General features: G+C 67.1%; 46 protein-coding genes and 1 pseudogene (1 of these 47 running past the window's edge). 18 read left to right on the forward strand and 29 right to left on the reverse strand.

Going from position 1 to position 57671, the window contains the following annotated elements; genetic code table 11:
* Positions 1 to 156 precede the first annotated feature (156 nt).
* Entirely contained in the window at positions 157 to 450 is a 294-nt protein-coding gene (locus tag AC1D0A_RS03655; RefSeq protein WP_028276727.1) for an HPr family phosphocarrier protein, read from the forward strand.
* A gap of 173 nt (positions 451 to 623) precedes the next feature.
* Here the strand turns inward: AC1D0A_RS03655 and AC1D0A_RS03660 are convergent.
* The 5 genes and pseudogenes from AC1D0A_RS03660 to AC1D0A_RS03680 form a co-directional block, all read right to left on the reverse strand.
* A pseudogene (locus AC1D0A_RS03660) lies at positions 624 to 977 on the reverse strand (cytochrome c oxidase subunit 4); the annotation flags it as partial.
* Positions 974 to 2695, reverse strand: a complete 1722-nt coding sequence (ctaD, locus tag AC1D0A_RS03665; RefSeq protein ID WP_223917347.1) for an aa3-type cytochrome oxidase subunit I — start codon at positions 2693 to 2695, stop codon at positions 974 to 976. The gene ctaD and the pseudogene AC1D0A_RS03660, both read right to left, overlap by 4 nt.
* A 10-nt stretch (positions 2696 to 2705) precedes the next feature.
* The gene (ctaC, locus tag AC1D0A_RS03670; RefSeq protein ID WP_028276725.1) at positions 2706 to 3578 is read right to left on the reverse strand and encodes an aa3-type cytochrome oxidase subunit II; all 873 of its coding nucleotides are present in this window, start codon (positions 3576 to 3578) and stop codon (positions 2706 to 2708) included.
* Between the two features lie 207 nt (positions 3579 to 3785).
* Positions 3786 to 4175: a HesB/IscA family protein gene (locus AC1D0A_RS03675; RefSeq protein ID WP_028276724.1), complete on the reverse strand. Its 390-nt coding sequence runs from the start codon at positions 4173 to 4175 to the stop codon at positions 3786 to 3788.
* A 169-nt stretch (positions 4176 to 4344) separates the two neighbouring features.
* Complete coding sequence (locus AC1D0A_RS03680) at positions 4345 to 5775, reverse strand: M20/M25/M40 family metallo-hydrolase (protein WP_476944259.1); 1431 nt, start codon at positions 5773 to 5775, stop codon at positions 4345 to 4347.
* Positions 5776 to 5881: 106 nt separating this feature from the next.
* Between AC1D0A_RS03680 and AC1D0A_RS03685 the strand changes: the two genes are divergently transcribed.
* Positions 5882 to 6481: a DUF3043 domain-containing protein gene (locus AC1D0A_RS03685; RefSeq protein ID WP_243177414.1), complete on the forward strand. Its 600-nt coding sequence runs from the start codon at positions 5882 to 5884 to the stop codon at positions 6479 to 6481.
* Positions 6482 to 6582: 101 nt separating this feature from the next.
* Here AC1D0A_RS03685 and AC1D0A_RS03690 read toward each other — a convergent pair whose 3' ends face one another.
* The gene (locus AC1D0A_RS03690; RefSeq protein WP_476945213.1) at positions 6583 to 7656 is read right to left on the reverse strand and encodes a quinone-dependent dihydroorotate dehydrogenase; all 1074 of its coding nucleotides are present in this window, start codon (positions 7654 to 7656) and stop codon (positions 6583 to 6585) included.
* 150 nt (positions 7657 to 7806) lie between these two features.
* On the opposite strand from AC1D0A_RS03690, the gene AC1D0A_RS03695 reads away from it, so the two are divergent.
* Together AC1D0A_RS03695 and AC1D0A_RS03700 are read left to right on the forward strand one after the other, a co-directional pair.
* Positions 7807 to 9501, forward strand: a complete 1695-nt coding sequence (locus tag AC1D0A_RS03695) for an FAD-binding dehydrogenase (protein ID WP_476945214.1) — start codon at positions 7807 to 7809, stop codon at positions 9499 to 9501.
* Between the two features lie 36 nt (positions 9502 to 9537).
* Positions 9538 to 10509, forward strand: a complete 972-nt coding sequence (locus tag AC1D0A_RS03700; protein ID WP_476945215.1) for an alpha/beta hydrolase — start codon at positions 9538 to 9540, stop codon at positions 10507 to 10509.
* A 6-nt stretch (positions 10510 to 10515) separates the two neighbouring features.
* On the opposite strand, the gene AC1D0A_RS03705 is transcribed toward AC1D0A_RS03700, so the two are convergent.
* The 3 genes from AC1D0A_RS03705 to leuA all read right to left on the reverse strand — a co-directional run bounded on the left by AC1D0A_RS03705 (position 10516) and on the right by leuA (position 14061).
* Complete coding sequence (locus tag AC1D0A_RS03705; protein WP_243177984.1) at positions 10516 to 11367, reverse strand: isoprenyl transferase; 852 nt, start codon at positions 11365 to 11367, stop codon at positions 10516 to 10518.
* Between the two features lie 20 nt (positions 11368 to 11387).
* Positions 11388 to 12140 (reverse strand): DNA repair protein RecO, encoded by a 753-nt coding sequence (gene recO, locus AC1D0A_RS03710; protein ID WP_028276717.1) that lies wholly within the window; start codon positions 12138 to 12140, stop codon positions 11388 to 11390.
* 181 nt (positions 12141 to 12321) lie between these two features.
* A complete protein-coding gene (gene leuA, locus AC1D0A_RS03715; RefSeq protein ID WP_028276716.1) occupies positions 12322 to 14061 on the reverse strand; it encodes a 2-isopropylmalate synthase in 1740 nt (579 codons plus the stop codon).
* Positions 14062 to 14313: 252 nt separating this feature from the next.
* On the opposite strand from leuA, the gene AC1D0A_RS03720 reads away from it, so the two are divergent.
* The 4 genes from AC1D0A_RS03720 to AC1D0A_RS03735 all read left to right on the forward strand — a co-directional run bounded on the left by AC1D0A_RS03720 (position 14314) and on the right by AC1D0A_RS03735 (position 18188).
* On the forward strand, positions 14314 to 16266 hold the full coding sequence (locus AC1D0A_RS03720; protein ID WP_308197206.1) for a M13 family metallopeptidase: 1953 nt from the start codon (positions 14314 to 14316) through the stop codon (positions 16264 to 16266).
* A gap of 89 nt (positions 16267 to 16355) precedes the next feature.
* On the forward strand, positions 16356 to 16682 hold the full coding sequence (locus tag AC1D0A_RS03725; RefSeq protein ID WP_028276714.1) for an ArsR/SmtB family transcription factor: 327 nt from the start codon (positions 16356 to 16358) through the stop codon (positions 16680 to 16682).
* A complete protein-coding gene (locus AC1D0A_RS03730; protein WP_243177409.1) occupies positions 16682 to 17449 on the forward strand; it encodes a cation diffusion facilitator family transporter in 768 nt (255 codons plus the stop codon). The genes AC1D0A_RS03725 and AC1D0A_RS03730 overlap by 1 nt, the downstream gene beginning before the upstream one ends.
* Before the next feature lie 157 nt (positions 17450 to 17606).
* Positions 17607 to 18188 carry a dihydrofolate reductase family protein gene (locus AC1D0A_RS03735; RefSeq protein ID WP_476945251.1) on the forward strand — a complete coding sequence of 194 codons (582 nt, stop codon included), beginning with the start codon at positions 17607 to 17609 and terminating at the stop codon, positions 18186 to 18188.
* A 127-nt stretch (positions 18189 to 18315) separates the two neighbouring features.
* Here AC1D0A_RS03735 and AC1D0A_RS03740 read toward each other — a convergent pair whose 3' ends face one another.
* From AC1D0A_RS03740 to AC1D0A_RS03765, 6 genes are all read right to left on the reverse strand, one after another.
* Complete coding sequence (locus AC1D0A_RS03740) at positions 18316 to 19878, reverse strand: LCP family protein (protein WP_476945216.1); 1563 nt, start codon at positions 19876 to 19878, stop codon at positions 18316 to 18318.
* 132 nt (positions 19879 to 20010) lie between these two features.
* Positions 20011 to 20970, reverse strand: coding sequence for a GTPase Era (gene era, locus AC1D0A_RS03745; protein ID WP_028276711.1), 960 nt, complete (start codon positions 20968 to 20970; stop codon positions 20011 to 20013).
* A complete protein-coding gene (locus AC1D0A_RS03750; protein ID WP_028276710.1) occupies positions 20954 to 22285 on the reverse strand; it encodes a hemolysin family protein in 1332 nt (443 codons plus the stop codon). Before AC1D0A_RS03750 ends, era begins: the two co-directional genes overlap by 17 nt.
* On the reverse strand, positions 22282 to 22755 hold the full coding sequence (ybeY, locus tag AC1D0A_RS03755) for an rRNA maturation RNase YbeY (protein ID WP_028276709.1): 474 nt from the start codon (positions 22753 to 22755) through the stop codon (positions 22282 to 22284). Before ybeY ends, AC1D0A_RS03750 begins: the two co-directional genes overlap by 4 nt.
* Positions 22752 to 23840 carry a PhoH family protein gene (locus tag AC1D0A_RS03760; RefSeq protein ID WP_028276708.1) on the reverse strand — a complete coding sequence of 363 codons (1089 nt, stop codon included), beginning with the start codon at positions 23838 to 23840 and terminating at the stop codon, positions 22752 to 22754. Before AC1D0A_RS03760 ends, ybeY begins: the two co-directional genes overlap by 4 nt.
* Before the next feature lie 305 nt (positions 23841 to 24145).
* Positions 24146 to 24661 (reverse strand): flavin reductase family protein, encoded by a 516-nt coding sequence (locus AC1D0A_RS03765; RefSeq protein ID WP_243177405.1) that lies wholly within the window; start codon positions 24659 to 24661, stop codon positions 24146 to 24148.
* A 168-nt stretch (positions 24662 to 24829) separates the two neighbouring features.
* Between AC1D0A_RS03765 and AC1D0A_RS03770 the strand changes: the two genes are divergently transcribed.
* Complete coding sequence (locus AC1D0A_RS03770; RefSeq protein WP_476945217.1) at positions 24830 to 25501, forward strand: class I SAM-dependent DNA methyltransferase; 672 nt, start codon at positions 24830 to 24832, stop codon at positions 25499 to 25501.
* Here AC1D0A_RS03770 and AC1D0A_RS03775 read toward each other — a convergent pair.
* Positions 25496 to 26542, reverse strand: a complete 1047-nt coding sequence (locus AC1D0A_RS03775) for an NAD-dependent epimerase/dehydratase family protein (protein WP_476945218.1) — start codon at positions 26540 to 26542, stop codon at positions 25496 to 25498. The two genes, AC1D0A_RS03770 and AC1D0A_RS03775, sit on opposite strands and share 6 nt — an antisense overlap.
* 182 nt (positions 26543 to 26724) lie before the next feature.
* The gene (locus AC1D0A_RS03780) at positions 26725 to 27798 is read right to left on the reverse strand and encodes a DNA polymerase IV (protein WP_439954073.1); all 1074 of its coding nucleotides are present in this window, start codon (positions 27796 to 27798) and stop codon (positions 26725 to 26727) included.
* Between the two features lie 626 nt (positions 27799 to 28424).
* On the opposite strand from AC1D0A_RS03780, the gene AC1D0A_RS03785 reads away from it, so the two are divergent.
* Positions 28425 to 29306 carry a GerMN domain-containing protein gene (locus AC1D0A_RS03785; protein WP_243177402.1) on the forward strand — a complete coding sequence of 294 codons (882 nt, stop codon included), beginning with the start codon at positions 28425 to 28427 and terminating at the stop codon, positions 29304 to 29306.
* 50 nt (positions 29307 to 29356) lie between these two features.
* Here AC1D0A_RS03785 and AC1D0A_RS03790 read toward each other — a convergent pair whose 3' ends face one another.
* From AC1D0A_RS03790 to hrcA, 3 genes are all read right to left on the reverse strand, one after another.
* Entirely contained in the window at positions 29357 to 30145 is a 789-nt protein-coding gene (locus AC1D0A_RS03790) for a 16S rRNA (uracil(1498)-N(3))-methyltransferase (protein ID WP_476943602.1), read from the reverse strand.
* Positions 30146 to 30147: 2 nt separating this feature from the next.
* Positions 30148 to 31278 (reverse strand): molecular chaperone DnaJ, encoded by a 1131-nt coding sequence (gene dnaJ, locus AC1D0A_RS03795; protein ID WP_243177400.1) that lies wholly within the window; start codon positions 31276 to 31278, stop codon positions 30148 to 30150.
* Between the two features lie 78 nt (positions 31279 to 31356).
* A complete protein-coding gene (gene hrcA, locus AC1D0A_RS03800; protein WP_476943603.1) occupies positions 31357 to 32370 on the reverse strand; it encodes a heat-inducible transcriptional repressor HrcA in 1014 nt (337 codons plus the stop codon).
* A gap of 317 nt (positions 32371 to 32687) precedes the next feature.
* Between hrcA and AC1D0A_RS03805 the strand changes: the two genes are divergently transcribed.
* Both AC1D0A_RS03805 and AC1D0A_RS03810 read left to right on the forward strand, forming a co-directional pair.
* Positions 32688 to 33539 carry a DUF3097 domain-containing protein gene (locus AC1D0A_RS03805; RefSeq protein WP_028276698.1) on the forward strand — a complete coding sequence of 284 codons (852 nt, stop codon included), beginning with the start codon at positions 32688 to 32690 and terminating at the stop codon, positions 33537 to 33539.
* 143 nt (positions 33540 to 33682) lie between these two features.
* Positions 33683 to 34102 (forward strand): DUF4870 domain-containing protein, encoded by a 420-nt coding sequence (locus AC1D0A_RS03810; protein WP_026537291.1) that lies wholly within the window; start codon positions 33683 to 33685, stop codon positions 34100 to 34102.
* Between the two features lie 131 nt (positions 34103 to 34233).
* Here the strand turns inward: AC1D0A_RS03810 and hemW are convergent, their stop codons facing one another.
* Positions 34234 to 35472 (reverse strand): radical SAM family heme chaperone HemW, encoded by a 1239-nt coding sequence (gene hemW, locus AC1D0A_RS03815; RefSeq protein ID WP_476943604.1) that lies wholly within the window; start codon positions 35470 to 35472, stop codon positions 34234 to 34236.
* A gap of 45 nt (positions 35473 to 35517) precedes the next feature.
* On the reverse strand, positions 35518 to 37371 hold the full coding sequence (gene lepA, locus AC1D0A_RS03820; protein ID WP_026266375.1) for a translation elongation factor 4: 1854 nt from the start codon (positions 37369 to 37371) through the stop codon (positions 35518 to 35520).
* 359 nt (positions 37372 to 37730) lie between these two features.
* On the opposite strand from lepA, the gene AC1D0A_RS03825 reads away from it, so the two are divergent.
* Positions 37731 to 38336 carry a type II toxin-antitoxin system PemK/MazF family toxin gene (locus AC1D0A_RS03825; RefSeq protein ID WP_476943605.1) on the forward strand — a complete coding sequence of 202 codons (606 nt, stop codon included), beginning with the start codon at positions 37731 to 37733 and terminating at the stop codon, positions 38334 to 38336.
* 203 nt (positions 38337 to 38539) lie between these two features.
* On the forward strand, positions 38540 to 38800 hold the full coding sequence (gene rpsT, locus AC1D0A_RS03830; protein ID WP_018773112.1) for a 30S ribosomal protein S20: 261 nt from the start codon (positions 38540 to 38542) through the stop codon (positions 38798 to 38800).
* A 229-nt stretch (positions 38801 to 39029) separates the two neighbouring features.
* Here the strand turns inward: rpsT and holA are convergent, their stop codons facing one another.
* From holA to leuS, 6 genes are all read right to left on the reverse strand, one after another.
* Positions 39030 to 40046 (reverse strand): DNA polymerase III subunit delta, encoded by a 1017-nt coding sequence (holA, locus tag AC1D0A_RS03835; protein ID WP_476943606.1) that lies wholly within the window; start codon positions 40044 to 40046, stop codon positions 39030 to 39032.
* Positions 39980 to 42043 (reverse strand): ComEC/Rec2 family competence protein, encoded by a 2064-nt coding sequence (locus tag AC1D0A_RS03840; protein WP_476945219.1) that lies wholly within the window; start codon positions 42041 to 42043, stop codon positions 39980 to 39982. Before AC1D0A_RS03840 ends, holA begins: the two co-directional genes overlap by 67 nt.
* Position 42044: 1 nt before the next feature.
* Positions 42045 to 42716: a ComEA family DNA-binding protein gene (locus tag AC1D0A_RS03845; RefSeq protein ID WP_476943608.1), complete on the reverse strand. Its 672-nt coding sequence runs from the start codon at positions 42714 to 42716 to the stop codon at positions 42045 to 42047.
* Between the two features lie 1410 nt (positions 42717 to 44126).
* Complete coding sequence (locus AC1D0A_RS03850; RefSeq protein WP_243177393.1) at positions 44127 to 44312, reverse strand: hypothetical protein; 186 nt, start codon at positions 44310 to 44312, stop codon at positions 44127 to 44129.
* Between the two features lie 113 nt (positions 44313 to 44425).
* Positions 44426 to 45502, reverse strand: a complete 1077-nt coding sequence (locus AC1D0A_RS03855) for a DegV family protein (protein WP_243177392.1) — start codon at positions 45500 to 45502, stop codon at positions 44426 to 44428.
* A gap of 148 nt (positions 45503 to 45650) precedes the next feature.
* Complete coding sequence (leuS, locus tag AC1D0A_RS03860; protein WP_476943611.1) at positions 45651 to 48182, reverse strand: leucine--tRNA ligase; 2532 nt, start codon at positions 48180 to 48182, stop codon at positions 45651 to 45653.
* A gap of 876 nt (positions 48183 to 49058) precedes the next feature.
* Here leuS and AC1D0A_RS03865 point away from each other — a divergent pair.
* From AC1D0A_RS03865 to AC1D0A_RS03880, 4 genes are read left to right on the forward strand one after another with little or no spacing between them, the layout of a single operon-like run.
* Entirely contained in the window at positions 49059 to 52208 is a 3150-nt protein-coding gene (locus AC1D0A_RS03865; protein ID WP_476945220.1) for an efflux RND transporter permease subunit, read from the forward strand.
* Complete coding sequence (locus AC1D0A_RS03870) at positions 52205 to 52663, forward strand: hypothetical protein (RefSeq protein ID WP_028276449.1); 459 nt, start codon at positions 52205 to 52207, stop codon at positions 52661 to 52663. The genes AC1D0A_RS03865 and AC1D0A_RS03870 overlap by 4 nt, the downstream gene beginning before the upstream one ends.
* 1 nt (position 52664) lies before the next feature.
* Entirely contained in the window at positions 52665 to 55811 is a 3147-nt protein-coding gene (locus AC1D0A_RS03875; RefSeq protein WP_476943613.1) for an efflux RND transporter permease subunit, read from the forward strand.
* 31 nt (positions 55812 to 55842) lie between these two features.
* Positions 55843 to 56781: a hypothetical protein gene (locus AC1D0A_RS03880; RefSeq protein WP_476945221.1), complete on the forward strand. Its 939-nt coding sequence runs from the start codon at positions 55843 to 55845 to the stop codon at positions 56779 to 56781.
* Between the two features lie 76 nt (positions 56782 to 56857).
* Here AC1D0A_RS03880 and glpK read toward each other — a convergent pair whose 3' ends face one another.
* Positions 56858 to 57671: the 3' portion of a glycerol kinase GlpK gene (gene glpK / locus AC1D0A_RS03885; RefSeq protein ID WP_243177386.1), read on the reverse strand. It continues 701 nt past the right edge of the window; 814 of the gene's 1515 nt are visible here — the last part of the coding sequence; the start codon falls outside the window, past its right edge; it ends in the stop codon at positions 56858 to 56860.

Consider the following 57671-nt stretch of genomic DNA (forward strand, 5'->3'; position numbering starts at 1 on the left):
CCGCTACCCTTGTAGGTACAGGCCGTGGCCGGGGCAATGCCGCCCGCCCGGTCTGACGGACTGCCTGCCGGACGCCCTCCATCTTGGTCACCGGTCGCGTGGCCAGCCCGTGCAGCAGCAACACGTACAGAACAACACCAGCATGAGGGAGTCCCGTTGCCAGTTCGCAAGGCAATCGTCACGGCCGCCATCGGCCTCCACGCCCGGCCGGCGGCAGTATTTGTCCGGGCGGTCACGGCGACCGGCCTCCCGGTGACCATCAGCAAGGACGGCAGGCCAGGCGTCGACGCCCGCTCGCTGCTGGAGGTCATGACCGAGGACTTCGAGTGCGGCTGTGAGGTGGAGCTGGCCGTCGCTGCGGACGCCCTCCCGGCATCCTGCAGCCCCGCAGAGGCCGAGGGTGCGCTGGAGGAACTCCGGATCCTCTTGGAATCGGCAGCGGCCGCCTGAGGGCCTCCCCGCTCCCATTCCGCGGCCCGCAGTGCGGTGCCGCCCTCCAGGCGGGACGCTGCGCAGGCGGGACGCTGCGCAGGCGGGCTGGGCGTGCGGGGACGCGCCGCACCCGGCCGGCGGGAACGCAGGAACCAAGACAAACGACGGCGGGCCCCACCAWTGGTGGGGCCTGCGACCACTGCCATCCCGCCGGCGATGAAGACGATCCACCAACCCACGGCCAGGCCGAGGAACCCTGCGGCGCAGGACAGGCCCAGCATCAGCGGCCACCAGCTCCAGGGGCTGAAGTGTCCCTGTTCGCCGGCGCCTTCGTGGATCTCTGCGTCGTTGCGGTCCTCGGGGCGCATGCCCACGCGGCGGCCGGTGAAGCCGAGGTAAGCGCCGATCATGCCGGCGAGTCCGCCAACCAGCAGGATGGCCAGTGCGCCCACCCATTCAGTCCAGTTGGTCAGGTACCCGTAGATGAATGCAACGGGCACGAAGAAAAAGACGCCGAAGCCAAAGATCCTTGATTCGATTTTCACTTGGCGGTGTCCTTCTGGTCGGCGTTACCGAGAGCCGCTGCTGCCGGAGCAGGCGAATCCGCGGTGTAGGACTGGGAGAGCTCCGGGTGGTGCAGGTCCAGGGCAGGACGCTCGGAGCGGATGCGGGGCAGGGAGGTGAAGTTGTGACGCGGCGGCGGGCAAGACGTGGCCCATTCCAGCGAGGCACCGAAGCCCCACGGGTCGTCAACTTCCACACGCTCGTTGCTTCGCCAGGTGATGTAGACGTTCCAGAAGAACGGAATCAGCGAGGCGCCGAGGACGAACGAGGCGATGGTGGAGAACTGGTTCATCCACGTGAAGTTATCCTGCGGCATGTAGTCGGCGTAGCGGCGGGGCATGCCCTCGACGCCGAGCCAGTGCTGGATCAGGAAGGTGCCGTGGAAGCCCAGGAACAGCATCCAGAAGTGGATCTTGCCGAGGCGCTCGTTGAGCATCTTGCCGGTCCACTTGGGCCACCAGAAGTAGAACCCGGCGAACATGGCGAACACGACGGTGCCGAAGACCACGTAGTGGAAGTGCGCCACCACGAAGTAGGAGTCCGAGACGTGGAAGTCCAGCGGCGGCGAGGCCAGGATGATGCCGGTGAGGCCGCCGAAGAGGAACGTCGCCAGGAAGCCGATGCTCCACAGCATGGGGGTCTCGAACGTGATGGAACCGCGCCACATGGTGCCGATCCAGTTGAAGAACTTCACACCGGTCGGAACGGCGATGAGCATCGTCATGAAGGAGAAGAACGGCAGCAGGACCGAGCCGGTGACGTACATGTGGTGGGCCCACACAGTCACGGACAGGGCGGCGATGGAGATGGTCGCGTAGACCAGGCCCTTGTAGCCGAAGATCGGCTTGCGGCTGAAGACCGGGAAGATCTCGGAGACGATGCCGAAGAACGGCAGCGCGATGATGTACACCTCAGGGTGGCCGAAGAACCAGAACAGGTGCTGCCAGAGGACGGCACCGCCGTTCTCGGGATCGAAGATGTGCGCACCGAAGCGGCGGTCGGCGCCGAGGGCAAACAGCGCGGCGGCCAGCGGCGGGAAGGCCATCAGGACCAGGATGGAGGTCACGAGGGCGTTCCAGGTGAAGATCGGCATCCGCCACATGGTCATGCCCGGGGCGCGCATGCAGATGATGGTGGTGATGAAGTTGACGGCGCCGAGGATGGTGCCGAAGCCGGAGAGCGCCAGGCCGAAGACCCAGAGGTCGCCGCCCACGCCGGGGCTGAACGTCGTGTTGGACAGGGGCGCGTACGCGAACCAGCCGAACGACGCGGCACCCTGCGGGGTGATGAACCCGGAGACGGCGATCGTGGAGCCGAAGAGGAAGAACCAGAAGGCCAGTGCGTTCAGTCGCGGGAAGGCGACGTCGGGGGCACCGATCTGCAGCGGCATGATGACGTTGGTGAAGCCGGCGAACAGCGGCGTCGCGAACATCAGCAGCATGACGGTGCCGTGCATGGTGAAGAGCTGGTTGTACTGCTCTTTGGTCTGCAGGATCTGCATGCCGGGCTCGAAGAGCTCGGCACGGATCAGCAGCGCCATGATGCCGCCGAAGCAGAAGAAGATGAACGACGCGATCAGGTACATGTACCCGATCGTTTTGTGGTCGGTCGAGGTGATCCAGTTGACGACGATGCGTCCCTTGGACTTCGGTACTACGGGAGCCTCGAGGATCCCGGCGGATTGAGTGTAAGTTGCCACGTCGCTCCCCTTACTTGGTTTCGGCCGGGGCCGGGTTGCGGTCGTACTCTTCACCGAGCAGGCCGGTGTTCCCGTCCTGGCGCAGCTGGTTCATGTGCGCCTGGAACTCCGACTCGGAGACAACCTTCACGCGGAACAGCATTTCGGAGTGGTACTCGCCACAGAGTTCGGCGCACTTACCGTCGTAGGTGCCCTCCCTGGTGGGCGTCAACCGGATGTAGTTGGTCTTGCCGGGAATCATGTCGCGCTTCTGCAGGAAGGCAGGAACCCAGAAAGAGTGGATGACGTCGCGCGCGTTGAGCTCGAGGTCAACCGACTTGTTAACCGGGAGGTACAGGGTGGGCAGCTTGTTCTTGTCCACGTCGTTACCGGTCAGGTGCGCCTGGACGCCGGCTTCGTGCACGTCCTCGGTGACGACGTTGCCCTTCAAGTAGTTGAAGTCCCACGCCCACTGCTTGCCGCGGACGTCGACGACGACGTCGGCCGGCGTTGAGCGGTCATCGATCGACTGCTGGTCGCGGTCGGTGAAGTAGAAGAACACCAGGACCATGAACAGCGGGATCGTCAGGTAGAACACTTCAAGCGGAAGGTTGAAGCTGTTCTGGCGCGGGAAGCCCACGGTGCCCTTGCGGCGCCGGTAAGCGACGATGCACCAGATCATCAGGCCCCAGGTGATGATGCCGACGACCAGCGCGGCAATCCATGAGTTGACCCAGAGGTCCATGATGAGGTCAGTGTGATTGGTGGTGCCACGCTCGGTGGGCAACCAGCCCTTCTGTACCTCTGGTGAACATCCAGTCAAAGCCAACGCGCCGGCTAGTGCCAAGCCAGTGATCGTAGTGATCTGTTTGCGTCGGCTGCCGGTTCGGTTCTGCGAACTCACAGACGGCCCTTCCTACTTGTTGCTGTTGCCCCGCAAATTACGGGCAGGGCAAACGAAAAGTTTTACTACTCGGTGTAGAGCTTACCGCTCCCCGGGAGTTTTCGCCCACATGTCCGCACCGTGCGTCGGGAGCTTTTTGTAGGCGCCGCTCGTTGAGGACCCTGCGGCACTAAGGCCGGGCAAAATGCCCGGCCTTAGTGGAAGGAATTAGTGGAAAGAATCTCCGCAGGCGCAGGACCCGCCGGCATTCGGGTTGTCGATCGTGAAGCCCTGCTTGGCGATGGTGTCCTCGAAATCGATGCTGGCACCGCTGAGGTAAGGAACGCTCATCTTGTCGACGACGACTTCGACCCCGTCGTAGTCGCGCACTGCATCCCCGTCGAGCAGCCGCTCGTCGAAGTACAGCTGGTAAATCAGGCCGGAGCAACCGCCGGGCTGCACGGCAACGCGGAGGCGCAGATCGGTGCGCCCTTCCTGCTCCAGCAGGCTGCGGACCTTTCCAGCCGCGACGTCGGTCAGCATGACCTCGTGCGTGGCCAGCTCGCCGGCCTCGGCGGCAGAGTTGCCGGCGCTGTTTTCATTGGTTGTAGTGCTCATGGCCTACCTTCTTGCAACGGTGGTGGCGGCCCCGCTCACACGGTGCCCGCCCCTACTTAAACGGTATGGGCTATAGCTACATGCTACTTCGCGCAGCCCTGTAGCTCTAACTTCTGACGTAACCGTGGGAGACGGCTGGATGTTCCCCGGGACGCGCCAGGCGCGGGGGCTAGAGCGCGCCTTCGTTGTTCAGGCGCGCGAGCAGCAGGGCCTCGGCGACAATTGCGTTCCGGAAGTCACCCAGGTGCAGCGATTCGTTGGCGCTGTGGGCTCGGGAATCGGGATCCTCGACGCCGGTGACCAGGATCTGCACGTCCGGGTAGAGCTCGGTGAGGTCCGCGATGAAGGGGATCGATCCGCCGATCCCCATTTCGACGGCGGGCACGCCCCAGGCCTCGCCCAGGGCCCACATGGCCACGGACGCGGCCTTCGAGCTCGTGTCTGTCAGGAAGGAGTTGCCGCTCTCCCCCGGGGTGAACACCACCTCAGCGCCGAACGGGGCGTGGGTTTCGACGTGCTGGCGGACAGCCTCCATGGCGGCTGCCGGGTCCTGCCCCGGGGCCAGGCGCAGGCTGAACTTGGCCCGGGCCCGCGGCAGCAGGGTGTTGGAGGCCACGTCCACGGCCGGGGCGTCAAAGCCGATGATGGACAGGGCGGGCTTGGTCCACATGCGTGAGGCAATGCTGCCGGTCCCGGCGAGCTTCACGCCGTCGAGCACGGAGGCGTCGGCGCGGTACTCCTCCTCGGTGAGGTCGACAACCACGTCATCGCGGCTCACCAGGCCCTTGATCGCGACACTGCCCTCGTCGTCGTGGAGGGTCGCGATCAGGCGGGCCAGCAGGGTCGGGGCGTCGAGCACGGGGCCGCCGAACATGCCCGAGTGCACGGCGTGGTCCAGGACCTTGACCTCGATGGTGCCGTCCACCAGGCCGCGCAGGCTGGTGGTCAGGGCTGGAATGCCGACCTTCCAGTTGCTGGAGTCGGCCACGACGATCACGTCGGCGCGGAGCAGCTCGCGGTGGGTTTCCAGGAACTGCCGGAACGTTGGCGAGCCGGCCTCCTCTTCGCCCTCGAAGAAGAACGTCACGCCCAGGCCCAGTTCGTCACCGAGCACGCGCGTGACCGCAGAGTAGGCGGCGATGTGCGCCAGGATGCCGGCCTTGTCATCGGCGGCACCGCGGCCGAAGAGCCTGCCGTCGCGCTCGACGGCGGTAAAGGGGTCGGTTTCCCACAGTGCCAGGTCGCCGGTGGGCTGGACGTCGTGGTGGGCGTACAGCAGGACTGTCGGCTTGCCCTCCGCGGCCGGGCGGCGGGCGACGACGGCGGGCCCGCCGGGCGTCCCGTCTTCCTTGTCGCAGCGGAGGATCCGGACGTCGTCGAAGCCGCTGGCCCGCACGAGGCTGGCGACGGCGTCGGCGCTGCGGTTCAACGGGGCGGGATCAAAGCTGGGCCAGGCGATGCCCGGAATGGCAACAAGGTCCGTCAGCTGGCCGATCGTCTCGTCGAACGATTCGGCAACGGCCTGGCGGAGGGCCTCGGCATCGATGGTGCCCTCGTGGTCCATGGTGGTCTGCGGGTTCCCCGCGGTAGATGAAGTCATGGCCAAAACACTACCCGTGCTCTGAATCACTACAAACAGCGTCACGCCCGGGCCTGCGCCGTGTGGGCTGGGTCTCGGGCCTGTGTCTGCGGGGTATTCTTTAGGGGTGTTTGGACGTAAAAAGGAAGCGCCATCGGCGCAGGACGTAGTTGACCAGCAGGCATCCGAGGCAGCAGCCCGTAGCGCCGTGACCGGCAAGGGCACACCCACGCCCAAGCGCAGCGCCCAGGAGGCGGCCCGCAAGCGGCCCCTCGTGCCGGAGGACCGCAAGGCTTCCAAGGCTGCCGAGCGCGCCGCCGTCACGGAGCAGCGGCTCAAGATGCGGCAGGCCATGGACACCGGTGACGATAAGTTCCTGCCGCTGCGGGACAAGGGTCCGCAGAAGCGGTTCGCCCGTGATTTTGTCGATGCCCGCTTCAGCCTTGGCGAGTTCCTCATGTTCGGCGCCCTGCTGTTTGTCATCATCTCCTTGCTCGTGCCGGCCTCCAGCGCACAGATGGTCTACGTCCTGGGCGCCTTCTGGGTCATGTTCCTCGCGGTCTTCGTGGACGTCTTTATCCTCTCCCGCAAGCTTAAGAAACGGCTCGGCGAAAAGTTCGGCGACGTCGAGCGCGGCACCGTCTGGTACGGCTCCATGCGCTCCCTGCAGTTCCGCCGCCTGCGCCTGCCCAAGCCCCAGGTCCGGCGCGGCGAGTTCCCCGCCTGACATTTCCCTTCCATGATTCTTCAACCAAGAAGCCCCCGGCAGTCACCTGTCGGGGGCTTCTTGGTTGCTGCGACCGGTCCGGCCCGATCGCAGCGCAAGGGCTAGCGCCGGCTCGGGTGGGTGGCCAGCAGCCGGTTGATGCGGGCGGCCCAGAAAGGTCCCTCGTAAAGGAACGCCGTGTAGCCCTGGACGAGGGTGGCGCCGGCGTCCAGCCGTTCCTGCACGTCCTGTGCCGTTTCGACGCCCCCCACCGAGACCAGGGTCAGCGCTCCGCCGGTGACGGACTTGAGCCGGGCCAGGACCTCCAGGGACCGTTTCTTCAGGGGCGCCCCGGAAAGACCTCCTGCTCCGCACGCCTCAACCTTGTCGGGGCTGGAGGCGAGCCCGGTGCGGGTGATCGTGGTGTTGGTGGCGATGATGCCGTCCAGCTTCAGGTCAAGCGCCAGGCGCGCGACGTCGTCGATGTCCTCATCACTGAGGTCGGGCGCGATCTTGACCAGGAGGGGAATGTGGCGGCCGGCGGCCTTGTCCGCCTCCTCCCCCACTGCGGCCAGCAGCGGGCGCAGGGTCTCCACGTCCTGCAGCAGCCGAAGACCGGGGGTGTTGGGCGAGCTGACGTTCACCACGAGATAGTCTGCAGCGGGGGCCAGGCTGCGCGCGCTGATCAGGTAATCGGACACCGCATCCTCGAGCCCGACCACCTTGCTCTTGCCGATGTTCACCCCGATCACGGGCCGGACGCCGGGGTGCTGGCGCTGCAGGGCGGCGCGGGCGGACTTCAGGCGCGGGGCCACCGCCGCGGCGCCGTCGTTGTTGAACCCCATGCGGTTGACGACGGCCCTGTCCTCCACGAGGCGGAACAGCCGCGGCGCCGGGTTCCCGGGCTGGGCCTGGCCGGTGATGGTGCCGACCTCCACATGGCCGAAGCCGAGCTCCGCCAGCGCCTCGATGCCGTGGCCTTCCTTGTCGAAGCCGGCCGCCAGGCCGAATGGGGACGGGAAGGTCAGGCCAAACGCCTGGGTCTGCAGCGACGCCGCGGGGGCGGTGAACTTCTGCAGCAACCGCCCGGCACCGCAGCTGTGGGCGAGGCGGATGGCCTTGAACCCGATCTTATGGGCGCGTTCGGCGTCCATCCATGAGAAGGCCAGCCGGAAAAATGTGGGATATACGCGCATGCCTCTAGTTTTCCGGTTCGGGCCGCGCAGACCAAACCAGCGCACCCGCCGGCAGGGTTGTGACTGCCCGTTGTGACTGTCATTGTGACTGCGGCGCCCCGCGCCCGGGCCCGGCGGCGGAAGTGCGCCGGCGCGAGTTAGCATGAAGCCATGACCAGCAATGAGGGTGTCGGAACGGGCGGCCGTGGGGCTTCGGGTCGCGGGATCGAGGCCGACGTTGTGGTGGTCGGCGCCGGCCTGGCAGGGCTCGTGGCCGCGGCCCAGGCCTATGCCGCCGGCCGCCGGGTGGCGGTGCTCGATCAGGAACCCGAGGCCTCCGTCGGCGGCCAGGCGCACTGGTCCTTCGGCGGCCTCTTCATGGTCAACACTCCGGAGCAGCGGCGGCTCGGGGTGCGGGACAGTGAAGAGCTGGCCCTCGCCGACTGGCATGCGTCGGCGGGATTCGACCGGCCGGAGGACGCCCTGGCGAAGGAGTGGGCGGCGGCGTACGTGAACTTCGCCGCCGGTGAGAAGCGTGGCTGGCTCGCCGCGCTGGGCGTCGGGCTGTTTCCCCTGGTGCAGTGGGCCGAACGCGGCGGCTACGGCCCGGACGGCCACGGCAACACTGTCCCGCGCTTCCATGTCGCGTGGGGCACGGGACCGGCGCTGGTGGCCCCCTTCCTTGCCAAGCTGGGCGAAGGCGAAGCCGCCGGCCGCGTGTCCTTCCATTTCCGCCACCGCGCCACCGGGCTCGTGAAAACCGCGGGCCGGGTGAGCGGCGTGCGTGGCGAATTGCTCGAAGCCAGCGGCGCAGGCCGGGGCGAAAGCTCTTCACGACGCCCGGCCGGTACTTTCGAGGCTGCGGCCGCGGCCGTGGTGGTGACAAGCGGCGGCATCGGCGGCAACCACAATGTGGTCCGCAAGCAGTGGCCAGGCGGCGCGGCGCCGGAGCGCATGCTGAGTGGCGTGCCGGCATCCGTGGACGGGGACTTCCTCCCGGCCGTGGGCCGCGCCGGCGGACTCCTCATCAACGGGGACCGGATGTGGCATTACCCGGAGGGTATCCACAACCATGCCCCGGTCTGGCCGCGGCACGGCATCCGGATCCTGCCCGGACCGTCGGCCCTGTGGCTGGACGCGACGGGGCGGATGCTCCCGCCTCCGCTGTTTCCGGGCTTCGATTCGCTCGGCGCCCTGCGCCACATCCTGGCCACGGGACATGCCCATTCATGGTTCGTCCTGAACCGCAGCATCGCGCTGAAGGAGTTCGCACTGTCAGGATCCGAGCAGAACCCGGATCTCACGGGCAAGGACGTCCGGCGGCTGGTCTCACGGCTGAAGCCCGGCAGCGATACACCGCTGCAGCGGTTCCTGGACCGCGGGGTGGACTTCCTGCAGGCAGCGGACCCCGCCGGGCTCGCCGGGCAGATGAACGATCTGACGGGCGGGCAGCTCATCGACCCCGCGGCCCTGGAGCAGCTGATCCGCGACCGGGACCGGCAGTTTGCCAGCGGGATGGGCAAGGATCCGCAGCTGGCGGCGATCCGGGCAGCGCGGCGTTTCGCCACCGACAAGATCATGCGGGTCGCCCCGCCGCACCGGCTGTTGGATCCGCGGCACGGTCCCCTGCTCGCCGTCCGGCTCTCGGTCCTGACGCGCAAGAGCCTTGGCGGTGTGCAGACGGATCTGCAGTCGCGGGTCTTGGATGCCACCGGACAGCCCGTGCCCGGGCTGTTCGCGGCCGGTGAAGCCGCAGGGTTTGGCGGCGGCGGAATCCACGGCTACCGGGCACTCGAGGGAACGTTCCTGGGCGGATGCCTCTTCTCCGGACGTTCCGCGGGCCGGGCCGCTGCGTCCGCGGCCTAGTCCGGGCAGGCACTCAGCAACACAGGAGGAAAGTCGATGCAGTGGCGGACCGACATTCTCGGGGATGATTTCCAGGCGTGCACCTTTGAGGCCGTCAGCCCTGACGGTGTGCTGCGCACTGCCACCCTGGTCCGCCATACCCCGCTCCCGCCGGCACCATCGGTGCTGCCGGCCCGGGCTGTGCTGTTCCTGCACGGCTGGAGTGACTACTTCTTCAATGAGGAGCTCGCGGAATTCTGGGCGGGGCAGGGGTTTGAGTTTTTCGCCCTCGACATGCACAACCATGGCCGTAGCCTGCGCCCGGGCACCCACGGCGGCTACGTCGCGGACCTGGACAACTACGACGCCGAAATCACTGCAGCGCTCGGGATCATCGGTTCGCTCAGGCCGGGCGCCACGCCGCCGCGGGTGACGCTGATGGGACACTCCACCGGCGGCCTGATCGCGGCGCTGTGGGCCGACCGGCATCCGGGGATGGTGTCACAGCTGGTCCTGGACAGCCCATGGCTGGAAGTCCATGGCAGCCCCGCCCTGCGCAGGGCCGCGCGGACCATGGTGGAGCCGTTCGCCCGGTTCTGGCCGGAATCTGTGATCCGGCTGCCCGAGCGGGCCTTCTACTGGCGCAGCATCAGCAGCGCCGCGGAAGGCGAATGGGCCCTGGACGATGCCTACCGTCCGCCGCACGCCTTTCCGGTCCGCGCCGGCTGGCTCAGCGCCGTGCTCGCCGGGCAGTCCAGGGTGGCGCGTGGGCTGAACATCGATGTGCCCATCCTGGTGCTCATCTCGGGCGCCAGCGCCAACGGGATGTTCTGGAAGGAGTCCATGCGCCGCACGGACGCGGTCCTGGACGTGAACACAATCGCCCTCCGCGCGCTCAGCCTGGGCCGCACCGTGACGTTGGAGCGGATTGACGGCGCCCTGCATGACGTCTTCCTCTCCGCCCCGCGGGTCCGCGCGGACGCCTATGCCCGGCTGTCCCGGTGGATCAGGGCGTACGTCTACGACTGACGCGGATCAGCTGACCTGGCCGCCCGCGGCGGGAGCGGCGTCGATGGCTCCACCGTAGCGGCGGTCCCGCTGTGCATAGATCTCGACGGCGTCCCACAGCGTCCGCCGGTCCACGTCCGGCCACAGGGTGTCCATGAACACGAACTCGGCATAGGCCGACTGCCAGAGCATGAAGTTGGACAGCCGCTGTTCCCCGGAACTGCGCAGGAACAGGTCCACGTCCGGCAGGTCCGGCTCGTCGAGGAACTTCTGGATGGTCCGCTCGGTGATGGCCCCCGGCTTCAGCCGGCCCTGGGCCACTTCCTCCGCGATCGCGGAGACGGCGTCGGCGAGCTCGGCCCGTCCGCCGTAGTTGACGCACATGTTCAGGGTGCAGGTGCTGTTTCCCCGGGTGTAGTCCTCGGCCTCTTCGAGTTCGCGGATCACGGAGCCCCACAGCTTCGGGCGCCGCCCGGACCAGCGGATCCGGACCCCCCATTCATCGAGCTGGTTCCGTTGCCGGCGCAGGACGTCCTTGTTGAAGCCCATCAGGAAGCGCACCTCCTCAGGGGACCGCCGCCAGTTCTCGGTGGAGAAGGCGTACACGCTGACGTATTCGATCCCCAGCTCGATCGCGCCGGCCATGACGTCCAGCAGGGCAGGCTCCCCCGCCTTGTGGCCCTCGATCCGTGGCAGGCCGCGCTGGTTCGCCCAGCGCCCGTTGCCGTCCATGACGATCGCCACATGCCGCGGGATGAACTCCGCGGGAATCGCGGGCGGAACAGCGCCGGACGGGTGCGGATAGGGAGCCACCACCGGGGTGGTCCGCCGCCGGCCGTTGGACTGTTTCGCCTGGCTTTTCTCCAGGTTCTTTCCCAGGCTTCTTCCCAATGCCACTTTTACGTTCGCTCCACATGTTTGAGGGATTTCAGGACTCGTTCCAGGTGCCACTGGAGGTAGCTGGCTACCAGTCCGGCCGCTTCCCGGCGGTGGACGGAGGCTGAGGCATCCGCCGTCGTCCAGTTTCCGGTGAGCAGGGCACCCATGAGGAGCACCGTCTCCGGGGCCGGCGCGGGCGATCCCGGCGGCCGGCACCCGTGGCAGACCATGCCGCCGAGCGGCGCGGAAAAGGCGGTGTGCGGCCCGGACGCACCGCACCGGGCGCAGTCGGTGAAGCTGGGCGCCCAGCCGCCGGTCGCGAGGGCGCGGAGCAGGTAGGAATCCAAGATGAGTTCGGGGGCGTGGTCGCCCCGGCTCAGGGACGCGAGGGCCCCCACCAGCAGGTTGTACTGGGCGGTCCCGGCTTCACCGTCGACGTCGGTGAGCTTCTCCGCCGTCTCGGTCATGGCGGCCGCCACCGTGTACCGGCCATAGTCCGCGGCGATGTTCCCGCCGTAGGCGCCCTTGGCCACGGCCTGCGTGACGACGTCCAGGGTGCGCCCGGAAATCAGCTGGAGATCGGCCACCATAAACGGTTCCAGCCTGGCGCCGAACCGGCTGCTGGTGCGACGTACCCCCTTGGCCACCGCCCGCACCTGGCCGTGGTGCTTGGTCAGCAGGGTGATGATCCGGTCGGCCTCGCCCAGCTTATGGGTGCGCAGCACGACGGCGTCATCACGGTAGGCACGCGCAGCAAAGGATTGTTGGACCACAGTTAATCTTCGCATTGTCTTTACGGAATCACGGCATGGGCAGGGCCGCCGAGGTAGAACGGTAAAAGAAGGAGGTAAAAGACGGAGGCAAAATACTGCGCCGCCGGAGTGTTTCCGGCGGCGCAGTTATGCGTTGTTTGACAGTGCCTGCCCGTCCTCGGAGGCATCAGACAGGGACAGATCAGGCGCGGGCGTCCCGGATGGCGCGGTTCACGGCCGAGATGACGGCCTTGAGGGCTGACGTGCTCGTGTTGGCGTCGATCCCTACGCCCCAGAGCACACGCTCCCCCACGGCGCATTCGACATACGCGGCGGCCAGGGCGCTGCCGCCCTCGGAGAGTGCGTGTTCGCTGTAATCCAGGACCCGGACGTCCACACCGTCCTCGCGCAGGATGCTCAGCAGGGCCGCGATGGGGCCGTTCCCGGTCCCGGTCCGGCGGACCTGGGTCCCGTCGATCTTCAGGGCGGCGGTCAGGGTCATGTCGCCGTCTTCGTCCGTCTCCGTGCTGATCGAACCGAGGGCGTAGCGGCCCCACTGGGTGTCGGCAGAGCCCGAGGGCAGGTATTCGTCCTGGAAGACCTGCCACAGCTGGGGTCCGCTGACTTCTCCGCCGACCGTGTCGGTCCGTTTCTGGATGACGCCGGAGAACTCGATCTGGGCGCGGCGCGGCAGGTCCAGGCTGTGCTCGTTCTTGAGCAGGTAGGCGACTCCGCCCTTGCCGGACTGCGAGTTGACCCGGATGACCGCCTCGTAGCTCCGGCCGAGGTCCTTCGGGTCCACCGGCAGGTACGGGACCTGCCAGGTGTAGTCGGCCACGTCCTTGCCCGCCGCGGCAGCGTCCTTTTCGAGGGCCTCCAGGCCCTTCTTGATCGCGTCCTGGTGCGAACCGGAGAACGCCGTGAAGACGAGGTCTCCGCCGTACGGGGACCGCTCGGCCACCGGCAGCTGGTTGCAGTACTCCACCGTGCGGCGGATTTCGTCGATGTCGGAGAAGTCGATCATCGGGTCGATGCCCTGGACGAACATGTTCAGGCCCAGGGTCACCAGGTCCACGTTGCCGGTCCGCTCGCCGTTGCCGAAGAGGCAGCCCTCGATCCGGTCTGCCCCGGCCAGGTAGCCCAGCTCGGCGGCGGCGACGCCGGTGCCGCGGTCGTTGTGCGGGTGCAGGGACAGGATGATGCCTTCGCGCGGGTGCAGGTTCCGGCTCATCCACTCGATGGAGTCGGCGTAGACATTGGGGGTGGCCATTTCCACCGTGGCGGGCAGGTTGATGATGACCTGACGGTCAGCCGAGGCCTCGAAGACGTCGGCGATCGCGTTGCAGACCCGGATGGCGTACTCCAGCTCGGTGCCGGTGAAGGACTCGGGCGAGTATTCGTAGGTGATGTGCGTATCGGCGAGAGTTTCCTCGTACTTCTTGCACAGCCGCGCACCCTGCAGGGCGATGTCGAGGATGCCGTCCTCGTCCTGGTTGAAGACCACGCGGCGCTGCAGGACGGACGTGGAGTTGTAGAGGTGGACGATTGCCTGCTTCGCGCCGACCAGGGACTCGTAGGTCCGCTCGATCAGGTGTTCGCGGGCCTGGGTCAGCACCTGGATCGTGACGTCGTCCGGGATGTGGTTGCCCTCGATCAGCTGCCGTACGAAGTCGAAGTCCGTCTGCGATGCCGAGGGGAACCCGACCTCGATCTCCTTGTAGCCCATCCGGACCAGCAGGTCGAACATCTTCAGCTTGCGGGCGGGGCTCATGGGATCGATGAGGGCCTGGTTGCCGTCGCGCAGGTCCACGGCGCACCAGCGCGGGGCCTTGGTGATGACTTTGTCCGGCCAGGTGCGGTCCGGCAGTTCAACGGTGATCTGGTCCTGGAACGGGATGTAGCGGTGGACCGGCATTCCTGAGGGCTTCTGTGCGTTTCGCATTACAATCGGGGCCTTTTCTGTGATTCTTGGTGAAAGGGTGGCCGGGCAACACAAACTCCGCAGCGAGGGTGGGCCTTGCGCTAGATCGCGTCTGAGGCCTCGCCGCGGCAGCTAAGGAGGAGCAGTTCTGCGCGCACCTTTTCACAGTAACACGGGTGCGTAAGATGAAGGAGCCAGACCACCGTAACGTCCACCATGCAGACCGTGCGCCGGCAAACGCTCCGGGCCGGACTGCCTCTCAAAGGAGCATCCGTGCCACTTTCGGGGATCGATCTGTCCACCATCGACGCCAGCGTCCGCCCGCAGGATGACCTGTACCAGCATGTGAATGGCGGCTGGCTCAACACCACGGTCATCCCGGACGACCGGCCGCTGGAGGGCACCTTCACCGCCCTGCGCGACGCATCGGAGCTCGCGGTGAAAGAGATCATCGGGCAGGCCGCCGCACGCGGTGCGGAGGCTAGCGGCATAGAGCGCAAGATCGGGGACCTGTACAACAGCTTCATGGACGAAGCGGCGGTCGAGGCCAAGGGCCTGGACCCGCTCCGGGCGCGGCTGGCGCAGGTGTTCGCGACGACGTCGGTGCCCGGACTCGTGGCGCTGGCCGGACGGCTGTTCCGCGCCGATGTGTCCGGGCTCTTTTATATCTACCCCGCACCGGATGCCGGAAACCCGGACCGTGTCCTGCTCTACACAGGCCAGGGCGGCCTGGGCTTGCCCGATGAGTCCTATTACCGGGAAGCGAAGTTCGCCCCGATGGTCCAGGCCTACCGTGCACACGTGGGGGCCATGCTGGGCCTCGCGGAGGTTGCCGACCCTGAGGGGGCGGCCGGACGCGTGGTGGCGCTTGAAACTGCGCTGGCTTCGCACCACTGGGACAACGTGACATTGCGGAATCCGCAAAAGACGTACAACTTGAAGTCCGCCGCAGAAGCGGCGGAACTGTTCCCCCTGCTGGCGGACTGGTTCGACGCGGCCGGCATCGAGCCGGAGAAGCGTGCCGAGCTGGTGGTGAGCACCCCCGACTTCTTCTCCGGCGCGGCCTCCCTGCTGGATTCCGAACCGTTGGCGACCTGGCAGGAATGGCTCGCCATGCGCGTGGTCAGCGCGGCCGCCCCGTACCTGTCTTCCGAGTTCGTGGACGCGAACTTCGCGTTCTATGGCACCATCCTGAGCGGTACGCCGCGGATCAAGGACCGTTGGAAGCGCGGCGTCGCGGTGGTCGAGGCGGCCCTCGGTGAGGCGGTCGGGCAGATCTACGTGGCCGAACATTTCCCGGAGGGGCACAAGGCGCGCATGCAGACCCTCGTGGCCAACCTGATCGAGGCGTACCGCGAGTCCATCACCGGGCTGACCTGGATGGGCGAGGCAACCAAGCTCGAGGCCCTGAAGAAACTGGACTCCTTCCGCGCCAAGATCGGCTTCCCGGATAAGTGGATCGACTACTCCGCCGTGGAGATCGACCCCGCCGATCTGCTGGGGAACGTGGAACGCGCGCACAGCGCCGACGTCGACCGCCACCTTGACGAGGTCGGCAAGCCCGTGGACCGCGAGAAGTGGCTGATGACGCCCCAGACGGTCAACGCCTACTACCATCCGCTCCTGAACGAGATCGTGTTCCCTGCGGCCATGCTGCAGCCCCCGTTCTTCACTGCCGACGCCGATGACGCCGTGAACTACGGCGGCATCGGTGCCGTGATCGGCCATGAAATCGGCCACGGCTTCGATGACCAGGGCTCGCAGTACGACGGCAGCGGCCTGCTGCGCAACTGGTGGACGGAGGATGACCGCACCGCGTTCGAGGCTCTGGCCGCCCGGCTCGTGGCGCAGTTCGATGCCCTCTCCCCCACGGCAGCCCCCGGCCACACGGTCAACGGCAAGCTGACCCTGGGCGAGAACATCGGCGACCTGGGCGGGCTCACCATCGGCTACAAGGCCTACCTGATCAGCCTCGACGGGCAGGAACCGCCGGTGCTCGATGGCCTGACCGGGGTGCAGCGCTTCTTCGCGTCCTGGGCCGCGGGGTGGCGGCAGGTCATCCGGACCGAAGAGGCCATCCGCCGGCTGGCGACGGATCCGCACTCCCCGAACGAGTTCCGCACGAACGCCATCGCCAGGAACCTCGACGCCTTCCACGCAGCATTCGGCGTCACGGACCAGGACGGCATGTGGATGGCACCGCAGGAGCGCGTCAGCATCTGGTGACCCGGGGGCCCGGTCACTGGCACCGACCCAGCCGGGAGGGCTGTGCGTACACGCTTGCGTGAATACATCGACAGCTGTACTTTCGATTTGTGGAGACTCTTACGCATGCCCCGGTGCTGGCACGGTTCGGTTATGCCGTGTCAGACCCGACACGGGCAGAAATCCTGCTTGCCCTCACGGCAGCGCCGTCCTATCCGTCTGAGCTGGCGGATTCCCTCGGCGTATCCCGGCAGAGCATGTCGAACCACCTGACGTGCCTGCGGGGATGCGGGCTGGTCGTTGCCGTGCCGGAGGGGCGAAGGACCCGCTATGAGCTCGCCGATCAGCGCCTCGGCCATGCCCTCAAGGATCTTCTGGGCGTCGTGCTGGCGGTGGACCCGGCCTGCTGCGCACCCGACGGGACGTGCACGCTGTGATGACTTCCGTCCTAATGTCGCCGAGCCCGGGCCGCCGCGCCGTCCTCAGCCGCCGGATCCGCTTGTTCGCGGCGGCCACCATCAGCTATAACCTCATCGAGGCCGTTGTGGCTTTGTGGGCCGGGGGTGCGGCCGACTCGTCGGCGCTCCTCGGCTTTGGCTTGGATTCCATCATTGAGGTCGGGTCGGCGCTGGCGCTGTCGTGGCAGTTTTCCAGCAAGGACCCTGAGCGGCGTGAATACCTCACCTTGCGGATTATCGCCGTCTCATTCTTCGCGCTGGCAGCCTTTGTCTCCGCCGAGGCGGTCCGGTCACTTCTCGGCGCCGGCGAGGCACAGCACTCGACCCCGGGCATCGTGATTGCCGCACTGAGTTTGGTGATCATGCCGGTCCTGTCCTGGCTCCAGCGCCGGGCCGGCCGGGAGCTCGGATCACGCACGGCGGTCGCTGACTCCAAACAGACCCTGCTCTGCACGTATCTGTCGGCAGTCCTGCTCGCGGGTTTGGTGCTGAACAGCACCCTTGGCTGGTGGTGGGCCGATGCCGGCGCGGCGCTGGTCATCGCCGCGATCGCCCTCCGGGAGGGCATCAACGCCTGGCGCGGCGACATCTGCTGCACGGTCCCCCACACGGCGGCAGACAGTCTTCCGACGGCCACAGAGCCGGCCTGCTGTGACGGATGCGGTGCCGATTCAACACCTCCAAAGGCGCTCGTCCTACCTGAGGTGGGGGTGGGACAGGCCGCCGCCGATGGGCAGCATGAGTAGTCGGTAGTGCTTCCGGTTACCTAAGCCCGGCGTCAGCAGCACTCATCCGGCACAGGGTTCAAGGAGTTCATCGGCGCTGCCGGCCGATTGATTTCTTACTAGAGCGACAGCGCACGACACGCTAATGTGGGGGCACCCCAAAGCAGAGGAGAGCCCCGTGGGCAAGGTGGTCATGTACGGCTCGGTGTCGGTGGACGGCTTCGTCGCGGACGAGAATGACCAGCCCGGACCGGTGTTCGACTGGTTGTCCAACGGTGATGTCCCCTTGGACGAGAGCGGCGAGGTGAGGGTGTCGCAGACGTCCTATGACTACACCCGGCCGTACTGGGACCAAATCGGGGCGACACTCGTCGGCCGCCACGTCTTCGACCTGACGGACGGCTGGGACGGGAAACCTCCGAGCGGGATCGACCACGTGGTCGTCGTGACGCACCGGCCGCAGCCCGAGGGCTGGGACTCGGAGGCGCCGTTTCACTTCGTCGACGGTGTCGAGGCAGCCATGGCCAAGGCGCAGGAGCTTGCGGGTGACCGCATCGTCGAGGTCGCAGCTGGTGACGTCGGTGGCCAGATGCTTGCCGCGGGCCTGGTCGACGAGGTGCGCATGGACGTCGTACCTGTCGTGTTGGGGTCCGGCAAGCGCTACTTCGGGTCGGTCCACGCCCAGCACCTGTTGGAGGATCCTGACGTGGTGATTCAGGGCAACCGCGTGCTTCAGGTGCGCTATCGGGTGCGCCGTTGAGGTCAACACCGTGTTCCACGACCCCGCAGGACGTGGAAGAGCCTCCAAAGGCCGCCGTCCAGCACCCATGACAAAAAGAAGGCCCCCGTTCAGTAAAATCTGAACGGGGGCCTTCCTGGTTGCCGGGTCAGCGGGTGATCAGTGCCGGGTTGGCCTGCTGGCAAACGGTGTCGCCGGCTGTCTGGTTGACGATGTCCTTGGGCAACTGCGGGGCAGCGGCGGCGGTCGGCGTCCCGTTGGCGAAGTCACTGCCCAGGTAGACCTGGACGCCGGCGACTCCGGCGGCCGGGAGAACCCGGTCCGGCGCCACACCGAGCAGGGCCGCGACGTCCCCGGCCACGTCAGCGTAGTCCGCACCGTAGTAGACCGCCGTCGCGGCGACAGGCGGAGCAGTCAACTGGCCCACCTGGGTGAAACCGGCGCCCTTGATGGCCTGCATGATCTCCTGGGTCCGGGCCGGAACACCCGAGCCGTTGGCCACGGTCACGGGCTGCTGCGTCTTGTCATAGGCCGGGGTGGTGGGGCTGGGCGTCGGCGTGGCGCTGGCACTCGGGGAAGCGCTCGGCTTCGCGGTCGGATCCGTCAGGTCCACGTCGTTGCGCATGGCGGCGAACAGCTGGGATGCCGCGGGCTCGGCCAGCTGCAGCCGGTTGATGTCCGTTTCGGCCGGGACTGTCGGCGTGGCCACGAAGGCTACCTTGCCGACGTCGATGTTCTTGAGCCGGTTGCCCACGGTCAGCAGCGTCGGCACAGAGGCCAGGCCGTCGTCGATGGTCAGGTTCTTGGTGATCGCATCCGCGATGCCGAGCATCCGGGCCGGGTTGGTCAGGGTGCCGTCGTCCTTGATTTTCCGGGTCAGCGCGGACAGGAAGCCCTGCTGGGCCTTGATCCGGCCGAGGTCGCCGCCGTCGCCGAAGGCGTGCCGGGTGCGCACGAACGACAAGGCCTGCTCGCCCTGGACGGTGGAGGTGCCCTTGGGCAGGCGCAGCTTCGAGTCGGGGTCATACACGGCGTCGCTGACACACACTGACACGCCGCCCACGGCGTTGGAGAGTTCCTTGACGGCGTTGAAGTCGGCCATCATGAAGTGGTCGATCTCCAGGCCAGTGAGCTTGTTGACGGTGTCCACGGCGCAGCCGATGCCGGCCTCGGACATCGCCGAGTTGATCATGACGCCGGTCTGGGCCGGGTACTCTTTGTTGGTTTTCGGATCCTTGCACTTGGGGATGTCGACCAGCAGGTCGCGGGGGAAGCTGACGACGTTGACCCGCTTGTTGTCCGCGGAGATGTCCATCAGCATCATCACATCCGAGTGCCCATAGCCGGTCGCGTCATCGCTGGTGCCGTACTGCGAGTTCTTCCCGTCGCGCGTGTCCGAGCCGAGGATCAGGATCTGCATCCGGTCCGTCGAATCGTTCACTGCACCCTCGGTCTTGATGCTGCCGGCGCTGAGTGGGGCCTTGGTGAGGTTGCCCTGAAGCCGGATGGTCCAGTAGGCGCCAAAGGCGATCACGCCGACCAAGAGCACGGCCACCACGCCCGTGAAGACTTTCAGCCAGGCGGGGGTCCGGCGGGCGGAGCCGAGGTGGCGGGCCGGACCAACGGCGGGATCGGCCGTGTGCCGGGCAGCGGCTGTTGACCGGGCCGGCGGGGCGGATCCGTCGGCACGGTTGTCACGGGGTCGAACCACTTGTTGAGCCTTCCTAAACGAACGGGGAGTCAGCCCATTTTAGAGTCCGAATCTGAGAAAACGCCGATGGCCCTCTCTTGGGAGCGGCGGGAAGGGCCAACGGACACAATAGCGGCCTAAGAACAGCGCGTCTCAGAAGCCCAGTTTGACGAGCTGCTTCGGGTCGCGCTGCCAGTCCTTGGCGACCTTGACGTGCAGGTCAAGGTAGATCCGGGCACCGAGCAGCGCCTCGATCGCCTTGCGCGCGTTGGTGCCGACCTCGCGGAGCCGGGCACCGCCCTTGCCGATGATGATGGCCTTCTGGGAGGGCCGCTCGACGTACAGGTTGACGCGGACGTCCAGGAACGGGCGGTCCTCGGGCCGGCCTTCCCGCGGAACGATTTCATCGACGACGACGGCCAGGGAGTGCGGCAATTCGTCGCGGACGCCTTCGAGGGCTGCTTCCCGGATGAGTTCGGCGATCATCACCGCTTCCGGTTCGTCCGTCAGGTGACCGTCCGGGTACAGCGGCGGCGACGCCGGCATGTGACCGATCAGGACGTCGGCAAGGGTGTCGACCTGGAAGCCGTCCGTGGCGGAGACCGGGACGATGTCCTTCCAGCCGTCCTCGCCGAGGACCTCTCGGCCCAGGGCGGCGACGGCGAGCAGCTGCTCGGTGAGGGCCTGGCGGTCGACGGTGTCGGCCTTGGTCACGATCGCGATGATGGGCTTGTTGGGGATGGCGGCGAGCTGGGCGGCAATGAACTTGTCTCCCGGGCCGATTTTCTCGTTGGCCGGCAGGCAGAAGCCGATCGCGTCGACCTCGGCGAGGGTATCGGCGACCAGTTCGTTCAGCCGCTTCCCCAGCAGCGTGCGCGGGCGGTGCAGGCCCGGGGTGTCAACGAGGATCAACTGGGCGTCGTCCCGGTGCACGATGCCACGGATTGTGTGGCGCGTGGTCTGGGGCTTGGCCGAGGTGATCGCGACTTTTTGGCCGACCAGGGCGTTGGTGAGGGTGGACTTGCCCGCATTGGGCCGTCCGACCAGCACCGAGAAACCGGCGCGGTAGCCGCCGTAGGCTGCGTCGCCGTCGGACTTATTCTGCTTGCTCACGTGAGACTCCCTGTTGGATTGGTGCGGCCTCGTCGAGAAGGTCTTCAAGGTCAGTTTGTTCTTTTGCTACGGCGGCCGCAATGATGTGGCTGACGCGGTTCCGCCGGCCCTCCAGCCTGTCGGCGCGGAGGGACAGTCCGTGGACCTGGACGGTGCTGCCGACAATCGGCACCCGCCCGAGGGCCTTGGCGAGCAGGCCGCCCACGGTGTCTACTTCGTCGTCGTCGAGCTCGAGGTCGAAGAGTTCGCCGAGGTCATCGATGCTCATGCGGGCGCTGACCCGGTAGCTTCCGTCCCCCAGGGCCACGGCCTCGGCGCTTTCGGTGTCGTATTCGTCCACGATTTCGCCGACGATCTCCTCGATGAGGTCCTCGAGCGTGACCAGCCCCGCCGTTCCGCCGTATTCGTCGATGACGATCGCGACGTGTGTGGATTCCTTCTGGAGTTCACGGAGCAGGTCGCTGACGAGCTTCGAGTCCGGCACGTAGCGGACCTCGCGGGCCACCTCGTCCACGACCGGGGGTTCCTCGTCCGGGCCGAGGTTGTGGAGCGAGGCGGCAACGTCCTTCAGGTACACAATGCCCAGGATCTGGTCCGTGTTTTCGCCGATGACCGGGATCCGCGAGTACCCGGAGCGCAGGAACAGCGACATCGCCCGGTGCAGGCTGGATCCGGAGTCGATCGTGAGGATGTCGGTCCTGGGCACCATGACGGAGCGGACCAGGGTGTCCCCGAAGTCGAAGACCGACTGGATCAGTTCGGCCTCGTTGTCCTCGATTACGTCGGACTCGGTGGCCCGGTCCACGAGTTCGCGGAATTCTTCCTCGCTGAAGAACGCCTCGCTGTCGGCCGGCGCGCCGGGAGCTACGACGCTGCCGAGCCGCACCAGCCAGCCCGGAATCGGGCCGAGCACGGCGTACAGGGACCGGACCAGCGGGGCGCTGAACCGGACCAGGGCGGCGGAGTGGACCCGGCCGAGCTGCCGCGGGGACACCCCCACGATCACGAAGCCGACCAGCGCCATGATGCCGGTGGCCGCCAGCCCGGCCAGCCAGACGTTGTCCAGCATGCTGTAAAGGAGCACGGTCACGGCGACGGCGGCGGCCATCTCGAACCAGACCCGCCAGAACCGCAGGGCGCGCATGTGCCCCACGGGCTGGGCCAGGATGCGTTTGAGCGAGGTGCCCCTGCTGTTCAGGACCGCCTGCTCGGCGTCGTGCCGGGGCAGGAAGTTGAACGCGGACTCGGCAGCGGTCAGCACTGCGGCAAAGCTAAGGAACACCAGCGCCATGCCGGCGAGGATCAGTGGGGTCACTGAACCGTCTCGGACGGGGCCGCTTTGCCGGTGAAGGCGGTCAGGAGTTCGCGCTGCAGCCCGAACATCTCTTCCTTCTCTTCCGGCTCGGCGTGGTCATAGCCCAGCAGGTGCAGGATGCCGTGCGTGGTCAGCAGCAGCATCTCGTCCTGGGTGGAGTGGCCGGCGTTGCGGGCCTGGACCTCGGCCACCTGGGGGCAGATGGCGATGTCGCCGAGCATGCCCTGCGGCGTCGGCTTGTCCGGCGTGCCCGGGGTCAGCTCGTCCATGGGGACGGAGAGGACGTCGGTGGAGCCTGGCTCGTCCATCAGTTCGAGGTGCAGCTTTTCCATGGCCGGTTCGTCCACGAGCAGGATGGACAGCTCCGCCTGCGGGTGGATGTAAAGGCTTTCGAAGATGAAACGCGACAGCGCCACGAGCCCGGCCTCGTCGACGACGACGCCGGATTCGTTGTTGACCTCAATGCTCATGCGTGTTCTCCCCGCGTTTCCCGGGCAACGGAGTGCTTGACCCGGTTCCTTTGGACTTCGTCCCAGATGCTGTAGGCGTTGACGATATCCCCCACCAGGCGGTGCCGGACGACGTCGGAGGCGTCCAGGATCGAGAAGTTGACGTCCTCGATCCCCTGCAGGATCTCCTCGACAATCCTGAGCCCGGAGCGGGTGCCGAAGGGCAGGTCCACCTGGGTGATGTCGCCGGTGACCACCATCTTGGAGCCGAAGCCCAGACGGGTCAGGAACATCTTCATCTGTTCCGGCGTGGTGTTCTGCGCCTCGTCGAGGATGATGAAGGCATCGTTAAGCGTGCGGCCTCGCATGTAGGCCAGCGGGGCGACTTCGATGGTACCGGCGGCCATGAGTCGGGGAATGGATTCGGGGTCCATCATGTCGTGCAGGGCGTCGTACAGGGGCCGCAGGTAGGGGTCGATCTTGTCGCTCAGGGTGCCTGGCAGGAAGCCGAGCCGCTCCCCCGCCTCGACGGCAGGACGGGTCAGGATGATGCGGCTGACTTCCTTTTGCTGCAGGGCCTGGACGGCCTTGGCCATTGCCAGGTAGGTCTTGCCGGTACCGGCCGGACCGATCCCGAAGATCACGGTGTTGGCGTCGATCGCGTCCACATAGTTCTTCTGGTTCAGCGTCTTGGGCCGGATGGTCTTCCCGCGGGTGGAGAGGATGTTGGTGGTCAGCACTTCCACGGGGTTCTGCAGCGACTGGCTGCGCAGCAGGGAGACGAGCTGCTGCAGCACGGCCGGAGTGATGACGGTGCCTCGGGCCACCAGCCCGCGCACCTCGTTGAGCAGGCGCATGATGCGCGGCACGTCGGCGGCAGGACCGCTGATCGCGAGCTCGTTCCCCCGGACATGGAAATCGACGGCGGGGAACTGGTTTTCGATAAACCTTAGGGCTTCGTCATGGCTGCCCAGCGACTGGACCATCTGCTCTGAGTCGTCGAACAAGACCACCTCCGTCCGCAGCCCTGGTAGGGAGTGGGGAAATTCCCCTGCGGTGCGTTCTCGGGCGCTGAACCGGGCCTTGCCGTTCGCTGCTTCAGTCATGGTGTTGGCCCGCGGGCCTCTGGTCCCCTCCAGTATGAATATGGTCTGTCGCCGTGATCCGTACCGACGGCGGTTCGCACCGCCCGCGGCCAGGGTCTACGGGTGCTTCCATCTTACGCCAGCGCGGCGCGGCCGACGCCGGAGGGGATCCGGCGCCGGCCGTTACGGGTAGGCGTTTCCGAAGACGACCCACCCCTCCAGCCAGTGGGCGCCTGTTGCCGGGCACAGCTGTTCCGCTTTGCGGGGTCCCGGCTCCCGCTCCGGCTTCGGTTCCGGCTTCGGTTCCCGTTCCGGTTCCGACACGGTCAGGCCGCGCTCTCGAGCGCGCCGGCGCGGGACCCGACGCCCGCGTAGCGTCCCTTGTAAAAGAGCAGGGGCTCAGCGTCGGGGCGGGCGCCCAGGGCGCGGACGGCGCCGACGACGATCGTGTGGTCGCCGCCGTCGTACTCCTGGTGGAGTTCGCAATCCACCCAGGCCAGGGCGTTATCCAGGACTGGGTTGCCCAGCGGCGAGGGAGAATGGCCGACGCCGGCGAACTTGTCCGTCCCCGAGCGCGCGAACTGCCCGGCCAGATGCTGGTGCTCTGCGGCCAGGATGTTCACGGTAAACCGTCCCGCCGCACGCAGCAGCGGCCAGGTGCTCGATGTCCGTGCGGGGCTGAAAGTGACCAGTGCCGGCTCCAGGGACAGGGAGGCGAAGGACTGGCAGGTGAAACCGGCCGGCCCGTGCCGGGTTGCTGCGGTGATCACCGTCAGGCCGGTGGCGAAGTGCCCGAGAATGTGGCGGAGTGCCTTCGGGCTGAGGTCAGAATGTTCCGTCATGGCGGGTCCTTTCGAGCGCTGGTAACCCCAATCAACCACTGCAGGCTCGGGTTCCCAAGCCCGGCTGCAACGCACAGTCGCGCAACGACACAACGCGTCACGGACCCGTTGCATGACGTAAGAATTCGGCACCGGGAGTTCGCCGGCCATGGCCGTTAGGCTCGGTTGATGGCAAACCAGGAAAATTTGATGGACGTCAGATCCGCGTACGACACAGTCGCCGAGACCTATTCAGCGGTGATCCCGGATACCAGCTTCGAGGCCCCGCTGGATATGGCCATGATGGACCACTTCATCGCCCACATGCGCGGCACGGCGGACCGGACGGTGATCGACGTCGGATGCGGTGCCGGACGAATGAGCAGTTATCTCGGCCAGGCGGGGCTGAACGTCAGCGGTGTCGACCTGTCGCCCGAAATGGTCCGGATCGCGCAACAACTGCATCCCGGGCTGTTGTTCGAGCTGGGAGAGCTGACGGACCTGCCCCAGGCGGACGCAGCTGCGGACGGTGTCCTCGCCTGGTATTCGATCATCCACTCTCCCCCGACGGCGCTGCCGGCGATTGCTCGCGAGTTCTGGAGGGCGCTCCGCCCTGGCGGTTCGGCGCTCGTCGCCTTCCACGCCGGCAGCGGCCACCGCACGATTGACCGTGCTTACGGACACGACGTCGAGCTCCGGGCGGAACTGCACGCACCCGAGGAGGTGGCGCTCCGGTTCACCGAACTGGGCTTTGTGATGCGCGCGCAGCTGGTGCGTTCACCGAGGGCCAAGGAAAAACATCCACAGGCCGCCATCCTCGTCGACAAACCCTTCGTGGCTTCAACACTTAGTCCTTCATAGGGGACGTTGGCGTGTTCGCAGGGCCGAACCAGCGGTGAACTGCTCTTCACGGGAGTAGTCGAGATAGTGCTTGAGGGACGGATCGCCGGTTCCCGGCATGGCTCCGGCCGCTGCCGCCTTCACCAGCCAGTCCACCTGATGCGGGATGGTCTGAGCGTATGTCCCCACAGGTTCATAGGCGAGGTCAAGGGAGGCCTTGGTGCTCAGTACCAGCGGAGGCCGGAAATCCCACGGATGGTCACCGAGGCCCGCGGGTGCGCTGTCATCCAGAAGCACCTCTTCCCAGTGGTGGCCCAGGTAGCGGGCAATTGCTGCGGCGATCTGCCGGGCATTCGGCGCATCTGGATCGGCGCTGTTGAGGATCCGTGCCGCGGGCACGGCGGCAACCCGTTCCACGAGGGCCGCCGTGTTCACCGCTGCCGTCGTGTGGTCCGCGCCCTGCCCCGCATGGGCCAGGAACACGGCCGGGCGCCGGTCGAGGACCCGTTTGACGAACATCCATTCCCGGGGCAGGGCCGCGCCCTCACCATGTACCTTCGATGCCCGGATCACCGTCACGGGATGGCCGCTGCCCAGGAGGGTGTTCTCTGCAGCCACCTTGTTGGCGCCATAGCCTTCCCGGGATTGGTAGTCCCCGGTTCCCGGCCGCATGGTCGGACTGTTCTCGAGGATCGGCGCATCAAAGCGGGGCGGTACATCGGAATTGACGTGGTTGCCTGCGGCGTCAACGTACACAGCCTTGCTCGAGAGCATGACGGCCGAGGTCACCGCGGCCAGGTGCGGCAGGAGTTGCCGGGCGTCGGCGTCGGTGTAGCACACCGCGTCCACGAGGAGATCGGCACCACCGTCCATCACCCCGGCCAGTGCGGCGTCGTCACGACGTTCGGCGGCGATAAATCGGGCACCGGCGGCGGCCAGGTCAGCCGGCATCTTGGTCCGGTCCCGGCCCGTCATGTCCACGGCCCAGCCGGCACGGATCAGCCGCCACGCAATCGCGCGGCCGAGAACGCCAGTGCCTCCAAGGATCACAGCCCGTTTCATTTGTCCGACTCTAACGGACGGGTACTTTTGCGGGCGCACCGCCAAAGTAGGGTACTTCCTCAGTCGACGTTCAGCGTGGCACCTGCCCGGCTAAATATCGGAGCGGACCATCCGTATTTCAGGTAGTTCCTCCCACTAGGGCCGGCCCGCAGAAGGCCACGCCCGGTAGGGAGGCGACGCCGTCACCAGCCGCCGCGCGTCGGCGTATGTCCCTTTCGGGCATCGTCGGGCATTGCCATTTCGGCCCGCAGGCCTAGGAGCCGGATCGGACGGTCTGCTTCGATTCCGGCTGCGAGGTCCAACGCCTGCGCGAGGATTTCGTCCCGGTCGAATGTCTCGGGAAGCTTCCTCGCGTGGGTCTTGGTGACGAACGGCGCGTACCGGACCTTGAGCGTCAGCCCAATCACGGGGCGACCTTCGGCCACAACGTCCTCCAGGACGCGCGCTGTCAACTCCCTCACGGCGTCGTCGACCTGGGCGGGCTCGGTCAGGTCGCGCTGGAAGGTGGTCTCCCGGCTATGCCCGCGGGCAACCCACGGGGTGTCGTCCACAACGCTGGCGCCGTCCCCGCGTCCGAGCTCCGCGTACCAAGGTCCCATCCTGGGGCCGAACTCCGGGACCAGGTCCTGGGGGTCGGACGCGGCTAACTCGGCCACTGTGTTGATGCCGAGTTTGGCCAACCTGCCCGACACCTTGGTTCCGACGCCCCAGAGCTCCTTGGTGGGCCGACTGCCCATGACGTCGAGCCAGTTCGCGGCAGTGAGACGGAAGACGCCGGCCGGCTTGCCGAAACCGGTGGCGACCTTGGCTCGTACCAGGGTGTCGCCGATCCCCACGCTGCAGTGCAGCTGCGTTCGCTCCAGGACAGCGGCCTGCACCTGCCGGGCGTAGGCTTCCGGATTCTCTGTCTCGGTGCCTACGAAAGCTTCATCCCACCCGAGGACCTGCACGGTGGCGCCGGGCTGCGCGCGCAGGGTAGCCATGACCGTTTCAGACGCCGCGAGGTAAGCCTCCTGATCGACGGGCAGGATCACAGCGTCGGGCACTTTCCGGGCGGCAATGCGTAAGGGCATTCCGGAACCCACGCCAAACGCCCTCGCTTCGTAGGACGCCGTCGACACCACGGCGCGTTCCGTGGGGTCGCCCCGACCGCCGACAATGATCGGCTTGCCAGCAAGCTCCGGCCGCCGGAGCACTTCGACCGCCGCGATGAACTGGTCGAGATCGACGTGCAGCACCCAAGGGATTCCGCTCACGGCACCAGTGTGCCCTAAACATCCCTTGCAGGCATCGGCTCTCCACCAAGCCTGGCCGGACTCGCCGTCGTCAACGTGCCCTCCCGTGCCCGGCGCTGCTGCGTACCGAAATGTTTGGAGACCGGGTGCGGACAACGTTGGGCGCAAAGGCCGACGATCTGGAAAGCGTCGAACTCCTGGCCCTGACGCCCTACGCAGACCTCCCCGCAACGGCGGGGAAACGACCCCGCCTCCGCGATGGGCAGGCCCATGGACTGATACGCCTGGTGCTGCGTCCCCTCGCCCGGACCACGTCAGTGCAAGGAACCACAAGCGGACGCCATTAGGTATCAACTTTGTATCGGCCTCATATCGTTCCCGTTGCAGTTCCGGCGCCAGGGCCCAAACCCGGCTGCCGCGCCGCGCCCGTGTGCCATGCTGGAATCCGGCTGTCCCGGGATCGCCGGACCGGCCTCCGGCCGGTGAGCGATCGGGCGGCCGTCAGCGGCCGGCTACGGCTACAAACGGATCATCACCGCGGAACGCGGGGCGTAAGACGAAGGGACAGCGGCATCAGGAAGCGTGGAGTTCAGCAGCCATCGGCGGGGCGCGTCCGCCGCGTCGCGCTGGCGTTGGCGCTGCCTGCCGTGCTCGTCCTGTCCGGCTGTGTGGCGACGCCGCAGAGCGGCATCACAAATTCCAGCAGCCCATCTGAGCTCATTCCCGCCCCGGCGTCGGGCGCCCCCACCACGAGCGCACCGCTCGAGACTGCCCAGACGTCGAACAAGGCTCCGGTGTATTGGATCGGCCGGGCCAATGACAACGCATTTCTCTACCGCGAGTTCCGCGACGTTCCGGATCAGGACAATCCCGTCACCCGCGCCCTGCGGGTCATGATGTCGCAGAAGCCCTTGGACCCGGATTTTTTCACGCCCTGGCAAAATCCGAAGAAGCTGGCGACGTCGATTTCCGGCAAGAACGTCATCACGGTGGATGTCTCCGCTGATGCCTTCAACAGCAACGTGGATGCGGCCATGGCCGAGCGCGCCATCCAGCAGCTCGTCTACACGGCGACAGCTGCCGCGGCCAGCGCCGGCCTCATCGATGCCGGACAGCAGGTCCAGGTGGTTGTGCTGGTGGACGGTCACACCGACTACGTCGCCTTCAACCATGTCCGCCTGGGCGAGCCGACGTCCCGCAGCGCCGGGATGGTGGCACCAGTGTGGATCATTGATCCGCAGGAGGGCACGTCCGTGGCCGACGGTTCGGTCAAGATCAGTGGCCGCAGCACCGTCCAGGGCGGGAAGCTCCGCTGGGCGATCCTCAAGGTTGACGGCGACGGCGACAACGCCAAGACCGCGTATCTTAACGGCAGCGCGACGGCCTCCGCCGATGCAGCCCGGCCCGGGCTGTTCACCTTGTCCGTGAACCTCGGCCCGGGCAATTACGAGGTCCGGGTGTCCCAGGTGGACGCATCCGACAGCGCCAAGGAAGTATTCCAGGACACCCGCGGGTTTACGGTCAAATAGCCGTCACCTCAACAAGGCATCACGTCACCTGCGGCGACGGCTGCCGCAGGTCACCAGCGGCCGAGGATGTCGCTGGCCAGCACGGTGGCGGCGGGCCCGGCCGTGGACGAACGCAGCACATGGTGCCCCAAAAGGGCCGTAACTGCGCCGGCGCCGCAAAGCCGGGTCACCTCCCGCGGGCTGATGCCGCCTTCCGGACCCACGATCAGCAGGACCTCACGGGATCCGGCAGCGTCTGCCACAACCTCGCCGGGACCAACACTTTCCAGCCAGGCCTCGAGTACCTGCCGCAGCGGGCGCACGGCGTCTTCATGCAGGATAACGGCGAGGTCTGCCGCCGCTACCGCCGTCTGCAGCCCGGCGCCGTCGACGGCGGCCCGGACCTCGGGAATCCATGCCCGGCGCGCCTGCTTGGCAGCTGCTGTCACCACCGACTGCCACTTGGCATGCGCCTTCGCGGCCCGCTCCGCCTTCCACCGCACAATGGACCGCTCGGCCTGCCAGGGAATGACGGCGTCGATGCCCAACTCGGTCGCGGTCTCGGCCGCCAGTTCATCGCGGTCGCCCTTGGCAAGGGCCTGGACCAGGACCAGCCGTGTTCCGGGCCGTAGTTCCTCAGCCAGGCCCACGCATTCGACGGTCAGCTCCCCGGCAGCGACGGCTGTCACGGTGCCGGTCAGGCGCTTGCCGGCGCCGTCCGCGATGTCGACGGCTTCGCCGACGCCGATCCGTTTGACTGTGACGGCGTGGCGGGCCTCGGTGCCCCCGAGGACGAAGGCCGAGCCGGGGACCTGCTGGTCCAGGGTGCCTGGGGCGGTGAAGAAGACCGGGTTGCTCACCGCTACAGGTTACCGAGCCGGTCCCGCAGTTTGGCGAAGACGCCGCCGCTGGCCGCGAGCTTTCCTTCCGTGAGGTGCTCGCCGCGGTGCTTGGCCAGCTGACGGAGAAGTTCTTCCTGGACGTGATCGAGCTTGACCGGTGTTTCCACCTGCAGGTGCACCTTCAGATCACCGCGGCCGTGGCCGCGCAGGTGCGTGACGCCGAGACCGCGAAGGGTGATGATCTCGCCGGACTGGGTGCCGGCCTTGACATCGATCTCCTGCTGTCCGTCGAAGGTGTCGAGGGATATTTCGGTGCCGAGCGCGGCCGCCGTCATGGGAATGTTGAGGCTCGCGTGGAGGTCATCGCCCTCGCGCACGTAAGTGGCGTCGTTGTTGACCCGGATCTCCACGTACAGGTCCCCGGCGGGGCCGCCGGCGGGGCCTGCCTCGCCCTGGCCGGACAGCTGGATGCGGGTGCCGGTGGCCACGCCGGCCGGGACCTTGACGGTGAGGGAGCGGCGGCTGCGGATCCGGCCCTGGCCGCTGCATTCGTTGCACGGGTCCTTGATGACGGTGCCGAAGCCCTCGCAAGACCCGCAGGGGGCGGACGTCATGACCTGGCCCAGGATGGACCGCACGGCGCGCTGGACCTGACCGCTGCCGCCACAGATGTCGCAGCGGACCGGGTGGGTGCCTTCCCGGCAGCAGGACCCCTCGCAGGTGGGGCAGATGACGGCCGTGTCGACCTCGAGCTTTTTGTTCACGCCGAACACCGCATCGCGGAGGTCGATCCGGACGCTGATCAGCGCGTCCTGGCCGCGGCGGACCCGGGACGACGGGCCGCCCTGGCCGCCACCGGCGCCGAAGAAGGTCTCGAAGATGTCCTGGAAGGCGAAGCCCTGGCCCGAGTAGCTGCCGCCGCCGAACCCGTTGTCGGTACCGTTCTCGTTGCCCGTGGTGTCATAGACCCGGCGCTTCTGCGGATCGGAGAGGACCTCGTAGGCGTGCGTGACGGCCTTGAACCTGTCCGAGGCGTCCTCCCCGGGGTTCACGTCCGGGTGCAGGGTCCGGGCCAGTTTCCGGTAGGCCTTCTTGATCTCCTCCCCCGATGCGTCGCGGGAGACTCCAAGAACGTCGTAGTGGCTGCTCAAAGTGTGTATCTCTTCCTTGTTGTACTGCCTGTGGGGCACTGCCTGTGGGGCAAGAAGTCGTATTCGGTCCCGGGCCTGTCAGGGGCCCAGGATCCTCGAAAGGTAGCGGGCCACCGCTCGGACGGCGGCCATGGTGGTGGGATAGTCCATCCGGGTGGGCCCAAGCACGCCGACCTTGGCCGTGGCGTCCGGCCCGTAGGCGGTGGCCACGACCGAGGCCTCGGCGAGACCGTCGTAGGGGTTTTCCCGGCCGATGCTGACGGTCACACCGCGCGGGTCTTCGGCCATTTCGCTGAGCAGGCGGAGCATGACCACCTGTTCCTCGAGGGCCTCCAGCACGGGGCCGATGCTGAGCGGGAAGTCCACATTGGAGCGGGCCAGGTTGGCGGTGCCGGCCATGACCATGCGCTCTTCACGGCTGCTCGTGGCCAGGGCCTCAAGGCCGCGGGCCAGCGCCTGGGCTGCTCCGCGCCGCGCGGGCGGGCCGCCGGCAACGACGGCGGGCAGCAGCTGCGGCATCAGGCTCAGCGGTGTACCGGACAGGCTGGCCAGAAAGCTGGTCCGCAATTCCGCCAGCGCGTCGTCGGGAATGTCCTGCCCGACGTCGATCACGCGCTGCTCCACTTTGCCCGTGTCCGCGATCAGGACCGCCAGCACTTTCCGGGGCGCCAGCAGCACGAACTCGATGTGCCGCACCCGGGCGCGGCTGCGCAGCGGATACTGCACGACGGCGACCTGGTTGGTCAGGTGCGAGAGGAGCCTCACGGTCCGGTCAAGGATGTCGTCGAGGTCCTCGGATCCTTCCAGCAGCGCCTGGATGGCCCGGCGCTCGGCCGGCGACAACGGCTTCACCGCCGAGATCTGGTCGACGAACAGCCGGTAGCCCTTGTCAGTGGGGATCCGGCCGGCGCTCGTGTGCGGTGCCGTGATCAGACCCTCGTCTTCCAGCGCCGCCATGTCATTTCGGATCGTGGCGCTCGAGACGCCGAGATGGTGCCGTTCAACGAGCGCTTTGGAACCAACGGGCTCACGCGAATGGACGTAGTCCTCCACGATGGCGCGCAGCACTTCGAGTTTGCGCGGTTCGCTCACGCTCCACCTCCTGTCGACTGTCCCGCAGCCGGTGCCACTCCCCTCGCCCGTCCGGGTCCACAAATGGTGCACGGACGGCCCGCCACAGGACAAGGGTTAGCACTCGACATGCCTAAGTGCTAACCAGTCTAATATGAGTCGCCGCGTTGTTAGCATTGGATTCGCTCCAGGCGTGGCCCGCGGGAACGCGATTCCCGTCACGCCGGCGCCGAGACCGTGGCAGCCGCTGCCGTTGCCGCGTCGTCGCGGTCCGGTTCCGCCCCCGGAGAGTTCCACCGACCGCCCGTACATTCCGAGTGCAAAGTTAGCGTGTAGAGATGTCGTACCAGAACTGGGGACCCCAGGACCTGTCCGCCCCCGCCAAGACCCAGTTGCCGGAAGTCCCGGTGGAACGCGGGATGGTCCTCGAGGAGGTCCAGTCCGGTTGGGTGGGCGCCGTCACCCGGGTGGAGAAGTCCGGCGGCATGCACGTGGTGGCCTTGGAGGACCGGCGGGGCAAGTCGCGGTCCTTCCGCCTCGGCTTCGGCTTCCTCTTGGACGGCCAGCCCATCCGCCTGATGCCGCCGGCCCCGAAGAAGACGGCACCGGCCGCCGGGGCCGGCCGTACGGCGTCGGGCTCGGTGCGGGTGGCGGGGCAGCGCGCACAGGTGGCCAAGGCCAGCCGCATCTGGGTGGAAGGAAAGCACGACGCCGAGCTGGTGGAGAAAGTGTGGGGCGATGACCTCCGGGTGGAGGGCATCGTCGTCGAGCCCCTGCACGGCATTGACGACCTCGCGGCCGCCGTGGCGGACTTCGGCCCGGGCCCTGGCCGGCGCCTCGGCGTACTCGTAGACCACCTCGTGGCCGACTCCAAGGAGTCGCGGATCGCCGACGCCGTCATGGCCTCACCGGGCGCCGCCGGCAACGTCCTGATTGTGGGGCACCCCTACGTGGACGTGTGGCAGGCCATCCGGCCCGCGGTCCTCGGGATCGAGCAGTGGCCCGTGATCCCCCGCGGCACGGACTGGAAGACCGGGATCCTGATGGCTTTCGGCTGGCCCCACTCCACAAAGGAGGACATCGGCCTCGGCTGGCAGAAACTCCTGGGGGCTGTCCGCAGCTACGCTGATCTGGAGGCGTCGCTGCTTGGCCGCGTGGAAGAGGTCATTGACTTCCTCACCGTGCCCTAGTCCGCCGCGGCGGCCGCCCCTGATCTCCATTTCCGGGCCCGAGCAAGTATTCTTGAAACGGCGGCCGCGCTTCTAGTGCGGTCCCGGCTATTTCAGGCACAACCCAGGCAGCAACGCATCACCGCAATCCGAAGGGCTACACCGTGGCAGATAACGCACGCGAACACACGGGCAATCAGGCTGGCCATGGCCAGCCCCCGTACCATGGCGTTCCGGCAAACGCGCTGCCGCTGACGGCCAGCGAGGACCGCCAGTGGGCCACGCTCGCGCACTTCGGCGGCATCCTGGGCTGCGTGCCGTCGCTGCTGATCTACCTCATCTTCAAGGACCGCGGCCCGTTCACCGCACAGGAATCCAAGGAAGCCCTCAATTTCACGCTGCCGCCGACCCTCGCCGCGGTGCTGGCCAATCTGCTGGTCTTCATCCCGGTGGTGGGCAACCTCTTCGCCGTGCTCGCCACGGTGATCTGGATCGCCGTGACCTGCTTCTCGGTGGCGGCCGGCATCCACGTCAACCGCGGCCAGCCGCACCGCTACGAGTTCAACCTGCGCTGGATCAAATAGCCGGCCTGCCCGGACCAAGCAAGAGAGCCGGCCGCCGCCCGTCAGGGGCAGCGGCCGGCTCTCTTTTGTGCGGCAGGGTGTGTTGTGGCCGCTGATGCGGCAGCCAACTAGTGGAGGCTTTGCCGGGCAGACTAGTCCGGCAGGATCCTGCGGACGACGGCGTCGGCCAGCAGCCGGCCCTTAAGCGTGAGAATGAGGCGGCCTTTGAAAGCCGCTGCGGGGTCCACGAGGCCGTCCGCGATCAGCCCTGCGACAGCGTGCCTGCCGGTGTCCCCCAGGCCGCCGAGGCTTGGGATGTCGAGTCCGGAATTGAGCCGGGCCTCGAGCATGACCCGTTCCACGTTGCGGGTCTCGGAGTCCAGCGTTTCGCGTCCGGCGGCGGGTGAAGCGCCGGCGCCGAGGCGGTTGGCGTAGGCGGTGGGGTGCTTGACGTTCCACCAGCGGACGCCGCCCACATGCGAGTGTGCCCCCGGCCCGATGCCCCACCAGTCGTCCCCGCGCCAGTAGGCGAGGTTGTGCCGGCAGGCCTGTTCGGGGGTGCGGGACCAGTTGCTGACCTCGTACCAGTTGAGCCCGGAGGCGGACATCAGTTCGTCGGCGAGTTCGTACTTGGCGGCGTGGTCGTCGTCGTCGATTTCCGGCACTTCGCCACGGCGGATCTGCGCGGCAAGCTTGGTGCCGTCTTCAACGATCAGGGCATAGGCGCTGATGTGGTCGGGGGCGTAGGACAGTGCGGTCTCGAGCGAGTAGCGCCAGTCCTCCAGCGACTCCCCCGGCGTCCCGTATATGAGGTCGAGGCTGACCGAGAGCCCGGCATTACGCGCCCACTGCACCACCTCGGGCACCCGGCTGGGCGTGTGGGTGCGGTCCAGGACCTTCAGGACGTGCGGCACGGCCGACTGCATGCCGAACGAAACGCGGGTGAACCCGGCGTCGGCCAGCAACTGCAGGGATGCGGGCGTGACGGAATCGGGGTTCGCCTCGGTGGTCACCTCGGCGCCGGGCTGCAGTCCCCAGGCGTCGATCGCGGCGGTGAGGATGCGCGCCAGGTCCTCCGCCGGCAGCAGCGTGGGCGTGCCGCCGCCGAAGAAGACCGTGCTGAGGGGACGGCCGGGCAGGCCGCTGCCCTTCAGGGCCGCGGCGGCGAACTCCACTTCCGCGATCGCTGTGGCGGCGTAGGCGTCCTGGGAGGCCCCGCCGCCCAGCTCGGTGGCGGTGTAGGTGTTGAAATCGCAGTACCCGCAGCGGACCGCGCAGAACGGGATGTGCACGTACAGCCCAAAAGCGCGCTGATCGGCGCCCTCGCCCGCCTGTGCGGGCAGCAGCCCGTCTGCCGGCGCCGGATCGCCGAGGGGAAGAACGCTAGGCACGGGCCCGGCCTGCCGATACTGCACCAACAGTCATTACCTGCACCGTTACTTCTTGGCCTTGTCCTTGGACTCGTCCGTTGTCAGCGCGGCGATGAAAGCCTCCTGCGGCACCTCGACGCGGCCCACCATCTTCATGCGCTTCTTGCCTTCCTTCTGCTTTTCCAGCAGCTTGCGCTTTCGGGTGATGTCACCGCCGTAGCACTTGGCAAGGACGTCCTTGCGGATGGCGCGGATGCTTTCGCGGGCGATGATCCTGGAGCCGATGGCGGCCTGGATGGGCACCTCAAACTGCTGGCGCGGGATGAGTTCACGCAGCTTGCCGGTCATCATCACGCCGTAGGCGTAGGCCTTGTCGCGGTGGGTGATGGCGGAGAACGCATCAACCTGTTCGCCCTGGAGCATGATGTCCACCTTGACCAGGTCGGCCACCTGCTCGCCGTCGGCCTTCCAGTCCAGTGACCCGTAGCCGCGGGTCTTGGATTTGAGGATGTCGAAGAAATCGAAGACGATTTCGGCCAGCGGCAGGCGGTAGCGGATTTCCACCCGGTCCTCGGAGAGGTAGTCCATGCCGCCCATGACGCCGCGGCGGCTCTGGCACAGCTCCATGATGGCGCCGACAAACTCGTTCGGCGCAAGGATGGTGGCGGACACCATCGGCTCACGGACCTCAGCGATCTTGCCGGTGGGGTATTCGCTGGGGTTGGTGACGTGGACGACCTTCTTGTCCTCCAGCGTGACCTCGTATTCCACGTTGGGCGCGGTGGAAATGAGGTCCAGGTTGTATTCGCGTTCGAGCCGCTCGCGGGTGATTTCCAGGTGCAGCAGGCCCAGGAATCCCACGCGGAAGCCGAAGCCCAGCGCGGCGGACGTTTCGGGCTCGTACACCAGTGCGGCGTCGTTGAGCATCAGCTTCTCCAGCGCATCGCGGAGCACCGGATAGTCCGTGCCGTCGAGCGGATACAGGCCGGAGAAGACCATCGGCTTGGCGTCCGCGTAGCCGGGGAGGGACTCCGTGGCGGGCTTGGCCAGGTTGGTGACGGTGTCGCCCACCTTGGACAGGCGGACGTCCTTCACACCGGTGATGAGGTAGCCGACCTCGCCGACGCCAAGGCCCTTGGAGGGGGTGGGTTCCGGGGAGCTCACACCAATCTCAAGGAGCTCGTGCGTGGCACGGGTGGACATCATCTGGATGCGTTCACGCGGGTGCAGCATGCCGTCGACGACGCGGACGTAGGTGACCACACCGCGGTAGGTGTCGTAGACCGAGTCGAAGATCATGGCCCGGGCGGGGGCGTTCGGGTCGCCCACCGGTGCCGGCAGGTCGCGGACGATCTTGTCCAGCAGGACCTCGACGCCCATGCCGGTCTTGCCGGAGACGCGGAGCACGTCGTCGGGGTCGCCGCCGATCAGGTTGGCGAGTTCCGCCGCGTATTTCTCGGGCTGGGCTGCCGGGAGGTCGATCTTGTTCAGGACCGGGATGATGGTGAGGTTGTTTTCCATCGCCAGGTAGAGGTTGGCGAGGGTCTGGGCCTCGATGCCCTGGGCCGCGTCCACCAGCAGGATCGCGCCTTCGCAGGCCGCGAGCGAGCGGGAGACCTCGTACGTGAAGTCGACGTGCCCGGGGGTGTCGATCATGTTCAGCGCGTAGCTGGTGCCGTCGAGTTCCCAGGGCATGCGGACGGCCTGGGATTTGATGGTGATGCCGCGTTCGCGCTCAATGTCCATGCGGTCCAGGTACTGGGCCTTCATGTCACGGGACTGGACAACACCGGTGAACTGGAGCATCCGGTCGGCCAGTGTGGATTTGCCGTGGTCAATGTGCGCAATGATGCAGAAGTTCCGGATGATGGCCGGATCTGTTGCGGCGGGCACCGGGGCGGTGCGGGCCATGGGAGACACGCAGGGTCCTTACTGTTGGCATTACTGTTGGCTTTTCCACGGCTCGGTGCGGATGCTCGTATGCCATCCTGCGACGTGGCGCATTTCTGTCCCTATAGTCTCCCACGTCCGGGCCAGTGGCAGTGCATCCCTGCGTTGCGTTGCGCGCTGCCCTGGGTCCGGTGGACTCTCGGCGGGATTCCGCCCGCCGATCTGGCCTCGATTCGGCTGCGGTTGGCCCCCCGGATCTGGCTGCGTGCTGCGCCGTTCCTGGGACCGCCCCCGCCTCGCCGCCGGCCGACTGTCGGCCACCCTCTGCCCCACGTCTCCCCCCGTTTCCCTGCCCCTTTCCCCGCGGGGGTTGCCGGTATGGTTTCCCCATGGCTTGGAACTTACGATCGATCAGCGTTGCGGTCCGCGATGCCCTGCGCTTCCTGGATAAACTTGGCGGCTCTGCACCGGGAACCACCCGTGAGCCGGCGGCAAAACCTGCCCGAAAGCCTGCGGCGAAGCGGCGGCCGGGCCAGGCGCGTCCCGGTACCCCGGCCCGCTCCACAGGCGGCACCCCGGCCGCCGGACTGACCGGGACATATCCCGGCGACTTCCGGGGGCGGGCCGCCGTCCGCTATGCCCCCGCACCCAACGGCCTGCCCGAGCCCGGCGAAATCGTCTGGACCTGGGTGCCCTACGAAGAGGACTACTCCCAGGGCAAGGACCGTCCGGTGCTGTTGGTGGGCGCCAGCGGCAGGTATTTGTTGGGCCTGATGCTGACGAGCAAGGACCACGACGGCGACTCCCGCCGGTCGGATGACTACGTGGACATCGGCACGGGACCCTGGGACCGTCAGTGGCGGCCCAGCGAAGCGAAGCTGGACCGGGTTCTGCAGATCAACGCGAAGGACATCCGGCGCGAAGGAGCGATCCTGGACGCAGGCCGCTTTAACCTCATCGCGGCCGCGCTGCGGCAGCGGCACGGCTGGAGCTGACCCGGCGGACACCGTGCGCGGCGGCGGATTGCCACCCGCACTCGTGCCTGCACGTTGATCTCTGCTATTATTTACAGCTGTGTGTCCGTGCAGGTCGACGGCCACAGATGGTTGGTCGCCATAGGTATCCCCACGCCGCTCAGTCAATGGCCAATCTGAAAGCCCTCTAGACCATTTTCCGCATTGAAAAAGAGAGTTCACACGTGGCTAATATCAAGTCCCAGAAGAAGCGCATCCTGACCAACGAAAAGGCTCGCCTGCGCAACAACGCAGTCAAGTCTGAGCTGAAGACGGCCATCCGCGCCGTCAACACCGCCGTTGAGTCCACCGACAAGGATGCTGCGGCTGTTGCACTGCTTTCTGCCAGCCGCAAGCTGGACAAGGCCGTCAGCAAGGGCGTTCTCCACAAGAACAACGCTGCAAACCGCAAGTCGGCCATCTCCAAGAAGGTCAACGCGCTCTAAGGTTTCCAGTTCACTTGAACTGATGATTGTGGCCGGCACCCCATGGGTGCCGGCCACATCCAGTTAAACCGGTTCCGCAATGGGCCGACTCCGGACCCGTTCTGGTACGACTCCGGTACGCCGCAGGCTGCCCGCAGCCGGGTCCGCGCCAGCAGGGCCGACACGCCGCACCTGGTCCGGCCGGACCCGCAGGGCCGACACGCCGGGCCCCTGGGTTCGAACGCGGGTGTCAGGAACTCCTGGCCGAGGTGGCAATCACCGTTACCGCATGTTCCACGGCATAGACAGGATCCCGGGAGAGGCCCTTGACCTGGGCGTCGGCCTCGGCGGTGACCTGGATGGAGCGGACCAGCCCCTCGGGCGTCCAGCGCCGGACTTCCCGCTGGGCCTGTTCGACGAGCCAAGGCTGCATACCTAGTTGCTTGGCGATCTGCGCGGACGACCCCTGCGCGCCGGCCACCTTGGCCAGGGAGCGCAACTTCGACGCCAGGGCAGCCACGATCGGCACCGGGTCCGCGCCGGTGGCCAGGGCGTGGCGAAGTGTGGAGAGGGCCAGCGGGCCGTTGCCGGCCATCGCGGCGTCGGCGACCTTGAAACCTGTTGCCTCGACCCGGCCGCCGTAGTACTTGTCCACCATGGCCGCGTCCACGCCGGTGGTGGCGTCAGCGATCAGCTGGCTGCAGGCGGCGGCGAGTTCCGCGAGCTGCGCGCCAACGGCATTAACGAGGGCGTGCACGGCGTCGGGGTCGATACGACGGGAGGCCGCCCGGAACTCGGCCGTGACGAAGGCGATCTTCTCGGCGTCTTTCTTGAGCGGCTGGCAGTCAACAACGGGCCAGCCCGCGGCCTTGATGGCGTCCAGCAGCTTCTTGCCGCGGACTCCCCCGCCGTGGCGGAGCACCAGGAAGGCCTCCGGTTCCGGCTGGACCACATACTTCAGGGCATCGGCGAGGAAGGCATCGTTCATCGCCTCGAGCCCGTCAACCTCGATGAGCTTTTGTTCGCCGAACAGCGAAGGGCTGACGTTCATGGCCAGGGACCCGGCCGTGTAGCTGCCGGCATTGAGCCGCGTAATTTCGACGTCGGGCGCCACCGCGCGGACCTGCGCGCGGATACGGTCCATGGCCCGGGCACCTATGTAGTCTTCCGGACCGCCCACCAGGACGACGGCAGCAGGTGTCACGTCACGCCAGGTGGCGGTGTTCGACGCCGAGGTCCTGGGCCGTTGGGTCTGGGCAGCAGCCACTCGTGATTCCTCCCGGAAGTTGGTTTGCGGACTCTAAGCGTCCCACGCCCGGACCGGTGCTCCAAGCCGCGGCCGACGGGCCGCCGGGCGCCTGACCGTGTCGCCGCGTGCGACCGTCCATCGAGGACGGCGACTACCCGCGAGTGTGCCGCGAGGACGCCACGGGCGACCGCGGCAGAGTGCAGGCCGAGCCACGCCGCCGCCAGCACAGCCGCGGAAAAGATTCCCATGGTGGCTGCACCGAAGACTCCTTCCGGCCATGGCAAGGCGGCGCCCGGGAGTGCCGCGAACAGCCGGGCGACCCCCGCCACCGCGCCTGCGAAGACAGCAGCTGCGGCCATGAGGAGGCCCGCGGCGGCCGGGAGAGCGGGCAGGAGCACCACGGCGGCCGTGCCGAGGAGCGTAACTGGCGCCACGAGCGCTGCAGCGGCCACATTCGCGGGCAGCGTGTAGGCGCCGAACTGCGGCTGCAACAACACGATCGCCGGGGCGCAAAAGAGCTGGGCGGACAGGGGTACGGCGACGCCGGCTGCCGCCCAGCGCGGCACCGAAGGTGGCAGCCAGTCCATGATGCGGCGTCCGGCGACCACGATTCCCAGCGTGGCCAGGACCGAGAGCAGGAATCCGAAGCTGGCAGCCAGGACCGGCTGCGCCAGCAGCAGGCCGATGACGGCAACACAGAGCAGGCTGAGTCCGCGCCCCGCCCGGCCAAGAGCTACGGAAGCGAGGCCGATGCTGCCCATGAGGGCGGCCCGCAGCACACTCGGATCCGGTCCCACCATGAGGACGAACAGCGCCAGCCCCGCGAGACTGGCCGCGGCGGCTGCCGCGCGCGGAAGGCGGAGCGTGCGGGCGGCGAGCAGCAGCGTCCCGAGGATCAGGCTGCAGTTGGCCCCGCTGACGGCGGTCAGGTGCGTCATCCCGACGGTCTTCATGGCGGCTTCCAGCTCGGGGTCCAGGGCGCTGGTGTCGCCGGTGACCATGCCGGGCAGCAGGCCGCCGGCGTCGCCCCCGAACCGTGCCGCCGCGGCGGTGAAGGCGAGGCGAAGCTCCCCGGGGCCCTGCTGCCAGGGCCCTGGTCCCCGCAACAGGGTTGGGGCCGACGTCGCTGACAGGAGTCCTGCCTCCGGCTCCCCTGGCGCGGAGGGACGGAGTTTGCCCGTGGCGCGCAGGAGCTGGCCCGGAACGGCGTCTCCCCACGTGGCCCCGCCCATGACGACGAACCGCGCGTCCCCGGCGACCCTGTGGCCGCCGAAGGTCATCGCCGTCAGGATCACGGGAACTGCCCAGCGGTCCGGCAGGCCACCGGCACCGGGAATCCTGAGCCGCCGCGGGGCGCCTGCAATCTCCAGTTCCGCGACGACGGCCGCGCGGGCGGCCACAGCTTCAGCGATGGCGCCGTCGTGCCGCCGGGAGGCCTCGACGGCGGCGTGCGAGCCTGCCGCGAGGGACAGCAACAGCGCCACGGCCACCGTGGCGCGAATGCTGCGCGGAACCGTCTGCCCGGCACTGCGGCCGCGCCCGGCGCCACACCGCCCACTCCTGGCGCCCCGCTCCCTCGACGGGCGGAGCCCAGAACGGCCGAGGATGACGCGACCGGCCACGACGAGCATGCCTCCGGCCGCCGCCAGCGCCGTGCAGAGACCGGCCAGCCCTGCAGGGGACAGCCAGTTTCCGGCAACGACGGTCCCCCAGACAAGGAGTGCCGGGAGCACCAGGCGAAGGTCCGTCCGCCGTGTCCGCTCGATCGGGCGCTGACGCGCGGCGGTGTCGCGCGCGGGTTTGCCGGATCCGCGGATCCGGCCGGAGGCCACCGGGTCCCCGTGCTCGGCACGCGGCGGAGAATCGACGGCCGCATCGACGTAGCGCTGCCAGCGGCTCTGCGGGACCGCCACAGAACCCAGCGGGCCGGTCCGGCCCACGCCACGCCGTGCAGTGCCAGGCTGTGCAGCGCCGGGCTGTGCAGTGCAGGGCTTTTCGATCTCAGGATTTGCCACGTCAGATACCCACCAACGGGAGCAGGGCCTCAAGCAACTTCGGACCGATCCCGTCGACGGCGTCGAGCTCCTGCACTGACTTGAACCGCCCGTGCTGCTGGCGCCAATCCACGATCCGCTGCGCCAGCACCGGCCCGACGCGCGGGAGGGTCCCGAGTTCCTCGAGGCCGGCGGTGTTGAGGTTGACCTTCCCGCTCCCGCCGACTGGCCCCGTGCCGCCCGTACCGGAACCGGGCGCAGGTGAGCCGTCCGTGGGCGCATCGGCCTGACCGGGTTCGCCGCGAATGGGCACCAGGACCTTCTGCCCATCCTCCAGCACGGCGGCCAGGTTGAGCCGGTCCGGATCCCCGAGAACCGTGGGTCCGCCCGCCGCTGCAATTGCCTCATGCAGCCGGCTTCCCGCCGGCAGTTGAACCACCCCCGGGGTGGCCACGGCACCGGCAACGTGGACCTCGATGCTTTCCGGCTCCGCGGTGGCATCATCTCCCGGCGGGGCGGTTGACCCGCCATCCGCCGGATCGGGTGCTTCCTCGGCGGCGGGGGCGGAGTCGCTCAGAGCCACCACCTGCGCGCCGCCGGTCCCGGCCTGCCACCAGAAGCAGCCGCCCAGGACCACGGCAAGGACGCCCAGCAGGGCAGCAGCCTTAACCCCTGTCCTGGCCCGAAATCGCAAAGCCAGCGCCTGTCTCCCTGCCCGGCGGTACCCGCGGCTTTCATCAGCATGGTGTGAAGTGCCGCCACCTACGCGCCGTCCAGCAGCGGGTACCGCATCAGCTGCCCGGACCGGGACAGGGCTGCCTGGCGCCGGAACCTGCAACTCCAGCAGCCCCGTTGAGTCGCCTGGTCCCCGGCCCGGATCCGGGGATTCGCCCGGATCCGCGGCATCTTCCGCACCCCGGGCAGCCCAGCGCGTCGCTGCCAGGCGTTCACGGGCAACCCTGACGCCTGTGGCGGATTCAGTTCCCGGGTTGCGGCGCGGCATGGAACGACTCTAGGCAGTCCTCACCCCCCGCTGATACCGGAGACCGGGCGTATGTGGAAATACCTGAGTAATACGCGTAGATCCGCGGCATCAGGCAAGTATTCCCTACGCTGGTGCCCGCCCGGACCCGGTGGTAACGTCTGCATCCAATCGAGAAGACTTTGCCGGCTGGGGGCAACCCTGATCGCCTGGATGTAAATATCAGGCGTCGAAAGCTGGTGTGCAATGAAGTGGTTGTTTGGGCCCGCGGCGGTGCTGGCGCTCGGCGGCAGCATGCTGCCAGCCCCGCCGGTCGTGGCAGACACAACGCAAGCCACCTCAACCCAGGTGGTCAAGTTTTCTCTGGAAAGCAGTTTCTGCCCCCAGTACGGTCTGTACGGCATAGCGCATGTTTCGGTCGACGGCACGGCGGGAATGACTGCCGACCAGAATTTCATCTGGACCACCCAAACGGCCGCCACCTCGATCCACGCAGTTCCGCCGCAGGGCGCCGTCGCCAATGTCACGATTGTCTACCACTGCAACGTGCAGGTGCTCTGGTGGCTGGAGCCCGGAAGTGCCCGCAGGGTGCAGGCCGCCCTGTGGGTCAACGGCTCAGGCCAGCAGCCCAGCTACACTATCGGGCCGAATCAGCCAGACCCCGGGCCAACGCCGCCGCCAACGACTCCGCCTCCAACGGCCCCGCCGGCCTCCCTAACGCCAACCACCCCACCAACGTCAGCGTCGCCACCCGCGCCCACGACGCCAACCGTCATACCGACCACCGTGCCAACGTCCGCGCCAGTCACCGTGCCGACGGTCCCGGAAACGCCCGCCTCGCCAACGTCCGCGCCGKCCGCGCCAGTCACCGTGCCGACGGTCCCGGAAACRCCCGCCCCGCCAACGTCCGAGCCGGCCGCCCCACCGACGGTCCCGGAAACGCCCGCCCCGCCAACGTCCGAGCCGGCCGTCCCGCCAACGACCGCCCCACCAACCACCGTGCCAGCGACAACGCCAGAGACAGCGCCAACGGAACCAGCCACTCCCGCGCTTACAGCATCGCCGACGCCCGGACGGACAACGCCCGTGCCTACCCCCTGAAACGCAGCTGCAGTCGGGGGTTCACTTCTGGTAGGTGATGTATGCCTCGTACTGAACCCGCCATTTGTCCGCGGCCTTGGGATCCGGGACCGTGGTGGTGAGGAATTGAACGCTGGTCACTTGGCCTTTGAGGTATTTCAGCCACTTGGTCACCTCTTCGGCAACGTCGCGATCGAGCTGGGCTACGTGGTGCACCTGCATTGCCATGGCGGCCTCCGGGTTCGCTGGTTCTCTGGGTTCGGTGGAGTGACTTTACCGCCGCCGCCCGTTCACGGCCAGAGTCCAGCGCCCGCGCAGATAGAGCACATGGACCCGCCGCGCTAGTCGCCGGCTTCCGTCGCTTCGGCCGCCGCCCTGCCAGGGCGCGCTTCCCCGCCGTCCGGGCTGGCGACGTCCCCGGCGAAGGCATCGGGTTTCGCTGCTGCGGGTGTGCTGCCCTCCCCCACGATCACGGCGAGCACACCGAGCCCGGCGTGGGCCGCCAGGACTGCCGGGAGAGCGCTGATCTGGGCCGGCGGACATGCCGGCAATGCCACGGCCAGGCGCCGGGAAAGGTCCTCAGCCTCGGCCTGGTTGCCAAAGTGGTGCACAGCCAGCCGCGCCTGACCGGCAGGGCGGCCGGAGGCGTCCGCGGCCACGATTTCTTCCAGGCGTGCGATGGCCTTCGCCGCTGACCGGACTTTTTCCAGCGGGATGATCCGGCCGTCTTCCACCGCCAGGATGGGTTTGATGGAGAACATGGTCCCCCAGAGCGAGGCCGCCGCCCCGATCCGGCCGCCCCGGCGCAACTGTTCCAGGGTCGGGACATAGAAGTACACTTTGGTGCGGTCCAGCCGGTCCTGCGCGAAGGCCAAGACGTCGGCCGCGCTCCTGCCGTCGGCGGCCGCGACCACCGCGCCCTGCACGCCCATCCCCTGGGCCATTCCGACCGTCCGGGAGTCGAGGACCTCTACGGGTATGCCGACCCGTTGGGCTGCCAGGCGGGCGGCGTCGGCTGTCCCGGACAGCCCCGCGGAGATGTGAATGGAGACCACGGACTGGAAGCCACGCTCGCTGGCCTCCCGGTAGGCGTGTTCAAACTGCCCCGGTGACGGACGCGAAGTCTTGACGGGTTTGCCGCTGGCCAGGGCAACGGCGATGGTCTCCGCAATGTCGTCCTCACCCTCGCCGTAGATTTCGGCGCCGACCATCACGGGCATTGGGACCACGGTGAGCCGGCCGTCGGCAGCGAAAGCCCGGACCCAGTCCGCGGGCAGCGCGGCGGCAGAGTCCGTGACCACCGCAACCTGCACGACGGCGGCGGGAGCCGCTTCGGGGATGCTGTCCCGGGAACCCTGCCGCAGGCGAACAAGCCGCTCGCGCAGCCATGGCCAGCCTGACGGCTCGCGGTGTGGCACGGAGGACCTCCTGCTGTGGGGACGCGTGGACTTACTTCTCCGGCGGGGGCACTTGTGCCCGTCCCATTGTCTGCACCGGTTGTCTGCACTGGTTGTCTGCACTGGGCGCCGGGATCAGCCGGCGGCCAGTGCAGGCTGGTTCGTCCGGCTAGGCCGGGACGATGTTGACCAGTTTAGGCGCCCGCACGATCACCGTGCGAAGGCCACGGCCGTCGAGGGCGCGCTGGACATTATCCGATGCCAGCGCCAGTTCGCGCAGGTCCTCCTCGGAGATGTCCGGGGAAACCTCCAGCCGGTCCCGCACCTTGCCCTGCACCTGGACGACGGCAGTGACCGTGTCCTCCACGAGCAGTGCGTCGTCGTGCGTGGGCCAGCCTGCGTTGGCGACCGATGCAGGGTGCCCCAGGACGTTCCACAGATCCTCGGCGGTATACGGCGCAAACAGGCTCAGGATGACGGCTACGGCCTCCACGGCCTCGCGGACTGCTGGGTCCGCACCGCCGGCACCGCTGGCCGCATCTATGGTCTTGCGGGTGGCGTTGACCAGTTCCATCAGCTTCGCCACAACCACGTTGAACTTGTTGTTGTCCAACAGGGCCTGCGCATCGGCGATCGTGCGGTGGGTGACGGTGCGCAGCGCACGGTCTCCGGTGGCGGCATCGACGCCGGGTGCGCTTGTGACGTCCTGGCCGAGGCGCCAGGCCCGGGCCAGGAACTTCGCGGAGCCCGCCGGCGATACGTCCGCCCAGTCGACGTCGTCCTCCGGCGGGGAGGCGAAGATCATGGTCAGGCGGACGGCGTCCACGCCGAACTTGTCCAACTGCTCGCCGAGGTCGACGCCGTTGCCCAGGGACTTGCTCATGGCCTTGCCGCCGTTGAGCACCTGCCCCTGGTTCAGCAGTGCGCTGAACGGCTCGTCCGCCTCAATCATGCCGAGGTCGTGGATGACCTTGGTGAAGAACCGCGCATAGAGCAGGTGCAGGATGGCGTGCTCCACGCCGCCCACGTACTGACCAACCGGCATCCAGTCGTTGATCTTCTCCGGATCGAACGGACCGCCGGTGTACTGCGGAGAGACGAAGCGCAGGAAGTACCAGGAGGAATCCACGAAGGTGTCCATCGTGTCCGTGTCCCGCTTGGCCGGGCCCTGGCAATTGGGGCACTCGACATTGACCCAGCTTTCGACCGCGGCGAGCGGTGACGTGCCCTTCGGGGACAGGTCCTCGCCGCGCAGGTCCGCCGGCAGGGTCACGGGCAGCTGATCGTCCGGGACCGGGACCTCCCCGCAGGCCGGGCAGTGGATGATGGGGATCGGTGTGCCCCAGAACCGCTGCCGGCTGAGCAGCCAGTCACGCAGCCGGAAGTTCACGAACTTCTCGCCCGTGCCCAACTCGCGCAGGATTTCGATGGCCGCCGGGATGGCCTCGGCCTTCGGCAGCCCGTCGAGGCCGCCGGAGTTGATCAGGGTCCCCTCGCCGGTGGTGGCGATGCCCGTGGCAGCGGGGTCTTCCTCGCCCGTGTCCAGGACTGCCCGGACGGGCAGGTCAAAGGTCTTGGCGAAGTCGAGGTCGCGCTGGTCATGGGCCGGGACGGCCATGATGGCGCCTGTGCCATAGTCGGCCAGGACATAGTCGGCGGCCCAGACGGGCAGCTTTTCGCCGTTGAGCGGGTTGGTCGCGTAGCGCCCGGTGAAGACGCCGGTCTTTTCGCGCTCGGTGGACTGGCGCTCGATTTCGGAAAGCGCCTTGACCTGCTCCCGGTAGGCGTCCAGGGCGGCGGCGTGCTCGTCGGTGACCAGTTCGACGGCGAGCGGCGCGTCGGCGGCGACGACGAAGAACGTGGCGCCGTAGAGGGTGTCCGGGCGCGTCGTGAAGACTGTGACGTCCTTGGCGGCTTTGCCGCCGTCGGCTTCGATCACGAAGTTGACGTGGGCGCCCTCGGAACGGCCGATCCAGTTCTTCTGCATCGCGAGGACGCGTTCGGGCCAGTGCCCGCGCAGTTCGTCCATGTCATCGAGCAGCCGGTCGGCGTAGTCGGTGATCTTGAAGTACCACTGGTTCAGGGACTTCTTGGTCACGGGAGTGCCGCACCGCTCGCAGGCGCCGTTGACCACCTGTTCGTTGGCCAGCACGGTCTGGTCCTTGGGGCACCAGTTGACCGGCGAATTCTTGCGGTAGGCCAGTCCACGCTCGTAGAACCGCGTGAACAGCCACTGGGTCCAGCGGTAGTACTCCGGGTCCGAGGTGTGCAGCCGGCGGGACCAGTCCGCGGAGATTGCGTAGCGCTTGAACGACGCCGCCTGGGTGTCGATGTTGGCGTACGTCCACTCACTTGGGTGCGCGTTGCGTTTGATCGCCGCGTTTTCCGCGGGCAGGCCGAAGGAGTCCCAGCCGATCGGGTGCAGCACGTCGTAGCCCTGCTGGCGCAGGTAGCGCGCCACAACGTCGCCCATCGCGAACGCCTCGGCGTGGCCCATGTGAAGGTCACCGGACGGATACGGGAACATGTCCAGCACGTAGCGGCGTTCCTTTGAGCCGTCGTCGAGCGGCGTGAAGACCTTCAGGTCTTCCCAAACCTGCGGCCACTTGGCTTCCATTGCCGCGAAGCTGTAGGTACCTTCCTCAGGCCCCTCCGCCGCGGCTGCTGGCGATCCGGTCTGTGTTTCCGGCTGAACGCTCACTGCTGGCCTCTTCTGTTCTGTGCGGCCTGTTACCCAGGCCTGTCTACCTTCAGGCCTGCCTGCCGCCAGGCCTGTTCACCATCAAGTCTGCACTGTCACCGCCGGCTGCCCGGCCCTGACTCCATACTGTCCGTACGTGGTACTCCTGCTGTTACCTCGTGCGTTGCGGACCGGAATGTACCCCGGACACACAAAAGCCCCTCGACATGGAGGGGCCGCCGCTCGGCAATCCGGGGACTCTTCGGAATCGAGGTCTCGCCGGGATGCCGGGCGGCTAGCTAAGCAGGAGCACGGCGCGCATAGGACCACTTTAGCCCCTCGGGCTGGTTCGCGCTGAACCAACGGGCCGCTCGCGTCCCGGTAGTCGCAGTCGACTCGCGCTCCGGCGCCCTGCGCGGGCTGTTATGTCCGCAATTGTTACAAACGACATACCTATGGAATAGCGGTACTTACTGCCAATTGCCCGACGTATCTGGCACGTAACTACGACAGAAATTCGGGTAGCTCGGCGCGGAAGACAGGTAGAAAGACAACAAACACCCGGGTGGCCCGCCGCGGGCGCCCGGGCCCTTCCACGAAGTTTGTTTGGAGAGCGCATTGTGAGCCTCCAAGCTGGGAGAAACCCGTGAAAAGCCGGGACGCAGGCCTAAAATTTTGATCTTGCCAAACGATTCAAATGGGAACACTATTCGATAAAGATCAGCAAGAAATGGGATCTCTTGGGGGGATTCGCAAATGGTCTCGGGTTGAGGAGCCTGTCATGTATCACTTGCGCAATTCTTCCGTGCACTTGCCGAAATCCGCCGCCGGCCGCACCCGCGACGCCGGCTCCCTGGAACGGGGCTAGCCATGTTCGGCTGGATCACCCGTTTCAGTATGCAGTTCCGCATCCTGGTTCTCGCCATGGCGGCCGGACTCATTGCCTTCGGGGTAGTGAACATCCCCCACGTCGCCATCGACAGCATGCCCGAGTTCGCCCCGGCCCACGTCGAGATCCAGACCGAGGCCCTGGGCCTCTCAGCTGCCGAAGTTGAACAGCTCATCACTGCTCCGATGGAAGCCGACCTCCTTAACGGGGTGGCGTGGCTCGATGAAATCCGGTCCAAATCCGTTCCCGGCCTGTCCTCCATCGAGCTTGTGTTCGAGCCGGGCACCGACCTTCTGCGCGCGCGCCAGCTCGTGGCCGAACGCATGACCCAGGCCCACGCGCTGCCGAACGTCTCGGCGCCGCCGCTGATCATGCAGCCGTTGTCGTCCACCAGCCGCGTCCTTATGGTCAGGATGAGCTCCAAAGAGCTATCCGGGATCGAAATGTCGGTCCTGGCACGGTGGAAGATCAAGCCGCGGTTGATCGGTATTCCCGGGGTCGCCAACGTTTCCATTTGGGGACAGCGCGAGCAGCAGCTCCAGGTAGAGGTGACCCCCACGCAGCTGCGTGACAAGGGCATCACGCTCGAACAGGTCATCAAGACCACCGGCAACGCTGTCTGGGTGTCGCCGCTGAGCTTCCTCGAGGCGTCCACCCCCGGCACGGGCGGGTTCGTGGAGTCGCCGAGCCAACGCCTGGGCATCCAGCACGTGCTGCCCATCCGAACGCCGGAGGACCTGGCCAAGGTCAGCGTCGAAGACGCCGGATCTCCCATGCTCCTGGGTGACATTGCCCAGGTGAAGGAGGACCACCAGCCGCTGATCGGCGATGCCGTCGTCGGCCAGGATGCGGGCCTCCTGCTGGTCGTGGAGAAGTTCCCCGGAGCCAGCACGCTGCAGGTCACCAAGGACCTCGAGGCTGCGCTGAACGACATGCAGCCCGGGCTTTCCGGGATCCAGATGGACACGTCCGTCTTCCGGCCCGCCTCCTTCCTGCAGGATGCCGTGGACGAACTCGGCCTGGCGCTGCTCGTGAGCCTCATGATCGCCGTCCTGCTCTTCTGGGCCCTGTTCCGTTCCTGGCGGGTGGCCGTGATCGCCCTCGTCGCGATCAGCACCACCGTCATGGCCGCGGGAGTGGTGCTCTACTTACTCGACTCCACACTGAACATCTCAATCCTCGCCGGCATCTTGCTGGGCGTCTCCGTGATTGTCGGAGACATCGTGGAGGATGTGCAGGCGCAGCGGCGCCGGCCGTTGCGGACCACCGAGACCGAGACAGATGCCACCATCAGGTTCCGCATGGTCCAGCTTGTCCGCAGCGTCCGCACACCGCTGTTCCACGGGTCCCTCATCATGGCCCTCGCGCTCGTACCGACGCTGTTCGTCACAGGAGTCGGCGGTGCGTTCTTCCAGCCCCTCTTCTGGTCCCTGGCGTTGGCGCTTGCCGTGTCAATGCTGGTGGGCTTGTCCGTGACACCGGTACTGGCGTATCTCCTGCTTCCCGGTGAGAAAGCCGGGCGGGCGGACTCGCCCGGTGTTGTCCGGGCCAGGTCCACCTACGACAGGGCACTCGAGGGGGCACGTTCCCGCCGCACCCTCGGCATTGTCGCTGTCGCCGTCGTTGGACTGCTGGGGCTCGCCGCGGCATCGCAGCTGGTCGGGAACCGGGCGGTCGTGCCGACGATTCCGGACCGGACACTCCTGGTGCAGTGGGACTCGATGGCAGGCACGTCCAACGACGAGGTGCGTCGGGTGGCGTCCAAAGCGTCCGACGAACTGCGGACCCTGCCGGGTGTCTCGGGAGTTGGCGGCCACATCGGCCGCGCCATTTCCTCCGACCAGGTTGTCGGGAACAGTTCCGCGGAACTCTGGGTGTCCATCACCCCGGACGCCGACTTCAGCGAAACGGAGCAGGCGGTCCGTGACGTCGTCCAGGGCTACCCCGGCATCGCCCACAACGTGGTGAACTACTCCCAGCAGCAGATCGGCCAGGAGCGCAGCAGCATGGATCCCGGATTCGCCGTCCGCGTCTACGGAACAGACTTGCCCGTCCTGCGCGAGAAGGCTGAAGAGGTCCGCCGGGCCATCGAAAAGGTCGACGGCGTGAAGAACCCGACGATCAACGCCAGCGCCATGACGCCCATCGTCGAAGTCGAGGTCAACCTCGAAGCGGCGCAGAAGGTCGGTATCAAACCCGGCGACGCACGCCGCGCCGCTGCCGCCCTGATGCAAGGCATCGTCGTCGGCAACCTCTTCGAACAGCAGAAGGTCTTCGAAGTGGTGGTGCGCGGCGCGGTGGACGTCCGGGATGACCTGACCAGCATCCGTGAGCTCCTGCTGGACACGCCCAGCGGCGGCCAGGTCCAGCTGGGCCAAATCGCCGACATCCGGCTCGTTCCCAATGAAGTCGTGATCCTGCACGATGACACCTCACGCCGGATCGACGTGGTGGCCGAGGTCAGCGGACGTCCGCTCGCGGATATCCAGCGCGACATCAACGCGGCGATCGAGCAGATCCAGTTCCCGCTGGAATACCACGCCGAAATCCCCATGAAGTACAGTGAACAGCTCGCCGGGGACGCCATGGTTCTGTGGATCGGCGCGGCTGCCCTCCTGGGAATCCTGCTCCTTCTCCAGACAGCGGTGCGGAGCTGGAAGCTGGCGCTTGCCATCTTCCTGTCCCTGCCGGCCGCGCTGGCCGGGGCCGCCGTGGCAGCTTGGATCGCGGGAGGCGCCATCAGTGTGCTGGCGCTCACGGCCTTTGCCGCGGTGCTGGCCGTTGCCGCCCGCAACGCGGCGCTGCTCTCCGCCCGGACGGATGAACTGTGGCGGGCCGCCCCGCACGAATCCCCTGACAAGGTCATCATGATGGCGGCCCGGGACCGGGTCTCGCCCATTCTGAAGGCAGCCCTGATCACGGTGGCGATCCTGATCCCGCCGGGACTCTTCGGCGGCGCCGTCGGCGGGTCCTTCCTGGGCCCGATGGCCCTGATCATCGTCTGCGGACTCATCACGACAACTCTCATCGGGATCTTCGTACTCCCCCTGCTCGCACTCTGGTTCGGACCCGGTTCCGCCCCGGAAGAGTGGGCCGAAGTGTACGAGGCCGAAGTTCCCGTCCAGCCCGTTACGCAGGAAAAGGTGGAAGCAAAATGACCAGCCAACAGCCCTCGCGGCGCCTGCCCCTGGCGGCCGCTGTATGCGCAGCACTTCTGTTCGCGTTGCCCGCATGTGCCCAGACGACGGCGGCGGCCCCCGCCGCCGTTTCGGCCAACGAACCCGCCAAGGTGGAGAAGAATGCCGCAACGGGCATCGCGAAACTGACGTTGACGGAGAAGGGAATCGAGCGCCTCGACCTGAAGACCGACACCGTCAAGGCCGGAAAGGGTAAGGACGTCGTCGTGCCCTACTCAGCCCTGCTCTACGACGCGAGCGGAAAAACCTGGGTGTACACCAACCCGGCCCCGCGGGTCTACCAGCGGCAGCCGGTCACGGTAGCCAAGGTGGAGGACGGAGTGGTCACGGCCTCGGCCGGGCCCGCGGTCGGCACCGCAATCGTGACCGTCGGCGCGGCTGAACTCTTCGGCGCTGAATTCGATACGGCGCACTGACATGCGCCGGATTGTCGCTGCAAGCCTGAGGTTCCGGTCGATCATCATTGCGATGGCGGCCGCCCTCATGATCGTGGGCGGCGCGCAACTCAGCAGCGCTTCGGTGGATGTTTTCCCGGAGTTTGCACCGCCGCGTGTCGAGGTCCAGACGGCATGTCTGGGTCTCACTGCCTCCGAAGTCGAGGAACTCGTAACGGTTCCGATGGAGCAGGCCTTCAACGGCATAGACGGCCTGGACCAGATGCGGTCGAAGTCTGTGTCGCAGTTGTCCGCCATCGTGATGGAGTTCAAGCCGGGGACCGATCTGCTCACCGCCCGGCAGCTGGTGTCGGAGCGGATGGCAACGGTCATACCGACCCTGCCGACCTGGGCCGCGCCGCCGGTGATGCTCCAGCCGCTGTCCTCCACCAGCCGTGTCATGAAGATCGGACTCTCCTCCGAGACCCGCTCCCTGATCGAAATGTCCATGGTTTCCTACTGGAACATCCGGGCACACCTGCTGCGGGTGCCGGGCGTGGCGAACGTGGCGATCTGGGGCGAACGCCTCCAGATGCTCCAGGTCCAGGTTGATCCGACCAAACTGGCAGCCAACAACGTGACGCTGGAAAACGTCATGAACTCCACGTCCGACGCCTTGGACGCCGGCCTGCTCAAGTACTCCCCCGGTGCCTTGATCGGCACCGGAGGGGCGCTGGAAACACCCAGCCAGAGCATGTCCATCAGGCACGTACAACCCATCACGTCTCCGGCGGACCTTGCCCAGGTGCCACTGGAGGAACGCGAAGGACTGCCTCCCCTGAAGCTCGCCGACGTGGCAACCGTCGTGGAGGACCACCAGCAACTGATCGGTGACGCGGTCATCAATGGCGGCCCCGGACTGATGCTGATCGTCGAAAAGCTGCCGTGGGGCAACACCCTCGAAGTCACCCGCGGGGTCGAGGAAGCGCTCAAGGAACTGCAGCCCGGCCTGACCGGAATCGCAGTCGACACCACCCTGTTCCGGCCCGCCTCGTTCATCGAGGAATCGCTCGGCAACCTGAGCCTCGCGCTGCTGCTGGGCTGCTTCCTGGTGGTCCTGGTGCTGAGCGTCTTCCTGTTCCAATGGCGGACAGCCCTGGTGAGCGTGACGGCGATCCCGTTGTCGCTGATGGCAGCGGCCCTGGTGCTGTACTGGACCGGGGGCACGATTAATACGATGGTGCTTGCGGGGCTGGTGATTGCCGTCGGGGTCGTGGTGGACGATGCCATCATCGACGTCGAGAACATCGTCAGGCGGCTCCGGCACCACCGCGCCAGCGGCGGGACCGAAAGCACCGCCCGCGTGGTCGTCAACGCCTCTCTGGAAGTCCGCGGCCCCATCGTCTACGCCACACTGATTATCGTTGCCGCCACGGTGCCGATCTTCTTCCTGGACGGCCTGACGGGCGCCTTCTTCCGGCCCCTGGCGACCGCCTACACCCTGGCGGTGATGGCGTCCATGCTGGTGGCCCTCACGGTCACGCCGGCCATGGCGTACATCTTCCTGCGCAATGCCAAACTCGAAGACCGCGATCCGCCGGTGGTCCGGGTCCTCAAGCGCTGGTACGGCGCCGCCCTGCGTCCCATTGTGAAACGCCCGCTCCCGGGCTACCTCGCGGTGGCGGCACTCGGCGTCGTCGGAATCATAGCGGCCCCGCTCCTGGGCCAGTCACTGTTGCCCTCGTTCAAGGAACGTGACTTCCTCATGCACTGGGTCACGCAACCCGGCACCTCCAACGCCGAGGAAGTGCGCGTCAGCCAACTGGCCTGCCAGGAGCTGATGACCATTCCAGGCGTCAACAACTGCGGGTCCCACATCGGTCAGGCCTTCGCCGCCGATGAGGTGGTGGGAGTCAACTTTGGCGAGAACTGGATCAGCGTTGACCCCTCGGTCGACTACGACAAGACCCTGGCCTCCATCCAGCAGGTCGTGGACGGGTATCCCGGCATTCACCGGGACGTCCAGACCTACCTCAAGGAACGTGTCCGCGAGGTGCTCACCGGTACGGGCTACTCGATCGTGGTCCGCGTGTACGGCGATGACCTGGACACGCTGAAGAAGCAGGCGGACAAGGTCAAGACTGCCCTGGCCGGCATCGAGGGTGCCATCGGAGCCAAAGTCGCACTCCAGGTCAACGTTCCGCAGGTGGACGTCGAGGTGAACCTGGACGCCGCCAACCGCTACGGCCTGAAGCCCGGTGACGTCCGCCGTGCCGCAGCCACCCTGGTATCCGGCGAGGAGGTCGGCGACGTCTACCGGGACGGCAAGGCCTTTGACGTCCAGGTCTGGAGTCCTCCGGCGATCCGGACCAGCGTCACAAGCATCGAGAACCTGCCGCTGGACACTCCCAGCGGGCAGAAGATCCGGGTGGCCGATGTCGCCAAGATCACGGTAAAGCCCACTCCCAACGTCATTGAGCGTTCGGAAGGGTCCCGCCGCCTCGATGTCAGCGCCAACGTCAAGGAAGGCGATCTGGCCAAAGTCGTCGAAAAACTCGAATCCGATCTCAAGTCCGTGGAGTTCCCCACCGGATACAGCGCCGAGATTCTGGGCGAATACGCGGAGCGGCAGGCCGCCTCGCAGCGGCTTCTCCTCTTCGCGATGGGCGCCCTGGTTGTGGTGTTCCTCCTGCTCCAGGCGGCATTCCGGAGCTGGCGGCTTGCCGTTCTGGGCATCCTGACGCTGCCGGTGGCACTGGTGGGCGGGGTGATCGCCGCGCACATGAGCGGCGGAATCCTGTCCCTCGGGTCGCTGGTCGGGTTCCTGACAGTGATGGGCATCGCCGCCCGCAACGGCATCCTGCTCATCAACCACTGCCAGCACCTGGAGCAGTTCGAAGGCGTGCCGTTCGGCCGGGACCTGGTCCTGCGGGGCGCAGCCGAACGCCTGTCACCAATCCTGATGACCACGCTCGCCACCGCACTCGCCCTGGTCCCGCTGGTGGTGATGGGCAACCGCCCCGGCCATGAGATCGAGCATCCTATGGCCGTGGTGATCCTGGGTGGACTGGTGACATCGACACTGGTCAACCTGTTCATCGTTCCATCGCTCTACTTGCGGTTCGCCAAGAAGGGTCCGGCACGTCATGACCGTCAGCCCCGCGAGCCGGAACCTGTATCAGCCGTATAGCAACAACTACCAACAATGAGAGGCCAGTCAGATGACTCCACTATCTAAGAGATTTACCGCTTACGGCTCCGCGGTCTTGCTGGTGGTGGCGTCGCTGACGGCGGCGACGGCGGCCGCGGCGACGGCAGCCACCGCGCCGGCGGTCGCCCGTTCCCAGGAACTGTGCGGCCCCGGCTCGGCGATCAAATTCAACCGCGGCGCCTTCCCGTCCAGGCCGGAGATTGACAACAAGTGGTTCCCCCTCGAACCCGGCACGCAGTACACCACCACCGGCAAAGTAGTCTCCCCGGACGGGACAACCACCCGCAAGGTTGTCAGCACGGTCACGGGGCTGACCAAGGTGATCGACGGGGTGAAGACCATCGCGATTTGGGACCGGGACTACTCCGACGGTGAGCTCGCGGAATCGGAACTTGCCTTCTTCGCCGAGACACGGAAGGGAGACGTGTGGCTCTTCGGCGAATATCCGGAGGAGTACGAGAACGGGAAGCTTGTGGGCGCGCCAAGTACGTTCATCAGCGGCATCGACAAGGCCCAGGCGGGCATCGCCATGCAGAGCCACCCGCGCCTGAAGACCCCCGCCTACCCCCAGGCCTACGCACCCAGCGTGGACTTCCTGGACTGCGGTGATGTGTTCGCGAAGGACCAACGCGTCTGCGTCGCCACTGGTTGCTACAGCGATGTGCTGGTCATCGATGAGTTCAACCCGCTGGACCCGCCAAGCGCCGGCCACCAGCGAAAGTTCTATTCCAAGCACACGGGTCTGATCAAGGTCACGGCCGTGGGCGGAGAGGACCAGGAGTTCCTGAATCTCGTCAAGATCAAGAAGCTCAGCCGCTCCGAGCTGAAGAGCGTCAACGAGCAGGCACTGCAGATCGACCGCCGGGGCTACACGGTCAGCAAGGACGTCTACGCGAAGACGCCGCGCGCTGAGGTGGCACGTGGCTACGACGGCCACCACTACCACTAACGGCCCTGCCGCTCCCGTGCAATAGACAAAGGAGCCCCGGCCGGGATCTTCCCGGCCGGGGCTCCTTTGTGGGCGCCTACTTCACGTCGTCGTCAACCCAGTCCATCGACTTGGTGACGGCCTTCTTCCAGAGACGCATCTGGCGTTCCCGCTCGCCCTGGTCCATTTGCGGCTCCCACCGCTTGTCCTCGGCCCAGTTGGCCGAGCACTCGCCCAGGTCCTTCCAGAATCCGACCGCCAGGCCGGCCGCGTAGGCTGCTCCCAGCGCCGTCGTCTCGACCACCTTCGGACGGATGACCGGCACGCCGAGGATGTCCGCCTGGAACTGCATCAGGGCGTCGTTGGCGACCATGCCGCCGTCGACCTTCAGCTCCGTCAGCGGCACGCCGGAGTCGGCGTTGACGGCGTCCAGCACCTCACGGGTCTGGAAGGCGGTGGCCTCCAGCGCCGCGCGGGCGATATGGGCCTTGGTCACAAAGCGGGTCAGGCCCACAATGGCGCCACGGGCGTCCGAGCGCCAGTACGGCGCGAAGAGGCCGGAGAACGCCGGCACAATGTACACGCCGCCGTTGTCCGCCACCGAGGCCGCGAGGGTCTCGACCTCCGGGGCGCTGCCGATCATGCCGAGGTTGTCCCGCAACCACTGGATCAAGGAACCGGTGACGGCAATGGAGCCCTCCAGCGCGTAGTGCGGCGCCGCGTCGCCGAGCTTGTAACCGACGGTGGTCAGCAGCCCGTTCTTGGAATGGATAATCTCCTCGGCCGTGTTGAAGATCAGGAAACAGCCCGTGCCGTAGGTGTTCTTGGCTTCCCCGGCATCGAACGCCGCCTGCCCGAACGTGGCCGCCTGCTGGTCGCCCAGGATGCCGGCCACAGGAACCTCGCGCAGC

The sequence above is a fragment of the Arthrobacter sp. P1_D4 genome (assembly GCF_056406115.1).

Excerpts from the sequence above, each read along its gene's own strand:
- AC1D0A_RS03875 (WP_476943613.1), top strand. The coding sequence starts at position 52,665 with ATGCGCCGGATTGTCGCTGCAAGCCTGAGGTTCCGGTCGATCATCATT.
- AC1D0A_RS03770 (WP_476945217.1), top strand. The coding sequence starts at position 24,830 with ATGGCAAACCAGGAAAATTTGATGGACGTCAGATCCGCGTACGACACA.
- ybeY (WP_028276709.1), bottom strand. The coding sequence starts at position 22,755 with ATGAGCATTGAGGTCAACAACGAATCCGGCGTCGTCGTCGACGAGGCC.
- AC1D0A_RS03870 (WP_028276449.1), top strand. The coding sequence starts at position 52,205 with ATGACCAGCCAACAGCCCTCGCGGCGCCTGCCCCTGGCGGCCGCTGTA.
- AC1D0A_RS03695 (WP_476945214.1), top strand. The coding sequence starts at position 7,807 with ATGACCAGCAATGAGGGTGTCGGAACGGGCGGCCGTGGGGCTTCGGGT.
- AC1D0A_RS03825 (WP_476943605.1), top strand. The coding sequence starts at position 37,731 with ATGGCTTGGAACTTACGATCGATCAGCGTTGCGGTCCGCGATGCCCTG.
- AC1D0A_RS03675 (WP_028276724.1), bottom strand. The coding sequence starts at position 4,175 with ATGAGCACTACAACCAATGAAAACAGCGCCGGCAACTCTGCCGCCGAG.
- AC1D0A_RS03850 (WP_243177393.1), bottom strand. The coding sequence starts at position 44,312 with ATGGCAATGCAGGTGCACCACGTAGCCCAGCTCGATCGCGACGTTGCC.
- AC1D0A_RS03775 (WP_476945218.1), bottom strand. The coding sequence starts at position 26,542 with ATGAAACGGGCTGTGATCCTTGGAGGCACTGGCGTTCTCGGCCGCGCG.
- AC1D0A_RS03880 (WP_476945221.1), top strand. The coding sequence starts at position 55,843 with ATGACTCCACTATCTAAGAGATTTACCGCTTACGGCTCCGCGGTCTTG.
- AC1D0A_RS03680 (WP_476944259.1), bottom strand. The coding sequence starts at position 5,775 with ATGACTTCATCTACCGCGGGGAACCCGCAGACCACCATGGACCACGAG.
- AC1D0A_RS03805 (WP_028276698.1), top strand. The coding sequence starts at position 32,688 with ATGTCGTACCAGAACTGGGGACCCCAGGACCTGTCCGCCCCCGCCAAG.
- AC1D0A_RS03865 (WP_476945220.1), top strand. The coding sequence starts at position 49,059 with ATGCAGTTCCGCATCCTGGTTCTCGCCATGGCGGCCGGACTCATTGCC.
- AC1D0A_RS03690 (WP_476945213.1), bottom strand. The coding sequence starts at position 7,656 with ATGCGCGTATATCCCACATTTTTCCGGCTGGCCTTCTCATGGATGGAC.
- leuA (WP_028276716.1), bottom strand. The coding sequence starts at position 14,061 with ATGCGAAACGCACAGAAGCCCTCAGGAATGCCGGTCCACCGCTACATC.
- AC1D0A_RS03700 (WP_476945215.1), top strand. The coding sequence starts at position 9,538 with ATGCAGTGGCGGACCGACATTCTCGGGGATGATTTCCAGGCGTGCACC.
- AC1D0A_RS03760 (WP_028276708.1), bottom strand. The coding sequence starts at position 23,840 with ATGACTGAAGCAGCGAACGGCAAGGCCCGGTTCAGCGCCCGAGAACGC.
- AC1D0A_RS03730 (WP_243177409.1), top strand. The coding sequence starts at position 16,682 with ATGACTTCCGTCCTAATGTCGCCGAGCCCGGGCCGCCGCGCCGTCCTC.
- AC1D0A_RS03765 (WP_243177405.1), bottom strand. The coding sequence starts at position 24,661 with ATGACGGAACATTCTGACCTCAGCCCGAAGGCACTCCGCCACATTCTC.